Consider the following 57,173-nt stretch of genomic DNA (forward strand, 5'->3'; position numbering starts at 1 on the left):
CCGCCGCAGCACGTACTCCACGGCCAGGAACAGGCCGAACACCACCGCCGCCACGCCGAGCGCCACCACGATCCGCAACCAGCTGCCGGACATCCCTCTCACTTCCGGTCGGCACCACGTTCCGTGAGGCCATACCCCGATCGTGTCGATCTCATGACTTGAGCCTGATCACGCAGGCTTCCTGAGAGAACCCTGAGAACCCGTGGTTCATCCAACGTGCACGAGGTGGTCACGCGATGAACCTCCTGGCGGTTTCCTTCCCGCCGGTACACCTACAGACATGACGCGGTCCCAGTTGCTCGTCAGCACCGACAGCCAGGACGGCCAGCTCCCCGATGGCGCTGCCCGCTACTCCCTCCTCGTCGCCTACGACAACGACGAAGTGGTTGCCGCACAACGGCTCCGCTACCAGGTCTTCGCCGAGGAGATGGGGGCCACCCTGCACTCCGCGCCCGGCGTGGACGCCGACCGGTTCGACGAGTTCTGCGACCACCTCGTGGTGCGCGACGACAACACCGGCGAGATCGTCGGCACCTACCGGATGCTCCCGCCGGGACGCGCCGAGCGGGCCGGCGGCCTGTACTCCGAAACCGAGTTCGACCTGTCGAACCTCGCCGGCCTGCGGGGCTCCCTCGTCGAGACCGGCCGCTCGTGCGTGCACCCCGACCACCGCACCGGCGCCGTGGTGAGCCTGGTGTGGGCCGGGATCGGGCGGTACATGCTGCTGTCCGGGCACCGCTACCTGGGCGGCTGCGCGTCGGTCCCGCTCACCGACGGCGGCTCCTACGCGGCGGGCGTGTGGGACCTCCTCCTCGCCAAGCACTACGCGCCCGAGTCGCAGCGCGTGACGCCGCTGAACCCGTGGCAGGACGCGGACATCGCGCGCCCGGCCCGCGCCTTGCTGCCGCCGCTGATCAAGGGCTACACCCGCCTCGGCGCGAAGGTGTGCGGCCCGCCCGCGCACGACCCGGACTTCGCCGTCGCCGACTTCTTCACCCTGCTCGACCTGCAGCAGATGGGCGAGCGCTACCTCAAGTTCTTCCTCGGGAACCAGGCATGAGCCACCCCTGGATGCCCGCTTCGCCGTGCGGCGACGGGTGCCTGACGCCGGGCGCGCCGTCGGTCGGCGGGGTGCGGCGCGCGCTGCGGTTCACCGCCGCTGCCGGCGTGGTGCTGCTGGCATTCGGGGCCCTGCCGGTGATGTTCGTGCCGCGGTGCCGGAATTCGGTGGCACGGCTGGTGTTCCGCGGTGTGCTGCGGGCGTTCGGGGTGCGACTGGTGGTCCGGGGCGAGCCGTTGGACAGCGGCGGCCGCGGGGCGCTGGTGGTGAACAACCACATCTCGTGGCTGGACATCGTGGCGGTCAACGCGGTGCGCCCGATGCGCGCGCTGGCGAAGCGGGAGATCGCGGGCTGGCCGGTGCTGGGCACGCTGGTCGCGCGCGGCGGCAGCATCTTCCTGGACCGCGAACGGCTGTCGACACTGCCGTCCACGATCGACCAGCTGGCCGCCGCCCTGCGGGCCGGTTCGCTGGTGAACGTGACGCCCGAGGGCACCACGTGGTGCGGCCTGGCGTCCGGCCGGTTCCGCCCGGCGACCTTCCAGGCCGCGATCGACGCCGGTGTCCCGGTGCGGCCGCTCGCGCTGCGCTACCGGATGGCCGACGGCCGCGAGACGACCCAGCCCGCGTTCATCGGGCCGGAGTCGCTGATCGATTCGCTGAAGCGGGTCGCCGCGTTGCGCGGGCTGGTGCTCGAGGTGACCGTGTGCGGGGAGATCGCGCCGGGGCGTGCTTCGGATCGGCGGGAGTTGGCTGCGCTGGCTGAGGCTTCCGTGCAGGCTGCGTTGGGGAATGTGGCTTTGCCTTCGCAGCGGGGCTCCATTGGGCGGCGCTACGCGGGTGTTGAGGGCGCCGGGCTTCGCTTCGCTACGCCCGGATGAGAAGAAGCCCCTTCCGAACCCGATCTTGAATTGTTCGGTTACCGAGACACCGCGTCAAGGCGGGAAAGCGTGCCTTGACCCGGTGGCTCGGCAACCGATTTGGCTGGGGATCGGGTTGCGGGAGGGGAGTGGTTCGGGAGGTTTCGGACTTTCGTTGCTGGGCGGCGGGTTGTGGGTGGCTTCTCTCCTTGACCTCCAGTGTGGTGGAGGTTGCAGCCTGAACTCATGATCGTCGAAGCCCGGTCGCGGGGGGTGCTGTGGACGGCCGAGCACCGGACGACCACCGTGGCCAGCCTGCTCGTCGTCACCCTCATCGCGTTCGAGAGCATGGGCGTCGCCACCGCGATGCCCACCATGGTCGCCGACCTGGAGGGGCAGCGGCTCTACTCCTGGCCGTTCACCGCGTTCCTCGTCGCCAGCGTCGTGGCGACCGTGTTGTCCGGGCGGGTCTGCGACCGCCGGGGGCCCGCCATTCCCATGATCGCCGGGCCCGGGCTGTTCCTCGCCGGGCTGGTCGTCGCCGGGACCGCCACCGACATGGCGTTCCTGCTCGCCGGTCGCGTCCTCCAGGGGCTCGGCTCGGGCATCGTCCTGGTCGCCGTCTCGCTGCTGATCGCGCTCGTCTACACCGACCGGGAACGGCCCGTCATGTACGCGGCCAACGCGGCGGCCTGGGTGCTGCCCGCCGTCGTCGGGCCGACCGTCGCCGGCCTCATCACCGAGCACCTCGGCTGGCGCTGGGTGTTCCTCGGCCTCGTGCCGCTGGCCCTGGTCGGCCTGCTGATGCTGATCCCGGTCGCGCGACGGCTCACCCACACCGCGGGCGCCGGCCAACGCCGTGCCGGGGTCCTGGTGGCCCTCGCCGCCGCGGCCGGGGTCGCCGCGCTGACCTGGGCCGCCCAGCACCCCAGCCCCGCCGCGCTCGGCTACGGCGCGGCCGGCCTCCTCGCGCTCGCCATCGCCGTCCGCCGCCTCGTGCCGCCGGGGACGGTCACCGCGCGGCCCGGCCTGCCGACGGTCGTCGCCTCGCGGGCGCTGCTCGGCGGCGCCTTCGCCGGGATGGAGGCCTACCTCCCGCTGGCCATGGCCACCGTCCACGGCTACAGCCCGGCGCTGGCCGGGCTCCCGCTGACGGCCTCCGCGCTCACCTGGTCCGCGGCCTCCGCCGTGCAGGGCCGCCACCCGGACTGGTCCCGCGAGAAGCTGCTGCGCGCCGGGTTCGGGATGGTCGCCGTCGCCGTGCTGCTGTTCGGGTTCGTCGCGCAGCCGTGGTTCCCCGGCTGGCTCGCGTTCGTCGCGTGCCTGCTCGGCGGGGCGGGCATGGGCATCGCCTACCCGTCGATCTCCCTGCTGTTGCTGCGGTTCTCACCCGAGCACGAGCGCGGGTTCAACACCTCGGCCATGCAGCTGGGCGACTGGGTCACCTCGGCGCTGACCGTCGGTTTCGGCGGGGTCCTGCTCGGCCTGCTCGCCTCGGCGCACGAGCCCGCGCCCGCCCTGGGTGTGCTCGCGCTCACGCTCGCCGCGCTCGCCGCCGTGGGCGTCGTCATCACCCGGCGGTGGCCCACACGCGAGTGATACCGCACGGTCTACCCTGGTAGTGCGATGACCTATCTCGACCACGCGGCGACCACCCCCATGTCGCCGTCCGCCATTGCGGCGATGAGCGAGGCGCTGTCCACGGTGGGCAACGCCAGCTCGCTGCATTCCTCCGGCCGCCGCGCGCGGCGGGCCGTCGAGGAAGCGCGGGAGGTCATCGGCGAGGCGCTGGGCGCCCGTCCGTCCGAAGTCATCTTCACCGCGGGCGGCACGGAAAGCGACAACCTCGCGGTCAAGGGCATCTACTGGGCGCGCCAGGCCGCCGACCCGAAGCGCCGCCGCGTCCTGGCGAGCGCGGTCGAGCACCACGCCGTGCTGGACGCGGTGCAGTGGCTCGCCGACCACGCCCAGGCCGAGGTCACCTGGCTCGACGTGGACGAACACGGCCGCGTGCTGCCGGAGACCGTGCGCAAGGCCATCGAGGCGGACCCGGACGACGTGGCGCTGGTCACCGTCATGTGGGCGAACAACGAGGTCGGCACGGTCAACCCGATGGCCGAGCTCGCGGCGATCTGCGCGGAGCACGAAATCCCGCTGCACACCGACGCCGTGCAGGCCGTCGGCGCCGTCCCGGTGCACTTCGCGGACAGCGGCGTCAGCGCGCTCACCCTCACCGGGCACAAGCTCGGCGGCCCCTACGGCGTCGGCGCGCTCGTGCTGTCCCGCGACACCGAGTGTGTGCCGCTGCTGCACGGCGGCGGCCAGGAGCGCGACGTCCGCTCCGGCACGCTCGACGTGCCCGCCATCCGCGCGTTCGCGACGGCCGTCGAGGAAGCGGTGCGCGAGCAGCCCCGCTACGCCGAGCGGGTCGGCGGTCTGCGGGACGCGCTCATCGAGGCCGTCCGGCGCGAGGTGCCGGACGTGATCCTCAACGGCATGCCGACGGGCGAGGGCAGACTGCCCGGCATCGCGCACTTCACGTTCCCCGGCTGCGCGGGCGACAGCCTGCTGATGTTGCTGGACGCCAAGGGCATCGAGTGCTCGACCGGCTCGGCGTGCACCGCGGGGGTCGCGCAGCCCAGCCACGTGCTGCTGGCGATGGGCGCCGACGCCGCGTCGGCCCGCGGCTCGCTGCGGTTCTCGCTCGGGCACACGTCCACTCCGGACGACGTGGACGCGGTGGCCCGGGAGATCGCGGCGGTGGTCGCGCGGGCGCGGCAGGCCGGGCTGTCCGGGCTGCGCAAGAACAAGCAGGAGGTGTGATGCGGGTACTGGCCGCGATGAGCGGGGGAGTGGATTCGGCCGTGGCGGCGGCCCGCGCGGTGGAGGCCGGGCACGACGTGGTCGGCGTGCACCTGGCGCTGTCGGCCAAGCCGGGCACCCTGCGCACCGGCTCGCGCGGGTGCTGCACGATCGAGGACTCCCACGACGCGCGCCGCGCCGCGGACATCCTCGGCATCCCGTTCTACGTCTGGGACTTCGCCGAGCGGTTCACCGAGGAGGTCATCGAGACCTTCGTCGGCGAGTACGCCGCGGGCCGCACCCCCAACCCGTGCGTCACCTGCAACGAGAAGATCAAGTTCGAGGCGCTGCTGGAGAAGGCGATCGCGCTCGGCTTCGACGCCGTCGCCACCGGCCACTACGCCCGGCTGTCCGTTGTGGACGGTGTGCCGGAGCTGCGCAGGGCGGTCGACCCGGACAAGGACCAGTCCTACGTGCTGGCCTCGCTGACGCCGGAGCAGCTGCGCCACTCGATGTTCCCGGTGGGCGACACCCGCAAGCCGGACATCCGCGCGGAAGCCGAACGCCGCGGCCTCGCCGTCGCCCGCAAGCCGGACAGCCACGACATCTGCTTCATCCCCGACGGCGACACGAAGAAGTTCCTGGAGAAGCGCCTCGGCCAGCGGCCAGGCGACCTCGTGGACGCCGAGACCGGCGCCGTGCTGGGCCGCCACACCGGCGTGCACGGCTTCACCATCGGGCAGCGCAAGGGCCTCGGCATCGACCGCTCGGTGCTGGACGGCAAGCCGCGGTACGTGCTGGCGCTGGAGCCGGTCTCCGGCACGGTCAAGGTCGGCTCGGCCGACGCGCTGACCGTCCGCGAGATCCGCGCCGACCGCCCGGTGTGGCCCGCGGGGCCGCTCGACGGCCCCACCGAATGCGTGGTCCAGGTCCGCGCGCACGGCGGCCTCGGCGAGGCCGTCGCCGAGGTGGACGGCGACCAGGTGCGGATTCAGCTGCGTGAACCGCTCACCGGCGTCGCCCCCGGCCAGGTCGCCGTGCTCTACCGGCCGGATGCGGCAGGCGACGTCGTGCTGGGCAGCGCGAAGATCGCGGCAACCGACGGGTAACGCCCGATCCGGTGAACTGGGTGGCTGTTCGGTTTAGCCCGGCAGCGCTAGCATCGTGGTCCGGTTCCGGCCGGAGACGCGACCACGTGCCGAGGGGGCGAACCTGGTGTCCGACGAGCCGCGCACGCCGCTCACCGAGCGGCTGCTGGACCTCGCGGTCGAGTACCGGTCCGGGGCGTCCGTCGTCCGCGCGACCGGCGAGATCGATCTCTCCACCGCGCCGTGGCTCGCCGAGACACTCGCCGATCAGCCCGGCACGGTCGTGCTCGACCTGACCGGGGTCGCGTTCCTCAGCGCCGCCGGCGTGCAGGCGATGCTCGACGTGCGCGCACGCGGCCGGGAGCTGCGGCTGGTCGCGCCGTCCAGCTGCCGCGCGAACCGCGTCCTCGACCTCACCGGCGTGACCTCGGTCCTGACCCGTTACGAGTCCGTGTGCGACGCCGTGGCTCCATGATCTGCTGACCACCGCGAAAGGGTCTACCGTCGGAGGTGCGGAGTCGGGACCCTCGCGGAAGGCGTGTTCTGGTGGCCGAACGGTTAAGGGACATCGTCGTCGTCGGCGCTTCGGCCGGCGGCGTCGAGGCGCTGCGCAGTTTCGCCGGCGGTCTCCCCGGGAACCTGCCCGCCGCGGTCCTGGTCGTGCTGCACCTGCCACCCGGCGGGGCCAGCGCGCTGCCTGCGATCCTGAGCCGGTCCGGCTCGCTGCCCGCGGTGGCGGCTCGCTCGGGCGAGCCGCTGCGGCACGGGCGGATCTACGTGGCGCCGCCGGACCACCACCTGCTGGTCGAGGACGGCGCGTGCCGGCTCTCCCGCGGCCCCACCGAGAACGGGTACCGGCCGGCGATCGACGCCTTGTTCCGGTCCGCGGCCCTCGCACACGGCCCCGCGGTGATCGGCGTCGTGCTCTCCGGCTCGCTCGACGACGGCTCCGCCGGGCTGGACACCATCAAGTCCCGCGGCGGGCTCGCGATCGTGCAGGACCCCGAGGACGCGATCTACCCGGCGATGCCCGAGAACGCGATGGCCAGGGTGTCCCCGGACCACGTCGTCCCAGCCATGGAGATCGGCGGCGTGCTGGCCGACCGGGTGCGGGAGCCGGTCGAGGTGCGTGACGGCGAACCCCTTCCCCTGATCGAGGAGATCGAAGCACGCATCGCCCGGTCCGACGGTCCGGGCAACGCGGTGTCGCTGGAGGTGCTCGACGTGTCCGAGCCATCGGGCCTCGCTTGCCCGGACTGCCAGGGCGTGCTGTTCTCACTCGACAAGGAGGGCACCCGGTACCGCTGCCGGGTCGGCCACGCCTGGACGGCGAAAGCCTTGTTCCAGCAGCAGTCCCGCGACATCGAGCAGGCGCTGTGGGCGGCTCTGCGCGCACTCGAGGAGAAGCGGGACCTGGCGGGCCGGATGACGCAGGACGCCGAACGCCGCGGTTACCCCCTGGTCGCCGGGCGCTACTCCCGGCACCGCGACGAAGCCGGCCACGCGGCGACGGTGCTGCGGAAGTTCCTGTTCGAGGGACTGCCCAGCGTGACGGACCTGCCGGACGGCGCCTCGGACGAGACCGCCTGACCTTGTAAGGTCCGCACCGTGAACGAGCAGATCGAGCCCGCGACGGACGAGGGTTTCGAGGCCATCCTCGAATACCTGAAGGAAACGCGCGGTTTCGACTTCACCGGGTACAAGCGCAGCAGCCTGATGCGCCGCGTCGGACGGCGCATGGTCACCGTCGGCTGCGAGAACTACGCGGACTACCTCGACCACCTGCAGGCCAACAGCGACGAGTTCGGCGCGCTGTTCAACACGATCCTGATCAACGTCACGAACTTCTTCCGCGACCCCGACGCCTGGGACTACCTGCAGTCCGAGATCGTGCCGATGATCCTCGCCGAGCGCTCGCCCGACGACCAGATCCGGGTGTGGAGCGCGGGCTGCGCCTCCGGCGAGGAGGCCTACAGCCTGGCCATCGTGCTGGCCGAGGCGCTGGGGCTGGAGCAGTTCCGGCAGCGGGTCAAGATCTACGCGACCGACGTCGACGAAGAGGCGCTTGCCCAGGCCCGGCAGGCCGCCTACACGGCGAAGGACGTGGAAGACCTCCCGTCGGAGTACGTGCAGCGCTACTTCGAGCGCAGCGCGGGCCGGTACGTCTTCCACAAGGACCTGCGCCGGTCGGTGATCTTCGGCCGCAACGACCTGGTCCAGGACGCCCCCATCTCCCGGATCGACCTGCTCGTCTGCCGCAACACACTGATGTACTTCACGGCCGACACGCAGACGAACATCCTGCGGAAACTGCACTTCGCGCTCGTGCCGCGCGGGGTGTTGTTCATGGGCAAGGCCGAAATGCTGCTGTCGCACAGCCGCATCTTCGACCCGGTGAACCTGCGGTACCGGATCTTCCGCAAGGTGCCGACGGGGATCGGCGGCTCCTCGCCGTTCAGCCACCCACTGATCCCGGAACGCCGGAGCTCGCTGGACCAGATCGACGAACTCCGCGCGCTCACGTTCGACTCGAACCCGGTCGCGCAGATCGTGGTGACGGCCGACGACGCCGTCGCACTGGTGAACCAGCAGGCGCAGCAGGTGTTCGGCCTGACCGACCGGGACATCGGCCGTCCCCTGCGGGACCTGGAGATCTCCTACCGGCCGGTCGAGCTGCGGTCCTACATCGAGCAGGCGCGCACCGACCGGCGCGCCCTGCGGGTCAAGGACGTCGAGTGGCAGCGCGGTCCCGGTGAGCTGCTGGCGCTGGAACTGCACATCAGCCCGCTGATCTCGCTCTCCGACGACATCGTCGGCGTGTCCGTGGTGTTCCATGACGTCACCACGAACCACCGCCTGCTGGCCGAGCTGGCCAGCGCGAACCGGCAGCGCGAGAACGCCTACGAGGAGCTGCAGTCCACGACCGAGGAGTTGGAGACCACCAACGAGGAACTCCAGTCCACGGTGGAGGAGCTGGAGACGACGAACGAGGAACTCCAGTCGACCAACGAGGAACTGGAGACCACGAACGAAGAACTCCAGTCCACCAACGACGAGCTGCAGACGATCAACAACACGTTGCGGGACCGCACCAGCGAACTGGACGACGTCAACGAGTTCCTGGAGTCGGTCCTGACCTCGCTGCAGGCCGGCGTCGTGGTGGTCGACCAGCAGATGCGGGTGGTCGCCTGGAACGCGGGCGCGGAGGACCTGTGGGGACTGCGCCCGGAGGAGGCCGAGGGCGAGCACCTGCTGAACCTCGACATCGGGCTGCCGGTCGCCGAGCTGCGCCCGGTGGTGCGGCCCGCCCTCACCGACGCGTCCTTCACGGAGCAGATCGTGCTGGACGCGGTCAACCGCCGCGGTCGCTCAGTCACGGTCCGAATCGCCTGTGGCGCGTTGCGCAACCGCCGCGGCGAATCGGCGGGCGCGATCCTGGTGATGGAAACCCTCGACGGAATCTCGGACTCGCTGCCGGACGTCAAACAGGGAACGGCGCGAGGCGACGGGGACCGACGCTGAGCACGGCCCAGACGATCTTCCCGCCGTCCTGGGCGGGGGAGCAGCCCCATGCCCGGGACAGGGCGGAGATGACCTGCAGGCCGTAGCCCTGCAGGCGTCCGCTCGGCCGTTGCCGCAGGACGGCCGGGTGCGGGTCCTCGTCGCGGACGGCGACGGTCAGGTAACCCGCGTGCAGCTCGAGCCGGACCTCGAGCGCCGTGCCCGCGTGCGTGATCGCGTTCTCGACCAGTTCGGTGGTGACGCCGAGCGCGTCCTCCAGCCGGTGCTTGACGTTCCACTCGCGACAGGTCTCCTGGACGAACGCCCGGGCGCCGTGCGAGCTGCTGGGAAGCGGGAGGAAGACGGCCCTCCGCCGTCGCCGGGGCGGCGGTTCGGCCACTGCGTCGACCGCCGCGTCGAGCGAGGAGTGGACCGGGACGAAGCGGCGAATGGCGCTGCCGGCGATCATCCGGTGCCGCTGCGGATCGTGCACGACGAGCAGCACCGGCACGGCCGGCCATGCGTCGGTGCGCATCCGCACCGAAGAGAAGACGGTCAGCGCGGGCTCGCTGACCACGTCCAGTTCGTCGACCTGGACGATCAACGCCCGCGGCTGGTCCAGGGTCAGCTTGATCAGGTTGTCCCGGAGCTCACCGTAGGTCTGGGCGTTGAGCCGGCCGGCGATATCGACGACCGTGCATCCGGCGACGTCCCGTTGCCGGATGAGGACCCGTCCAGCGGTGCTCATTGTGCCGACACCGCCTCCACGCTTCTCGTCGGTTGTGTCAGCGGGGTGGTACCCCGCCGGGGGGCCGGTCATTCCTCTACATGGAACTCCTTGTGCGCCAATCCGCGCAACAGGGGCAGGAAGACTTCGTCGACGATCTCGGTAATCGTTTTCTCATCGATTTCCCCGTGGTGGAAGATGGCTTCGGCGCGGACGAGGTCGAGGGGGACGCGTGCGACGCGCGGGGTGATCTCGACGGGCGGGAGTTCGCCACGCGCCACGGCTCTCCGCACGATGGTTTCGAAGGTGGGGCGGTGTTTCGCGGCCGCTATCTGCTTGAGCAGCAAGGCGAAGACTTCGGGGTCGCGAACCGTTTCGCTCATCAGTCCGGCCAGCACATCGCGCGGTGTGTCCTGAAATCGGTGCACCAATCGATGCAGGAATGCCAGCAAATCCGAGCGGAGGTCACCGAGGTCGGGCGGGTTGTCGGCGTCCGGGATGTGACGGCGCCACGCGGCGAGGACCAACTCGGGACGTCCGGGCCAGCGCCGGTAGACCACCGGTTTGCTGGTGCCCGCGCGGGCCGCGACGCCTTCCATCGTCAGCTTGGCGTACCCGACCTCGACGAGTTCGGCCCACGCGGCATCCAGGATCGCGGCCTCCAGTTCGGCCCCGTGGCGCCTCGACTTGGGCTCCGGCACCCGCCCTCCTAAAAAACGTTGCGTTTCTTACGGGCGTAGCCTACACAGTGGATACCGACCGTTCCTAGGGGGAATCGTGCTCAACCGGATATTGCGGACATTCCTGCGTCCGTACTGGCGAGCGCTCGCCGCGGTGGTGGTGCTGCAGCTCGCGGGCACCATCGCGTCGTTGTACCTGCCGAGCCTCAACGCGGACATCATCGACCACGGTGTCGCCACCGGCGACACCGGATACATCCTCTCCGCGGGCGGGTGGATGCTGGCCGTGACGCTGCTGCAGATCGCCTGTTCCGTCGCGGCGGTCTACTTCGGAGCGCGCAGCGCGGCCGGTTTCGGGCGCGACGTGCGCGCCGCCGTTTTCCACCGCGTCGGCGGGTTTTCCGCGCGCGAGGTGGCGCAGTTCGGGGCGCCGTCGCTGATCACCCGCACCACCAACGACGTGCAGCAGGTGCAGTTGATCGTGGTGCTGGGCTGCACGATCCTGATCGTGGCGCCGATCATGTGCGTCGGCGGTATCGTGCTCGCGCTGCGGCAGGACGTCGGGCTGTCCTGGCTGCTGCTGGTCGCGGTGCCGGTACTGCTGGCCGCCATCGGGCTCGTGGTGCGGCGCATGGTGCCGCAGTTCCGGCTCATGCAGACCCGCATCGACCGCGTCAACCGCGTGCTGCGGGAACAGCTTTCCGGCATCCGCGTGGTGCGGGCGTTCGTGCGCGAGCGGGACGAGGTGCGCCGGTTCGCCGTCGCCAACGACGAGCTGACCGTCACCGCGCTGCGGGTCGGCCGCCTGCAGGCGGTCATCTTCCCGACGGTGCTGCTGGTGATGAACGCCAGCAGCGTCGCCGTGCTGTGGTTCGGCGCGCACCGCGTGGCGAGCGGCGAGATGCAGATCGGGGCGCTCACGGCGTTCCTGAACTACCTGATCCAGATCCTCATGTCGGTCACCATGGCCACTTTCATCGCGACGCTGGTCCCGCGCGCGTCCGTGTGCGCCGAGCGGATCGCCGAGGTGCTGGACACCGAGTCGTCGGTGCGGCCGCCGCTGCGCCCGGTGCGGGAGGTCACCGAGCACGGCGCGGTCGAGTTCCAGGGGGTCGAATTCCGCTACCCGGGCGCGGACGCCCCGGTGCTGCGGGACATCGGGTTCCGCGCGGAGGCCGGGAAGACCACCGCCATCATCGGCAGCACCGGCGCCGGCAAGACGACGCTGCTGTCGCTGGTGCCGCGGCTGTTCGACGCGACCGCCGGGCGCGTCCTGGTCGACGGTGTGGACGTGCGGGAACTCGACCCGGACGTGCTGTGGAGCCGGATCGGACTGGTGCCGCAGCGGCCGTACCTGTTCACCGGCACCGTGGCGAGCAACCTGCGCTACGGGAAACCGGACGCCACCGACGAAGAACTGTGGGAGGCGCTGGAGATCGCGCAGGCGCGGGAGTTCGTGTCGGAGATGCCCAGCGGACTGGACGCCCCGATCGCGCAGGGCGGCACGAACGTCTCCGGCGGGCAGCGGCAGCGGCTCGCGATCGCGCGGGCGCTGGTGCGCAAACCCGAGGTGTACCTGTTCGACGACTCGTTCTCGGCGCTCGACCTCGCCACCGACGCCCGGCTGCGCGCCGCGCTGGCCCCGCACACCGCGGAGGCGGCGGTGATCGTGGTGGCGCAACGGGTTTCCACGATCGTCGGCGCCGACCAGATCGTGGTGCTGGAGAACGGGGAGATCGTCGGGCTGGGCACGCACGCGGAGCTGCTGCGCGACTGCCCCACCTACCTCGAAATCGTGGAGTCCCAGCTCACCGCGGAGGAAGCGGCGTGACCAGACCAGGTTTTCCCGGCGCTCCCGCCGGGCCGGTGCAGAAGCCGAAGAGCTTCGGCGAGGGCGCCCGGCGCCTGATGGGCAGGCTGCGCCCGGAGCGGCTCACGCTCGCGTTCGTGGTCGCGTGCGGCGTCGCGAGCGTCGCGTTCACCGTGGTGGGGCCGAAGATCCTCGGTCACGCCACCGACATCATCTTCGGCGGTTTCGTCTCCAGCCGTCTGCCCGCCGGTACCACCGCCGAGCAGGCGATCGCGGCGGCGCGGGCGGAGGGCAACACCAACCTCGCCGACATGCTCGCCAGGATGGACGTGGTGCCGGGCGCCGGCATCGACTTCGCCGCACTCGGCCGCGTGCTGTCCTGGGTGCTGGTGCTGTACGTGGCCGCGTCGGTGTTCGGCTGGCTGCAGGGCCACCTGCTCAACGGCGCCGTGCAGCGCGTGGTGTACCGGCTGCGCGAGGACGTCGAGGCGAAGCTGCACCGGCTGCCGTTGCGCTACTTCGACGGGCAGCCGCGCGGGGAGCTGCTGTCCCGCGTCACCAACGACATCGACAACATCGCGCTGACGCTGCAGCAGACGCTGAGCCAGCTGCTCACGTCGCTGCTGTCGCTGATCGGCGTGCTGGTGATGATGTTCGTGGTGTCGCCGCTGCTCGCGGTGATCGCGTTGCTGGTGGTGCCCGCGTCGATCGTGCTGACCAGGGTGATCGGGAAGCGTTCGCAGAAGCTGTTCGTGGCGCAGTGGAAGCACACCGGCGCTCTCAACGCGCACATCGAGGAGGCGTTCAGCGGGCACGAGCTGGTCACGGTGTTCGGCCGCCGCCGCGAGGTGGAGCAGGAGTTCGGGCGCCGCAACGCCGACCTCTACCGGGCGGGCATGGGCGCGCAGTTCATCTCCGGGATCATCATGCCCGCGATGATGTTCCTGTCGAACCTCAGCTACGTCGTGCTGGCGGTCGTCGGCGGGCTGCGGGTCGCGACGGGGACGATGACGCTCGGCGACGTGCAGGCGTTCCTGCAGTACTCGCGCCAGTTCACGCAGCCGCTGACCCAGGCGGCGTCGCTGGCGAACCTGCTGCAGTCCGGCGTCGCCTCCGCCGAGCGGGTCTTCGAGCTGCTCGACGCGGCGGAGCAGGAGCCGGACACCGCGTCCCCGGCGGTGCCGGAGCGGCGACGGGGCCGGGTGGAGTTCGAGCACGTGGACTTCTCCTACGACCCGGAACGGCCGCTCATCGAGGACCTGTCGCTGGTCGCCGAGCCGGGCCAGACGGTGGCGATCGTCGGGCCGACCGGGGCCGGCAAGACCACGCTGGTGAACCTGATCATGCGGTTCTACGAGCTGGACGCCGGGCGGATCACGCTCGACGGCGTGGACATCACCGCGATGACCCGCGACGACCTGCGCGGCCAGACCGGCATGGTGCTGCAGGACACCTGGCTGTTCAACGGCACCATCCGGGACAACATCGCCTACGGCAACCTGTCGGCGACACCGGAGCAGGTGGAGGCGGCCGCGCGGGCCACGTTCGTCGACCGGTTCGTGCGCAGCCTGCCCGACGGCTACGACACGGTGATCGACGACGAGGGCACCAACCTCAGCGCGGGGGAGAAGCAGCTGGTGACGATCGCGCGGGCGTTCCTCGCCGACCCGTCGCTGCTGATCCTCGACGAGGCCACCAGTTCGGTCGACACCCGCACCGAGGCGCTGCTGCAGCAGGCGATGGCGGCGCTGCGCACCGACCGCACGTCGTTCGTGATCGCGCACCGCCTGTCCACGATCCGCGACGCCGACCTGATCCTGGTGATAGAGTCGGGGCGGATCGTGGAGCAGGGCACGCACGAGGAGCTGCTCGCCGCGGGCGGCGCCTACTACCGGCTGTACTCGGCGCAGTTCCGCAGCCCGGTGGAGGCGGCGACCTGACGGGCAGGGCGGCCTCGTCCCGCGACGAGGCCGCCCGCCACCGCGGCGGCGGTCACGACGGCGCCGAACGCGGTCGCGCCGGTGGCGAGACCGGTGGCGTCGCTGAGGAACCCGGCGGCGAGCGGCAGGACCGCCGCGGGCACGTAGCCGCCGACGTTCTGCGCCGCGGTCGCCTCGGCGAGCCGGTTCGCCGGGACGCTCGCGTTGATCAGGGTGAGGCCGCCGAACTGGCCCATGCCCTGACCGGCCCCGGCGAGCACCGCGGCGACCGCGAGCAGGGCAGGCGACGACGTCTGCAGTGAGACGACCAGCGCGACCATGCCTGCCGTGGTGGAGGCGGTGCCGGCGAGCAGGATCGCCCGCACCGGCAGGCCTCGCACCGCGAACTGGACGCTCGTCGCGCCGAGGAACATGACGAACGCGAGTGCGCCGGCGACGATCCGGTTGGTGGTGCCCAGCAGCTCGGTGAGGACGGACGGGCCCAGCGAGAGCACGAACGACGTGGCCGTGATGCCCGGCGCGAACACGGCGATGCCGCGCAGGACCGCGCTCCGCCCGCCGGGGTGGACCTGCGGGATCCGGATCCAGGTGCGGGTCGTGCTCACCGGGCGGGGCAGCGGCAGCCGGGCGACGACGACCGCGGCGGAGACGAGCAGGACGATCTCGGCGAGGAAGATCGTCACGGTCGGCCCCGGCAGCGTTTCCGACGCGACACCGGCCAGCAGTGGCCCGAGACCCGCGCCGAGGACCATCGCGGTCGACGACGCCAGCGCCGCGGTCTTGCCCTGTCCCGGGGCGACGTCGTGCACCACGGCCATGCCCGCGGAGACGGCGGCGCCCACCGCGAGCCCGGTGAGGAACCGCGCGACCGCCAGCACGAGCACCGAACCGGCCGTCGCGAAGAGGACGCACGCCACGATGCCCAGCGCGAGCGCGGGCAGCAGGACCGGTTTGCGCCCGATCCGGTCCGAGACCACACCCGCGACCAGGAGCGCGGCGAGCAGGCCCGCGATGTAGCAGGCGAAGACGACCGTCAGGACGCCTGCGGAGAAGCCGAGTTCGCGCTGCCAGAGCACGTAGAGCGGGGTCGGCGCGTTGGACAGGACGAACACGGCGAGGACCGGCCAGGCGGCGAGCCAGGCGGTGCGTTTCACGATCTCCTCCTAGTTCGAGTTTTGTCGTACTAGTTGGAAGATAGTCGAACTAGGCACTAGTACGATATTATTCGAACTGTGACGGAGGAGACGTTGCCGCAGCCGGCCCGGGAGGACCTGCGCCTGGAGGTGGTGCTGTCCGCGCTCAGCGACCCGCTGCGGCTCGGGATGGTGCGGAAGCTGCTGCTGGAGTCGCCGGGCGTGCCGCGCTCGTGCGGCTGGTTCGGGATCGACCGCCCGAAGTCGACGCTGACCCACCACTTCAAGCTGCTCCGCGAGGCCGGGGTGACGACCCAGCGGCAGTACGGGCTGGAGCGCCGCAGCGAGGTGCGCGTCGCCGACCTCGACGCGCGGTTCCCGGGCCTGCTCGACCTGGTGCGGAACTGGGAACCGCCTACAGCATCAGCTTGAACCCGAGGTGGGTGGCCTCGAAGCCGAGCCGCTCGTAGAAGCGGTGCGCGCGGGTGCGGGAGGCGTCGGAGGTGAACTGCACCAGCGCGCAGCCCCGCCGCCGGGACTCCTCGACCGCCCACTCCATCAGCCTGGCCCCGAGCCCGCCGCCGCGCTGGTCGGACCGCACCCGCACCCCCTCGACCAGCGCCCGCGTCGCGCCGCGGCGGGACAGGCCCGGGATGAACGTCAGCTGCAGCGTGCCCACCACGTCGCCGTCCCGCTCCGCGACCGCCAGCAGCTGGCCGGGGTCGGCGTCGATCGCCTCGAACGCCCGCAGGTAGGCCGGGTCGCCGGGCGCCTCCCGCCGCGCGCCGAGGTCGTCGTCGGCCAGCATCGCCACGATCTCCTCGACATCGGAGCGCCGGGCACGTCTAATGTGGATCTCACTCACGACAGTCGAGTATGGCACCGGCGCCGAAGGAGGAGTCCCCCTTGACCACGCTCCGCTCCAGCACCGTCGCGGACATCCTCCGGCGCAGCGCCGCGCGCTGGCCCGCTCGCGTCGCGCTGAAGTTCGCCGACCGCACCTGGACCTACGCCGAACTCGACGCCGCCGTCACCCGCGCCGCCGCGCACCTGCTCGGCCTCGGACTGGCCAAGGGCGACCGGGTCGCCGCGTACGGCAAGAACTCCGACGCCTACCTGATCGGCTTCCTCGCGTGCGCCCGCGCCGGGCTCGTGCACGTGCCCGTCAACTACAACCTCACCGGCGGCGAGCTGGCCTACCTGGTCGAGCAGTCCGGCAGCCGCGTCGCGCTCGCCGACCCCGCCCTGGCGGGCAACCTGCCGCCGCTGGAGCAGGTGGTGCCGCTGCGCGACGCCGAGGGCGCGCTGGTCGCGCTGTCCGGCGAGGCGCCCGCGCTGGACGTCGACGTGGCCGACGGCGACCTCGTGCAGCTGCTGTACACGTCCGGCACGACGTCCCGGCCCAAGGGCGCGATGATGACCCACCGCGCGCTGGTGCACGAGTACCTCTCGTGCATCACCGGCCTCGACCTCACCGCGGACGACGACCCGCTGCACGTCATGCCGCTCTACCACTCGGCGCAGATGCACGTGTTCCTCGTCCCGTGGCTGGCCGTCGGCGCGACGAACACGCTCCTGGAAACGCCGGATCCGACGGACATCCTGCGCCGCCTGGCCGAGGACCGGCACGGCGCGTTCTTCGCCGCGCCGACGCTGTGGGTCGCGCTGGCCAACCACCCCGACTTCGGCTCCCGAAACCTGAGCGCGCTGCGCAAGGCGTACTACGGCGCGTCGATCATGCCGGGGCCGGTGCTCGACCGCCTCCGGGAAGCCATGCCGGAGCTGGGTTTCTACAACTGCTTCGGGCAGTCCGAGATCGGCCCGCTGGCGACGATCCTGCGCCCCGAGGATCACGCCGAGCGCCCCGACTCGGCCGGCCGCCCGGTGCTGTTCGTCGAGCTGCGCGTGGTCGACGCCGAGGGCAACGACGTGGCGCCGGGCGAGTCCGGGGAATGCGTCTACCGGAGCCCGCAGCTGTGCGAGGGGTACTGGGACAAGCCCGAGGAGACGGCGGAAGCCTTCCACGGCGGCTGGTTCCACTCCGGCGACCTGGTGCGGATCGACGAGGAGGGCTACATCTACGTCGTCGACCGCATCAAGGACGTGATCAACACCGGCGGTGTGCTGGTGGCGTCCCGCGAGGTCGAGGACGCGCTCTACACGCACCCGGCGGTGGCCGAAGCCGCGGTGATCGGCGTCCCCGACGAGAAGTGGATCGAAGCGATCACCGCGGTCGTGGTGTCCAAAGAGGACTTAGCGCCGGAGGAACTGATCGCCCACGTCCGGGAACGGCTGTCCGCGTTCAAGGTGCCGAAGGCGATCCGGTTCGTCCCGGACCTCCCGCGCAACGCCTCGGGCAAGATCCTCAAGCGCGAGCTGCGGGAGCAGTTCTCCTGAGCTCGTCGCCGATCAGGCTGTCCACGCTGTCGTCGCCGCCGGGAAGGGACGCGTCGCGCATCGCCTTCGCGGCGGCGGCGTCGGTGGTCTCCGGCGGCACGACCAGCAGCGTCAGGCGGCGCATGCCCGGGCCGACGAGGGTGACGGTGCCGGGGCGCTGCGACCGGAACCCGTCCAGCCGCACCGTGCGCCCGCCGGTGGCGAGCTTGGTGCCTGCGGGGTTCCAGCCGTCCAGGTGGTAGGTCGACCGCTCGACGGCGCCGAGCCGGGCCGTCAGCGCGGCGAGCAGCGCGGGCAACTCGGCGGACAGGTCGCGGGACCTGGGCCACCACGCGCCGTCGACCTGCCCGGTGGCAGGCGCCTCCGGCTTGAGCGTCATGCGCAGACCCGGCCCGGATTGCTGGGGGGTGGTGGTGGATGTGGGTGAACCCGACGTCATGTCGGCGCTCCCGTCCCCGGCCGGAAGAGCGGCCGGTGTGGTGCCGGGAAGTCCCGGCACCACCGACACTACACGGTCCCGGCCCGCAGCGGCGCGCCCGTTTCGTGCAGGTGCCGCAACACTTCGCGGTAGGACCGCACCAGACCGGTCTCGCTGTAGGAGATCCCGTGCGCGGCGCAGAACCGCCGCACGATGGGCTGCGCGTGCCGCAGGTGCGGCCGGGGCATGCTGGGGAACAGGTGGTGCTCGATCTGGTAGTTCAGCCCGCCGAGCAGGAAGTCGGTGAACCAGCCGCCGCGGACGTTGCGCGACGTCAGCACCTGCTTGCGCAGGAAGTCCGGCGACTCGCCGGTCATCGTCGGCATGCCCTTGTGGTTCGGGGCGAACGAGCATCCCATGTAGACACCCCACAGCGCCTGGTGCACCACGACGAACAACACGGCGATGCCGGGCGACAGGACGAGGAACACAGCGGCGAGGTACCCCACGGTGTGGGCGACCAGCAGCGCGCCTTCGAGACGCCGGGCCCTGGTCTCACCCCGCCACACCGAACGAATGCCGGAGGCGTGCAGGTTCAGCCCCTCCAGCGTGAGCAGCGGGAAGAACAGCACCGCCTGGTGCTTGGCCATCCAGCGGAGGAACCCCCGTTTGCCGCTCGCCTGCCCGCGGGTGAAGGCCAGCGCCGGGATGTCCAGGTCCGGGTCGTGCTCCTCGTGGTTGGGGTTCGCGTGGTGCCGGTTGTGCCCGGAGATCCACGACTGGTAGCTCATGCCGATCAGCCCGCCGTGCAGCGTCCCCAGCGTGTCGTTGGGGCGGCGCGTCCGGAAGATCTGCTTGTGCCCGGCGTCGTGCCCGAGGAACGCCAGCTGCGCCGACACCACGGCGAGCAGCGCGGCGATCAGCAACTGCCACCAGCTGTCGCCGAGGAAGGCGAAGGCGGTCCAGGCGCCGGCGAAGACGAGGAGCGTGGCTGTGATCCGGCGGGCGTAGTAGCCGTGGCGCCGCCGCAGCAGCCCCGCGGCGCGGATCTCGCGGGACAGGGCGGCGTAGTCGCTGCCGGTTCTGGACGCCGTGGCGCCGGTCATCGGCGCCGGGTCGGCGTCGACGACGGCGCCGCGAAGCGGACGTGGCGTGCGGCCGCCACGTCCAGTTCGGCTGCCACCTGGCTGGTCTCCGCGACGAGGGGGTGGCTGAACAGGACGGGCTGCACCGTGATGTGGGTACGGCTGTGACGAGCGGTCTGGATCATGGAAGCTCCTTGGCAGGTGGCCGGCGCCATCGGCGCGGCAGCCACGGGTGGAAGGCCCACCGGCCGGCGCTTCGTCTCAACGGGGCGGCCGGGGGAGTCAGTGACAGCGGGGGGTGAGCATCAGCATCGCATCAGGTTCACCGTTCCGGTGCTCCTCGCAACCGGCGTCGACGGCGACCGAACCCGCCCGCTGCCACCCACCCTACGCGAAGTCGCGCCCGGCCGCCCCTGCGACCCGCTCAGGCCACCGAGTAGCGGCGCACGCCGTCCTCGACGAGCAGGGCCAGCTTGCCCTGGTGGACCAGCAGGTCGAGGTGCGCGGCGGTCTCCAGGACGGCCAGCATCCGGTTGAACACGTCCAGCTCGTCCAGCTTGCGCTGCCGCCGCGTCCAGCCCAGCCGCAGCGCCGACTCGTACGCGGTCGCGGCACCGTCCACAATGGTCGTCGCGATGACGTCGAGCCGCTGGGCGTGGTGGTCCAGCAGTTCGTCGACCCTGGCGTGCACGCTGTCGGACACCGGGCCGTGCGCGGGCAGCATCCGCCGGTCCGGCATGCCCCGCACCAGGCGCAGCGAGTCCAGGAAGTCGCGCAACGGCATCTCCGCCACCGCGGGCTGGAAACCGATCGACGGCGTGATGTGCGGCAGCACGTGGTCGCCGGTGAACATCAGCCCCGCCGCGCCGTCGTCGAACACGACGTGCCCGGCCGTGTGCCCCGGCGTGTGCACGACGTCGAGCTGCCTGCCGGGAAGCACGACGCGGCGGCCCGGCGTGAGCCACTCGTCGGGCTGCTCCCAGATCGACGCCTCCGTGTTGCGGCCGTGGATCTCGAACACCCGCACCAGTTCGTCGGCCACCGGATCCGCGCCGCACATGCGCAGCGACCGGATCTGCCCGATGAGCGGCACCACGTCCGGGTCCGCCGTCATGCGCAACGACGGCTCCTCCAGCGAGCCCAGCGCGATCCGCCCGCCGAACTCCCGCCGCAGCGCGACCGCCTGCGTGTAGTGGTCGCGGTGCACGTGGGTGACCAGGAACTGGCTCACGTCACCGAGTTCGGCGCCCAGCCCCTTGAGCGCGGCGGCGAGTTGCTCGCGCGCCTCGTCCAGCGCCCAGCCGGAATCGATGAGCACCAGCTCGGAACCCTCGGTGAGGGCGTAGACGTTGACGGCCCGCAGCCCGTCGTTGGGCAGCGGCAACGGGATCCGGTGCACGCCCGGTGCCACGGTGTACAGGCCGGGCTCGCTCCACTCGGCGCTGCCTTCCGGAGTTGCTTCCACGAGACCTCATCGTCCTTTCCGACCGGGAAATTTCACTTTGGAACTTCCCGGGTGGAAAGTCCACCTGCCGTGGTTGAGACCCACGTCACCCCGGGCGCAGCGCGGTCTCCAGGGTCAGCGCCGCGGCGATCACCAGGCTCGCCAGCGGATCCGTGAGCTGCGCGAACACCTCCACGACGTAGTCGCGGCCGTCCCCCTCCGCCGAGCGCGCCACTTCCCGGCCGGCGGCGTCGGTGATGCTGAACTCACGCGGCCGCCGGTGCTCCAGCACCCCGGCCGGGCGGCCGTGGGCCGACAGCGTGAACCGGTCCGGCCCGTCGGGCGCGATCCCGCCGATCGGCGTGCCGTCCGCGCGCGTCACCAGAAAGCGCGAGTCGTGTGCCCGCACTTTCAGCACGACACTTCCGCCGGAGTCGCGGACGGCGAAACAGTTCGGGCGGAAGCGGGCGGATCCGGTGAGCGCCCACAACGTTTTCCGGAACGCGCCGTGATCGGTTTCCGCGACGGTTCCCAGCGGTCGCCCGTGCTGGTCCCGCACGCCGGGCCCTGCCGCCCCGGCACGGTGGCTGACCACCAGGAAGGGCTCGGTGAACAGGGTGCCACCGCCCGCATGCCGCGAACCGCTCGTCATGCCCGTCAAGGTTAGCCAGCGGAAATCAAGAACGGGAGACGACCGGGGAATTGCGGAGAAATGTCCGGTTGACCGGATTTTCCGATATCGACACCTTTCCGCTATTCCTCCCGGCGCCATTTTCCGGGCCGCGCGCGGGGCCGGGGCGCGACCGGCGGGGCGGCCTTGGAGAATCGGGGTGTGAGTGAACACGTCTGGCCACCCGGTGCGGCCACCGCGGTGGGATCGATGCCCGGCGCCGACCCGGCGGAGGCGGCCGCCGTCGTCTTCGGCGAGCTGCCCGATTTCCCGCACCTGCCGGAGCTGCCTGCCCGCGGCGTCGGCGCGGACCTGATCGGCCGGACCGCCGCGATGCTGGTGGACCTCGCGATCGAGGTCGTGCCCAGCGGTTACCGGGTCGCGGCGCGCCCGGGGCACGACCACCGGCGCGCGGTGGACCTGCTGCGCTGGGACCTCGACGCGGTCACCGAGGCGGGTGCCGCGCCCGTGATCAAGACGCAGCTGGCCGGGCCGTGGACGCTGGCCGCCGGCATCGAGCTGCCGCGCGGGCACCGCGTGCTCACCGACCGCGGCGCGGTGCGCGAGTTCACCGAATCGGCGCTGGAGGGGCTCGCCGCGCACGTCGGCGAGCTCAAGGCGCGCACCGGCGCGGAGGTCGTGGTCCAGTTCGACGAGCCGACCCTGCCCGCCGTGCTCGCCGGTTCGCTGCCGACCCCGTCGGGCTACGGCACCGTCCCTGCGGTCCCTGAACCGGAGGCGCGGGAACTGCTGAGCCGCGTGATCGAGCGGGCCGGCGAGCTGACCGGGCAGCCGGTCGTCGTGCACTGCTGCGCCGCGCGGCCGCCGGTCGGCCTCCTGCACGCCGCGGGCGCGGGTGCGCTGGCGATCGACGCGACGCTGCTCGGCGGAGCGCCCTCGACCCTGCTCGACGAGCTGGGGGAGGCCTGGGACAGCGGGACCGTGCTGTTCCTCGGCCTGGTGCCTGCGCTGGAACCGGCCTGGCGGCCCGCGTTGCGGGAGCTGGCGCAGCCCGCGCTGGCGCTGGCCGACCGGCTCGGGTTCAACCGCTCGACGCTGGCCGAGCGCGCGGTGCCGACGCCGACGTGCGGCTTCGCCGGGGCGACCGCGGACTGGGTGCGCCGCGCCCTGAAGCTGACCACGGATCTGGGCAAAGCGTTCGTGGAGCCGCCGGAAGGCTGGTAGGACCTACCCGATGCGATGGTTTCGACGACGGCGTCCGGAGGACGAGCTGCCTGACCCGCGCACGGCGTGGCCGGAGCAGGCGGTGCCGGACGACCCGGTGGCCGCCGCGGAGCGCTTCTGGCGCCGCTGGGCGGAGATGCTGCCGGAGATCAGCGCGGCGCTGGGCGACCGCGAGCCGCAGCGCGTCGAGGGCGAGCTGGCCGCTGCCGTCGCCGAGCTGCACCCGGACCTGCACGTGTCACTCGAACGAGGGCAGCGGGCCATCTACGCGCTCGTGGTGAGCGGCCAGGAGGACCCGGCGCTGCGGCCGTTCACCGACGCGTGGAAGGCCGCCGCGCCGCCCGAGGACGCGATCTGGGAGTACCACGACTCGGTGCCGCCGGTGCCCGATCCGACGGGCGTGACGGTGAACCTCGGGACGCGGTCGGTCGCGCTGGCCGACGTCCGGGTCGCCGCGCAGGTGGACGAGGCCGAGGGGGTGGTCGACGTCGCGGTCCACCACCCGCTGCTGGGTGAACTCGACCCGGCCGCGCGGTCGGCGATGACGTTCCTGCCGCTGGACGCAACGCTCGGCGAACGCCTCGCGGCGGAACGGTTACGCAGGGTGGAGACGGCCGAGGCCGAGCCCGCCGGCGCCATCACGCTCCTCGAACTGCGTGACCTGGTCCGTGGTCTGGACGAGGAACGCCCGGAAACTGTCGGTGGTGCTGACTAAGCTGACGGACTGTGAGTGAGACTCCAGCCGCACAGGACGTCACCGAGGTCCCCGCCGAGGTCCGCGATCGCCACGGCGCGCTCGCGGAAGAGGTGCGCGGGCACCAGTTCCGGTACTACGTGCTGGACTCGCCGGTCATCAGCGACGGCGAGTTCGACGCGCTGCTCAAGGAGCTGGAGCGGCTGGAGTCGGAGTACCCGGGCCTGGCGACGCCGGATTCGCCGACCCAGAACGTCGGCGGCACGTTCTCCACCGACTTCGTCGCGGTCGACCACCTCGAACGCATGATGAGCCTGGACAACGTCTTCGACGAGGAGGAGTTGCGGGCGTGGGTCGACCGGGTGGAGCGCGAGGTCGGCGGGTCCACCCAGTACCTGTGCGAGCTCAAGATCGACGGGCTGGCCATCAACCTGCTGTACGAGAAGGGGCGGCTGGTCCGCGGGCTCACCCGCGGCGACGGTCGGACGGGTGAGGACGTCACGCTCAACGTCCGCACGCTCGAGCAGGTGCCGGAGACGCTGACCGGCACCGACGAGTACCCGGTGCCCGACCTGGTCGAGGTGCGCGGCGAGGTGTTCTTCCGGGTCGAGGACTTCGCGGAGCTCAACGCCCGGCTGGTCGAGGCTGGCAAGCCGCCGTTCGCGAACCCGCGCAACACCGCGGCCGGGTCGTTGCGGCAGAAGGACCCGAAGGTCACCCGCAGCCGCAAGCTGCGGCTGATCTGCCACGGGCTCGGCAAGCGCGAGGGTTTCGAGCCTGCCCGGCAGTCGGAGGCCTACGAGGCGCTGGCGGCGTGGGGGCTGCCGGTGTCCAGCCACACGAAGGTCGTCGAGAAGGCGTCCGAGCTGCTGGACCACATCCGGTACTGGGGCGAGCACCGGCACGACGCCGAGCACGAGATCGACGGCATCGTGGTGAAGGTCGACCAGGTGTCGCTGCAGCGGCGGCTGGGCAGCACGTCCCGCGCGCCGCGCTGGGCCATCGCCTACAAGTACCCGCCGGAGGAGGCGACCACCCGGCTGCTGGACATCCAGGTCAACGTGGGCCGCACCGGGCGGGTCACGCCGTTCGCGGTGATGGAGCCGGTGAAGGTGGCCGGGTCGACGGTGGCGATGGCGACGCTGCACAACGCGCAGGAGGTCAAGCGCAAGGGCGTGCTGATCGGCGACCGTGTGGTGATCCGCAAGGCGGGCGACGTGATCCCCGAGGTGCTCGGCCCGGTGGTCGACGTGCGCACCGGCGACGAGCGCGAGTTCATCATGCCCACGTTCTGCCCGGAGTGCGGCACGAAGCTGGCGCACCAGAAGGAGGGCGACGTCGACATCCGCTGCCCCAACGCGCGGTCGTGTCCCGCGCAGCTGCGGGAGCGGTTGTTCCACCTGGCCGGGCGTGGCGCGTTCGACATCGAGATGCTCGGCTACGAGGCCGCGACGGCGCTGCTGGAGTCCGGGGTGGTCGTCGACGAGGGCGACATCTTCGACCTGGACGAGGAGAAGCTGGGGCGGGTCGAGCTGTTCCGCACCAAGGCGGGGGAGCTGTCCGCGAACGGGCGCAAGCTGCTGGCCAACCTGGACAGCGCGAAGGACCGTCCACTGTGGCGGGTGCTGGTGGCGTTGTCGATCCGGCACGTCGGCCCGACCGCGGCGCAGGCGCTGGCCCGGGAGTTCGGCTCGCTGGAGGCGATCGAGAACGCCGACGAGGCCGCGATGGCCGATGTGGACGGTGTCGGCCCGACGATCGCCGGGGCGTTGCGGGAGTGGTTCGCCGTCGACTGGCACCGCGAGGTGGTGGAGAAGTGGCGCCGCGCGGGGGTCCGGATGGCGGAGGAGCGCGACGAGTCGGTGCCGCGCACGTTGGAGGGCCTGTCGATCGTGGTGACCGGTTCGCTGAACACGTTCTCGCGCGACGAGGCCAAGGAGGCGATCATGTCGCGCGGCGGCAAGGCCGCGGGCTCGGTGTCGAAGAAGACGGCGTTCGTCGTGGTCGGCGACGCGCCGGGCTCCAAGTACGACAAGGCGGTGCAGCTGAAGGTCCCGATCCTCGACGAGGGCGGTTTCCAGGTGCTGCTGGACCGCGGCCCCGAGGCCGCCGCCGAGGTGGCGCTGCCGACGGAGGAGCCGGCTGGTGAGTGAGCTAGCTGCTCTTGCGCCGCGGCCGGAGGGGTGGGCCTGCTGCGGTGGCGGGGGCGAGGTCGACCGGGGAGTCGGCTGGTGAGTGAGGTGTGCGTTCGCACGTCGCGGTCGGAGAGAGCCGCTGCAGTGCCAGGGCGCGCTCCTGGGATGGCGCGGGTGAGCGCGCCCGTGGTGTGGCCGGTGGAACCCGTTGCGGGGCCGGCCGTTGTGCCCGCAGTGATCCCGGCCGGAGGTGGCCGATGAGCGAGGTGTCCATCCGACCGGCCCGCCCCGAGGAGTACGCGGCCATCGGCGAGTTGACCGCCTCCGCCTACCTCGCGGACGGCCTGATCACCGCCGACGACGACTACGTCCGCGAACTGGCCGACGCCGCCCACCGCGCCGAACACGCCGAACTCCTGGTCGCCACGGACGACGACGGCCTGCTCGGCTCGGTCACGATCGTCCACCCGGGAACGCACTACGCCGAAATCGCCCGCGACGGTGAGCTGGAGTTCCGCATGCTGGCCACCGCACCCGCCGCCCGGGGCCGCGGCGTCGGCGAGGCCCTCACGCGAGCAGTGCTCGACCGGGCGCGTGCCCTCGGCGCCCGCGCCGTGGTGATGTCCAGCCTGGACACCATGAAGACCGCGCACCGCCTCTACACCCGGCTCGGTTTCATCCGCCTGCCGGAACGGGATTGGGAGCCGTTGCCGGGCCTGTGGTTGCGGGCTTTCCGGCTGCTCCTGTAGGGGGCAGTGACGCCGGGGGCGTTCGCACCAGGGTTGTGGTGCCGACGAGGGTGAGGCGCTGCCTGGCTCTGCGGCGGGTGGGTTTCAGTCGCGGTCGGGGTTGGGAACCGCTGCCAGGCCTCTGGCTGCGGGCCTTCCGGCTGCAGCTGTGACGCGCCGGTTCGCGTTCACCGGCGGGTGAACTCAGCCAAGCCCCATGGCCTCTACCCGCGGCTCAGCCGGCGCGCTCGGGAGCCGTCGCCGGGGCCGGGGCCTCACCAGCAGCAATCGCGGCCGTCCGGTCCTCGATCGCGTGCACCACTGCCGCCATGTCCTCCGCGCCGTGGCCCAGCCGCAGCGTCTCCCCGTACAGCTCGTGGCACACGTCCAGCAGCGGCGACGCCAGCCCCGCCCCGCGAGCCGCCTCCGCGACCAGCTGGTTGTTCTTCAGCACGTCCGCGATCGCCGCCTGCACCCCGAAATCCCGAGCCACCAGCTTCGCCACCTTCACCCGGGACACGTCGCTCGCCATCGGGCCCGCGTTCAGCACCTCCACGAACCTCGCCAAGTCCAGGCCCTGCCGCTGCGCGAAGTGCGTCGCCTCGGCCAGGCCCGTCACCATCGTGATCAGGTACAGGTTCACCGCGAGCTTCATCAGCAACGCGCCCGGCACCGGCCCGCACTCCACCACCTGACGGCACACCGGCGCCAGCAACGGCCCCACCTCGGCCACCGCCCCCGGCTCGCCCGCCAGCATCGCCACCAGCTGCCCCGCCTCGGCCGGCTTCCGCGACCCCGACACCGGCGCCTCGACGTACCGGCCACCCGCCGCAGCGACATCGGCCGCCAGCCCGCGCGAGTACTCCGGCGACGTCGTCCCCATGTGCACGACGATCCGCCCGCCGACGTTCGCCGCGAACCCGCTCCCGCCGCGGCCCAGCACGGCATCCACCGCCGCGCCGTCGGCGAGCATCAGGAACACCACGTCCGCCCGCCGGCACACCTCCGCCGCGCTCCCGGCGACCGCCGCCCCCGCCGCGCGCAGCACCTCGGCCTTCGCGGCGGTCCGGTTCCACACCACGAGCGGCGCGCCCGCGCGGACGAGGTTCAGCGCCATCGGCGTGCCCATCGTGCCCAGCCCCAGGAAACCCAGCTCCATCCCAGCACACTAGCGCGCGACTATGACACTTGTCATGAGCCGGTCAGGTGCCCGATCAGTTCGATCAGCTGCCGCCGGAAGGCCGCGTCGTCGCCGAGGGCGCCGATCACCGACGAGTCCTCCCGCGCGATCTGCTCCGAAGTGGCCAGCACCTCTTCGCCCGCGGGGGTGAGCCGCGCCAGGGAGCGGCGGCCGTCGAGCGGATCGGGCACCCGCGTGACGTAGCCGGATCTGGACAGCCGGTCCAGGGTGCGGCTCATCGTCTGGTCCGTCACCTGGCACCGGCGGGCCAGCGCGCGCTGCGACAACGGCCCGCCGCGCAGCGTGTGCAACGCGATCAGCCCGGCGTGCGACAGCCCGAGCGTCTCCAGCCGCGCCGTCCACCGCTGCTCGACCAGTCGCGCCGCCGCGGACAGCAACCGCCCGGTGGGCCAGGAGGCCATCCCTTCCGCACCCTCGAGCGATGTCCGATTTGCCGGGCCTTCCTCTGCGGGCAACCGCACCTCCCGGTAATGTTCAGCATGCTGAACAACTCTCCGATCCCTAGGACTGTATTAGCCCATGAGGACCGCACGCTGGCTCGTCCCCGCCCTGCTCGTCGTCGCCTGGCTGGCGCTCGGGGGCTTCGGCGGCCCCTACGCGGGCAAGCTGAGCGACGTCGCCACCAACGACAACTCCGCCTTCCTCCCGGCGTCCGCCGAATCCACCCGCGCGCTGAACGAGCAGCGCACCTTCAGCACCGACCAGACCCTCCCGGCGATCGTCGTCGCCGAGCGCACCAGCGGCGTCACGCCCCAGGACAACGCCTTCCTCGCCGAGGCGGCGGCCCGCATCCAGGCCGTCCCCGGCGTCACGCAGGTCGCGAGCCCGCAGCCGTCCCAGGACGGCCAGGCCCTCGAACTCACCGTCTCCGTCCTGGTCGGCGGCGAACCCGGCGAGGTCGTCGAGCAGATCCGCGCCGAACTCCGCCAGGCGCCGCCGGGGCTGACCGTCCTCGTCGCCGGACCGGCCGCGCAGATCGCCGACCTCGTCACCGCGTTCGGCGGCATCGACGGCCTGCTCCTGCTGGTCGCCGGGATCGTCGTGGCGCTCATCCTCGTCGTGGTCTACCGCAGCCCGCTGCTGCCCGTCGTCGTGCTGGTCTCCGCCGTCTTCGCGCTCGGGCTGGCCAGCCTGGTCGTCTACCTGCTCGCCGACCACGACGTCCTCACCCTCAACGGGCAGAGCCAGGGCATCCTGTTCATCCTGGTCTTCGGCGCGGCCACCGACTACGCGCTCCTCCTGGTCTCCCGGTTCCGCGAACAACTCCGCGACACCGAGAGCCGCTACGAAGCCGTCAAACTGGCCTGGCGCGCCACCTTGCCGCCGATCGCCGCCTCGGCCGGGACCGTCGTGCTCGGCGTGCTCTGCCTGCTGTTCTCCGACCTGCAGTCCAACCGCGGTCTCGGCCCGGTCGCCGCGATCGGCATCGCCGCCGCGTTCGCAGCCTCCGTCACGTTCCTGCCCGCCGCGCTCGCCCTGCTCGGCCGGGCCGCGTTCTGGCCGGTCCGGCCCAAGCTCGGCTCGCCGCACCCGGAGTCGCGCGGCATCTGGGGCCGGATCGCCAAGGCCGTCGCGGCCAAACCGCGGGCGATCTGGATCGGCACCACCGTCCTGCTGCTGGCGGGCGCCGCGTTCGTCCCACAGCTCAAGGCGGGCGGCGTCGCGCAGTCCGACCTGTTCCTCACCCCGGTCGACTCGGTCGCCGGCCAGGAGGTGCTGGTCAAGCACTTCCCCGGCGGGTCCGGCTCGCCGACCACGATCATCGCCAACGCGGGCCGGGGCGAGGCCGTCGCACAGGCCGCGCGGGTGGACGGGGTGGCGCAGGTCGCCGCGGTTCCCAACGTGGTCGACGGCCGCGTCCAGGTCGTCGCGATCCTCACCGACGCCGCCGACTCGGAAGCCGCGCTCGACACCGTCGGACGCATCCGGGAGGCCGTGCACGCGGTGCCCGGCGCGGACGCCGTCGTCGGCGGCACCACCGCCACCCAGCTGGACACGCAGGAGACCTCCGAGCGGGACCGGGCGGTGATCATCCCGATCGTCCTCGTGGTGATCTTCGCGGTGCTCGCGCTGCTGCTGCGGGCCCTGCTCGCGCCGCTGCTGCTGATCGCGACCGTGGTGCTGTCCTTCGCGGCGACGATGGGCGTGTCCGCGCTGGTGTTCAACCACCTGCTGGACTTCCCCGGCGCGGACCCGGCGGTGCCGCTGTTCGGGTTCGTCTTCCTGGTGGCGCTCGGGATCGACTACAACATCTTCCTGATGACCCGGGTGCGCGAGGAGGCCCTCCGCACGAACACGCACGAGGGCACGTTGCGCGGGCTCATGCTCACCGGCGGCGTGATCACCTCGGCCGGGGTGGTGCTCGCCGCCACCTTCGCGGCGCTGGCGGTCATCCCGATCCTGTTCCTGGCGCAGATCGCGTTCATCGTCGCGTTCGGCGTCCTGCTCGACACCCTGATCGTGCGGTCGCTGCTGGTGCCGGCCCTGACGCTGGACGTCGGGCGGCGGATCTGGTGGCCGTCGAAGGTGCCGTGATCAGCCGTCGAGCACGACGGCGACGATCCCGGCCAGGTGCGCCAGGCGCGCGACCTCGGCGGCCCGGAACATCGGGCCGCCCGGGCGGCCGACGAGCAGCGCCTTGTCCGGCTTGCCCAGCGGCGTCGCGGCCAGCTCGGTGCCCAGCTCCTGCCAGGTTTCCGGCACCCAGGAGTCCTCGGAGTCCAGGATCGTGGCGCGCTCCAGCGGCAGCCACGGCAGATCGGTGATCGGCGCCTCGGGCGCCGCGCTGGAGGAGGCCAGCCGGTCCACGCCCGGCTCGCTGACCGACACCACGATCGCCCAGCCCGCCCGGATGATCCGCGGCACGCCCTCGACCAGCACGGCCAGCCCGGAGGCCGGCTGCGCGGCGATCTCCTCGACCAGTTCCAGCTCGCGGTGGGTGTCCAGCACGCCGGCGTACGGCCGCACCGCGTCGACCTCGACGCCCTCCACGCTCTCCGCCGCGGTGATCACGGCGTCCGGCAGCCTGCCGGAGGGCAGTTCCACGACCATGTCGTCGATCGCGACGCCGCCGCCGCGCTCGACCACGTCCACCGAGAGGATGTCCGCCCCGATCATGCCGAGAGCCGTCGCGACCGCTCCGAGGGTTCCTGGCGTGTCCGGGAGCTGCACCCGGATCAGGAAGGACAACGTGAACCCCTCTCGGGTCCGGCGCTCCCGCCTCGCCGGGGAGCGCAACCGGCCGCTGATTGTGACAGACGAAGGCCGTCACGGGGAGCCATCGTCTGCCTACCGAGACCGGATCGCGAGCCCGCCGTGCACAACCCGGTCGAGGTCGCAAGGCCCGCCGCCATAGACTTGTGACTCACCGAAACACCGATCCGCACACCCCGGGAGTCACCCGCGTGCCCAACATTTCCCGCGACGAGGTCGCGCACCTGGCCAAGCTCGCCAGGCTCGCGGTCACCGACGACGAGCTGAACGTTTTCGCAGGTCAGCTCGACCAGATCCTGGACGCGGTCGCCAAGGTCAGCGAGGTCGCCGCCGACGACGTGCCGCCGACCTCGCACGCCGTGCCGCTCACGAACGTCTTCCGCGAGGACGTGGTCCGGCCCGGGCTCACCCAGCAGCAGGCGCTGGCCGGTGCGCCGGCCGCCGAAGAGGGCCGCTTCCGGGTGCCGCGGATCCTGGGGGAGGAACAGTGACCGACCTAACACGGCTGTCGGCCGCCGAGCTGGCCGAGAAGATCCACGCGCGCGAGGTGTCGGCCGCGGAGGTCACGCAGGCGCACCTGGACCGCATCGGCGAGGTCGACGACCACGTCCACGCGTTCCTCAACGTCGACGCCGAGGGCGCCCTCGCGGCGGCCCGTGAGGTCGACGCCGCGCTGGCCGGCGGCCAGGCCCCGGCCTCGCCGATCGCCGGTGTCCCGCTCGCCCTCAAGGACGTGCTGACCACCCAGGGCCTGCCCACCACGTGCGGCTCGAAGACCCTGGAGAACTGGATCCCGCCGTACGACTCGACGGTCACACGCAAGCTGCGCGAGGCGGGCGTGCCGATCCTGGGCAAGACCAACATGGACGAGTTCGCGATGGGCTCCTCCACCGAGAACTCCGCGTTCGGCCCGACGCACAACCCGTGGGACCACGCCCGCATCCCGGGCGGCTCCGGCGGTGGCTCCGCCGCGTCGCTGGCCGCCTTCGAGGCGCCGCTGGCGATCGGCACCGACACCGGCGGCTCGATCCGCCAGCCGGGCGCGGTCACCGGCACGGTCGGCGTGAAGCCGACCTACGGCGGGGTGTCCCGCTACGGGCTGGTGGCGTTCTCGTCCTCGCTCGACCAGGCCGGGCCGTGCGCCCGCACCGTGCTGGACGCCGCGCTGCTGCACGAGGTCATCGGCGGGTGGGACCCGCTCGACTCGACCTCGATCAACGCGCCGGTGCCGCCGGTCGTCGCCGCCGCCCGCGAGGGCCTGCGCGGTGACCTCAAGGGCGTCAAGGTCGGCGTGGTCAAGGAGTTCAGCGGCGAGGGCTACCAGGCCGGCGTGCAGCGCTCGTTCGAGGGCGCGGTCGAGCAGCTCACGGCGCTCGGCGCCGAGGTCGTCGAGGTGTCCTGCCCGAACTTCGTCTACGCGCTGCCGGCGTACTACCTGATCGCGCCGAGCGAGGCGTCGTCGAACCTGGCCCGGTTCGACGCCATGCGCTACGGCCTGCGGGTCGCCGACGACGGTTCGCACAGCGCCGAAGAGGTCATGTCGGCCACCCGCGAGGCCGGTTTCGGCGCCGAGGTCAAGCGCCGCATCATGCTCGGCACGTACGCGCTGTCCTCCGGCTACTACGACGCCTACTACGGCTCGGCGCAGAAGGTGCGGACGCTGATCTCCCGCGACTTCGCGGCCGCGTTCGAGAAGGTGGACGTGCTGGTCTCGCCGACCACCCCGACCACCGCGTTCAAGATCGGCGAGCGGGTCGACGACCCGATGGCCATGTACCTCGCCGACCTGTGCACGATCCCGGCCAACCTGGCCGGCAACGCCGCCATGAGCGTGCCCAGTGGACTGTCCGATGAGGACGGGCTGCCGGTCGGCCTGCAGATCATGGCCCCGGCGCTCGCCGACGACCGGCTCTACCGGGTCGGCGCCGCCTACGAGGTCGCGCGCGGGTCGATCATCGACCGGGTTCCGGAGCTGAAGGGAGTCTCGGCGTGACCGCCGTTGCCGAAGTGATGGACTACGCCGAGGTCGTCGAGCGGTTCGACCCGGTGCTCGGGCTCGAGGTCCACGTCGAGCTGAACACCAAGACGAAGATGTTCTGCGGCTGCGCCAACGAGTTCGGCGGCGAGCCCAACACCAACGTGTGCCCGACCTGCCTCGGCCTGCCCGGCGCGCTGCCGGTGCTCAACGGCAAGGGCGTCGAGGGCGCGATCCGCATCGGCCTCGCGCTGAACTGCGAGATCGCCGAGTGGTGCCGGTTCGCCCGGAAGAACTACTTCTACCCGGACATGCCGAAGAACTTCCAGACCTCGCAGTACGACGAGCCGATCGCGTTCAACGGCTACCTGGACGTGACGCTGGACGACGGCGAGGTCGTGCGCGTGGAGATCGAGCGCGCGCACATGGAGGAGGACACCGGCAAGTCGCTGCACGTCGGTGGCGCCACCGGCCGCATTCACGGCGCGGAGCACTCGCTGCTGGACTACAACCGCGCCGGCGTGCCGCTCATCGAGATCGTCACCAAGCCGATCGTCGGCATGGGCGAGCGGGCCCCCGAGGTCGCCCGCGCGTACGTGACCGCGCTGCGGGACCTGCTGCTGGCGCTGGACGTCTCCGACGTGCGGATGGACCAGGGCTCGCTGCGCTGCGACGCGAACGTGTCGCTGATGCCGAAGGGCGCCACCGAGTTCGGCACCCGCACCGAGACCAAGAACGTCAACTCCTTCCGCAGCGTCGAGCGCGCCGTGCGGTACGAGATGACGCGACAGGCCGCGGTGCTGGTCGCGGGCGGCACGGTCACCCAGGAGACCCGGCACTTCCAGGAGTCCGACGGCACCACCTCGCCGGGCCGCACCAAGGAGACCGCCGAGGACTACCGGTACTTCCCGGAGCCCGACCTGGTCCCGATCGCGCCGTCGCGCGAGTGGGTCGAACAGCTGCGCGGGACGCTGCCGGAGATGCCGGCCGCGCGCCGCAAGCGGATCCAGAGCGAGTGGAACCTGTCCGCCGAGGAGCTGCGCGACCTGTTCAACTCGGGCGCGGTCGAGCTGGTCGAGGCGACCGTCGCCGAGGGCGCGAAGCCGAACGACGCCCGCAGCTGGTGGGTGAACTTCCTGGCGCAGGAGGCCAACGCGCGCGAGACCGAGATCGCCGCGCTGCCGATCACCCCGGCGCAGGTCGCTCGTGTGGCGGCGCTGGTCGACGCCGGCGAGCTGACCAACAAGCTCGCGCGCGAGGTCGTCAAGGGCGTGCTGGCCGGTGAGGGCGAGCCGGACGAGGTCGTGGAGAAGCGGGGCCTGAAGGTCGTCTCGGACGACTCGGCGCTGCTCGCCGCGGTGGACGAGGCGCTGGCCGCGCAGCCGGACATCGCGGACAAGATCCGTGGCGGCAAGGTGCAGGCGGCGGGCGCGATCGTCGGCGCGGTCATGAAGGCGACCAAGGGCCAGGCCGACGCCAAGCGCGTCCGCGAGCTGATCATCGAGCGGGTGGGCGCCTGAGGATGCCGTCGAAGGTGTCCGCAGAGCCCGAGCGGTTCTCGCTGGCCCGCGTCAGCTGGCGCGAGTGGACGGCGTTCGGGGCGGGCGTGGTGGCCACGCTCGCCCTGTTCCTGCCGTGGACGAACCTGTCCGCGACGAACCAGGTCGTCGACGAGGCCCTGCGGGAACTGCCGTCCTCCGACGTCGCGCGGGACGCCTGGACCACCGGGTTCCTCGCCTGGTGCGGGCCGTTGCTGCTGCTCCTCGCCGGTGTCGCGGTGGTCGCGTTCGGACAGTTCCGCAAGGTGCGCGTCGCCGGGCTGCCGCACCTGTGGCTGATCTTCGCCGGGGTCGCGTTGTTGTTGATGGTCCTCGGCTGGTTCGCGATGGGCTGGCAGTTCGACGAGGACACGCGCGAGCTGCTCGACGAGGGCGGCATCGGGCTGTACGCCGGGATCGGCCGGTACCTGGGGATGCTCGGTGCGCTGGCCTCGCTGGTGGCGGCTGTGCTGGACGTTCGGGCGCTGCGCCGCCGGGCCTGAGGTTTTCGCTATGCGGGTTTCTACTGCGCCGGCTTCGCTTCGCTACGCCCGGATTTGGTGCCCTCCCGAACCCGATCTTTCAGTGTTCGGTTGCCGAGACACCGCGTCAAGGCGGGAAAGCGTGCCTTGACCCGGCGGCTCGGCAACCGATTTGGGCTGGGGATCGGGTTGCGGGAGGGGAGTGGTTCGGGGCGTTTCGGGCTTGCGTTGCCGGCCTGCGGTTCCGGGTGTGGGGCTGGTCGGCTTTCGTTGCCGGGGCGCCGACCTGGCTCCTAGTCCTTGCCGCTGCCGCCGCTCGGGGTGGCCTGCAGCGAGATCAGCACGACCCGGTCGTCGCTGGAAATCGGCTGGCCGCCGTCCTTGTTGACGGTGCCCACGAGCGCGAACTGGCTGTCGATCTGGTCCAGCCCGCCGTAGCGGCCGTACGCGGTGCCGTTCTTGCCGTCCATCAGCGTCTTCGGCTTGCCGCCCACGGAACCGTCCAGCGTGATGGGCAGTTCCTGCAGGTTGGCGCCAACCGAGGTGGCGATGACGACCGCCGAGCCGCTGTCCGCGCAGCCCGCCAGCGCCGGCTTCTCCGGCCACGTCCACGTCGGCACCGCGAGCGACGCGCCCGGCGTGATCGCGTACAACGCGTCCGCCGACGAGCCCCGGTCCGTGATCCACATCCGGGAACCGTCCGTCGCCTTGCAGAGGCCGCCGGGGGAGTGCACGCCGCTCGCGTACACCCGCGAGCCGGGCGTCGGGTTCCCCTGCGCCGCGTTGCCCGCCGTGTCGATGCGCAGGACCTTCCCGGCCAGCGAGTTCGGGTCCGCCGCCGCCGACGGGTTGCCCGCGTCGCCCGTCGCGACCAGCAGCGCGCCCTTGCCGTCGGTCATGATCGCGCCCCGGTTGCCCGTCGCGCCCTTCGGGATGCCCGTCAGCAGCGCCTTCGGCTGCTGGCCACGCGTGAAGCGGACCACCCGGTTGTCGGTGGCCGTCGTGACGTAGGCGAACACCAGCTGGTCCTCGGCGAACGTCGGGGACAGCGCCAGCCCGGTCAGGCCGCCGTCACCGGTCGCCTGCACGTCCAGGCGGATGACCTCGGCCGGCGTGTGGCCGCTCGACACCTGCAGCACGCGGCCCGTCTTGCGCTCCGCGGCCAGCGCGCTCGGCGCGGCGCCGGTGTCCGGCAACGCGGCGAGCGCGGACACGGTGTCCAGGCACGTCGCGATCACCGACTGGTCGTAGTCGGTGCATCCCTGCGGCGGCGGGATCGACGTCTGCGGCGAGCTGGGCCGCGACTCGTCGTCACCGCCGTCCACCTCGGGCAGTTCCGGCTGCGGCCCGGCCGGGGCGGTCAGCTCCGGGGCAGGCTCGAACGTCTGGTTCGCGGCCCGGTCGTCGAACTGCGCGCAGCCGGTCAGCAGCAGCCCGCAGGCCGCCACCAGCCACCACGGCGCCTTCCCGTTCCCGACACGCACGCTCCCAGCCTAGGTGCCGGTGGGTGAACGACGGGTAAGTACCGTGGCGATCATGCCCGTCACGGTTCTGGTCCCCGACGAAGACGGCCTGCACGTGCTCGGCGAGCTGCCCGGGGTGCGGCCCGTCCGCTACAGCTGGCGCGAGCCGCTGCCGCCCGAGGCCGCCGACGCCGAGGTCCTCGTCCCCGGCGCGCACCGGCCCGAGGAACGCGACGCGGTGCTCGGGGCGCTGCCGAACCTGAAGCTCATCCAGCTGCTGTCGGCGGGCGCGGAGAACTGGATCGGGACCGTGCCGGACGGTGTGCTGCTGTCCACCTGCCGCGGCGCGCATGGCGGCAGCACGGCCGAATGGGTCGTCGCCGTGCTGCTGTCGATCTACCGCGAGCTGCCCGGGTTCGCCGCCGACCAGGCCGCGCACCGCTGGAACCTGCACGCCACCGACACGCTGCAGGACAAGCGGGTGCTCGTCGTCGGGGCCGGTGACCTGGGGCGGCAGCTCAAGCGCCGCCTGGTGGCGTTCGACGCGCGGGTCACGATGGTCGGCGTCAGCGCGCGTGAGGGCGTGCACCCGGTGGACGAGCTGCCCGCGCTGCTGGGCGCGCACGACGTCGTCGCGCTGATGGTGCCGCTGACCTCGCGCACCCGGGGGATGGTGGACGCGAAGTTCCTCGCCGCGATGCCCGACGGCGCGATCCTTGTCAACGCCGCGCGCGGACCGGTGGTCGACACGGACGCGCTGGTGGCCGAGCTAACCGCGGGCCGCCTGCGGGCCGCGCTGGACGTCACCGACCCCGAGCCGCTGCCCGCGGACCATCCACTGTGGACCGCGCCGAACGTGCTGCTGACGCCGCACGTGGCCGGCTCGGTGACGGGCAGCAAGCGGCGCTCGTACGCCGTGGTCGCCGCGGAGATCGCCCGCTACGCCGGCGGGGAGCTGCCGCAGAACCTCGTGCACGGAGAGTACTAGGGATGATCCTCCGCCACGTGACGATCGACTGCGCCGAGCCCTACGAGCTGGCCCGGTTCTGGAGCGAGGTGACCGGGTGGCCGGTCTCCGGCGAGGATTCGCCCGGCGACCCCGAGGTGCTGGTCGAGGCGCCCGCGCCGCTGCCGGGCCTGCTGTTCATCCGGGTTCCCGAGGACAAGACGGTGAAGAACCGCGTCCACTTCGACTGGATGCCGGACGAACGGTCCCGCGACGCGGAGGTCGAGCGCCTTCTCGGGCTCGGCGCGCGCGTGCACGAGGACCACCGGACACCCGACGGGCTCGGCTGGGTCACGCTGCTCGATCCCGAAGGCAACGAGTTCTGCATCGAGCGCAGCGCGGGCGAGCGCGAAACCACCTGACAAACCCCGGGGTGTGTCAGGCACCGTGTCAGCGCGGAGGCGGTGCGGTGTCAGGCCGGCGGGCGAATGTAGTCGCATCGACCACGTTGCACCGATACCGAAGTAACACACAATGCAGAACGTCGACGCCCCCGCCGTCCAGGTCGCCGAGCCGGACCGGCCCGAGCGGCGGCAGGCTGTCCAGGCCCTCGTCGACGCCGGGTTCGCCGCCGCCGAGATGTGCGTCCGCGACGACCGCGGCCGCTGGACCGGTCGTGCGGATGCTGTTGCAGCACACCAGCGGCCTCTACAACTACACCGGCGAGCTCGACGCCGACGGCACGTTCGTCATGGGGCTCCCGTCGCAGGGCAAGGCTCTGACCGGCGCCCGGCTCGAACCGCGGCGGCTGCGACAGCGCGAACGCCGTCACCGGCAACACCTACGCCGAGGAGGCCCGGCGGCGCATCCTCGGGCCGCTCGGGCTCGCGGACACCGTGGTGTCGGCGACCTCGCCGGACCTGCCCGGACCGCACGCGCACGGCTACTACCGCTGCGAGGACGGCACCCTCGTCGACGTCAGCCGCCAGAACCCCACCCTGCTGGCCGGCGCCGGTGACCTGATCTCGACCGCCGAGGACCTGAACACCTTCATCTCCGCGTTGCTCGGCGGCCGGCTCCTGCCCGCCCCGCTGCTGGCCGAGATGCTCACCCCGCACGGCGAGCTCAACCTCGGACTCGGCCTGTGGGTGCAGGACCTCGGCCCGGCGGGCACGATCGTGCACCACAACGGCGGCGCCCCGGGCGGCTACGGCGCCCTGATGATCAGCACGCCGGACGGCAGCCGCACCCTGACGGCGACGCTGACCACCGGCGAAGCGGACCCGGCAGAGGTGTTCCCCGCGGCGCTGGGCGCGCTCATCATGTCGGTGTTCGGCAGCTGAGCACCGGAACCTGTCGCGCATCCGACACGGATGGCCTAACCTGCGCGGGTGACCAGCCCTCAGGACGAGTCGAAGACCCAGAACCTGTTCACGGAATCCGGGTACTACCAGCCCACCGAGAGCAGCAGCACCAGCATGCTCTCCGACGTCGAGGACCGGCCGTCGCCGCCGGTGAACCGCTACCACGGCGGGATCGACTTCGGTCTGCTCGCGCTGCGGCTGGCGCTCGGGGCGATCCTCGGCGCGCACGGGTTGCAGAAGGTGTTCGGGCTGTTCGGCGGCCCAGGCATCGACGGCACGGCGCGGATGCTGGAGTCGATGGGCTACACGGCCCAGCCGACGCTGCTCGCGTGGATCACCGGGTTGAGCGAACTGATCGGCGCGGTGCTCGTGGTGCTGGGCCTGTTCACCCAGATCGGCGCCGCGGCGATCCTCGGCGTCACCGTGAACATGGTCTACGTCCAGTGGCGCGGCGGGTTCTTCGAGCCGAACGGGTTCGAGTTCGAGCTGCTGCTGGCGACCGTGGCGTTCGCGCTGCTGTTCACCGGCTCCGGGCGGATCGCGCTGGACGTCAACACCCCGTGGCGGCGCCGGCCGGTGCCGTTCGGGTTGTTCTTCCTGCTGATCGCCGCCGCGGCCGCCGTCGTGGTCATCGTGCTGGCCCGCTGAACCCGGACGACGAAAAGGGCCCCGGCTGCGAGCAGCCGGGGCCCTTTTCTCGTCAGGCCTACTTGTTCGGGTCGCGCACGGCGCCCGTGTCGGCGGAAGTGGCCATCCGCGCGTAGGCGCGCAGGGCCGCGGTCACCGGCCGCTGGCGGTCCACCGGCTGCCACGGCCGCTCCGAGGCCTCCATCTTCGCCCGGCGCTCGGCCAGCACGTCGGCGTCCACCAGCAGCTCCAGCTTCCGCTCGTGCACGTCGATCAGGATCTGGTCGCCGTCCTGGACCAGGCCGATCGTGCCGCCCGACGCGGCCTCCGGCGAGATGTGCCCGACCGAGATCCCGGACGAGCCGCCGGAGAACCGGCCGTCGGTGATCAACGCGCACTTCTTGCCCAGCCCGGCGCCCTTGAGGAACGCCGTCGGGTGCAGCATCTCCTGCATGCCAGGGCCGCCGGCGGGACCCTCGTAGCGGACCACGAGCACCTCACCCGGCTGGATCTTCTTGCTCAGGATGACCGAGACGGCCTCCTCCTGGCTCTCGACCACGCGCGCCGGGCCCTGGAACCGCCACAGCTCCTCGTCGATACCCGCGGACTTGATCACCGCGCCGTTCTCGGCCAGGTTGCCGCGCAGCACTGCCAGCCCGCCGTCCTTGGTGTAGGCGTGCTCGATGTCGCGGATGCAGCCGTTCGCCGCGTCCGTGTCCAGCTCGGTCCACCGGTTGGAGGTGGAGAACGCCTCCGTGGTGCGGACCCCGCCGGGCGCGGCGTGGAACAGCTCGATCGCTTCCTCGGAAGCCGACCCGCCGCGGATGTCCCACTTGGACAGCCACTCCTCGAGCGAAGAGGAGTGCACGGCAGTGACATCCCGGTTGAGCAGCCCGGCCCGGTTCAGCTCACCGAGGATGGCGGGGATGCCGCCGGCCCGGTGCACGTCCTCCATGTGGTAGTCGGAGTTCGGCGCGACCTTCGACAGGCACGGCACGCGGCGGCCGATCTCGTCGATGTCGGAGATCGTGAAGTCGACCTCGCCCTCCTGCGCCGCGGCCAGGATGTGCAGCACCGTGTTGGTCGAGCCGCCCATCGCCATGTCCAGCGCCATCGCGTTCTCGAACGCCTTGCGGTTGGCGATCGACCGCGGCAGCACGCTGTCGTCGTCCTCGCCGTACCAGCGCTTGCACAGCTCCATCACCGTGCGGCCGGCGTCCTCGAACAGCTTGCGGCGCGCGGCGTGCGTGGCCAGCGTCGAGCCGTTGCCCGGCAGCGACAGGCCCAGCGCCTCGGTCAGGCAGTTCATCGAGTTCGCGGTGAACATGCCCGAGCACGACCCGCACGTCGGGCACGCGGACCGCTCCACAATGGACAGCCCGTCCTCGTCGACGGCGGGGTTGGCCGAGGCGGAGATACTGGTGATCAGGTCGGTCGGCGCGTGCGCGACGCCGTCCACGACGACCGCCTTGCCGGCCTCCATCGGGCCGCCGGAGACGAACACCACCGGGATGTTCAGGCGCATCGCGGCGTTGAGCATGCCCGGGGTGATCTTGTCGCAGTTGGAGATGCAGACCAGCGCGTCGGCCTGGTGCGCGTTGACCATGTACTCGACCGAGTCGGCGATGATCTCGCGCGAGGGCAGCGAGTAGAGCATGCCGCTGTGCCCCATGGCGATGCCGTCGTCCACCGCGATCGTGTGGAACTCGCGCGCCACGCCACCGGCCTCGCGGATCGCCCCGGCCACGATGTCGCCGAGGTCCTTGAGGTGCACGTGCCCGGGCACGAACTGGGTGTAGGAGTTGGCGATCGCGACGATCGGCTTGCCGAAGTCGCCGTCGGTCAGCCCGGTGGCCCGCCAGAGGGACCGGGCGCCCGCGGCGTTGCGGCCATGGGTGGTTGTTCGGGAGCGCAGAGCAGGCATGGCAGCCAGGTTACGCCCGGCGTGATCAGGACTGGCCGGTGTCCTTCCCAACGTCCTCGGCGTCCTCGGTGTCCAGGTCGTCGGTCAGGCCGCTCGGGTCCTTCATGCGGCCCTCGCTGACCAGGGAGATCACCGGCAGGTGGCGGGTGCGGACGGACGGCAGCGGGACCTCGCTGCCGTCCGTCAGCACCGCGCGGACCTTGGCCTTGTCGTTGATCGCCAGCCCCTTGAGCGAGGACCACGGCAGTTCGCGGTGGCCGAACACCGTCCGCACGTCCAGGCCGCGCGCGGAGGCGACCGTGCGGGTGCGCACCACGAAGACGAACAACCCGATCGGGATGACGTACATCAGCCACAGCCCCGGCACGTCGGCGAAGGCGGCGGGGATCATGCAGACCGCCAGGAACACGACGGCGAGCAGGGTGATCAGCGGAACGCGGAAGATCGCCTTCCGGCCCTCTTGCTGGGTTTCGGCCACGCCACCATGGTGCCTCCCGCCCACCGGGACGCCACGGCCGGGTGCGCCCAGTATCCGGGATCACCGTCCCGCAGAGTTGACACTGTTCGACGCGACCCGATAACGTCACCGCCGTGAACCCGCAGATTGGCCTCGTACTTCCCCCGCGCGTCGACGCGTAGGGACCATCGAACCCACTGCGTCGACGCGCGACCCTCGTGCGACCTGGAAAGGTCGGCGGGGGTTTTTTGTTGCCCACCGCCAGCCCCGAACCCCACCACCCGACGAGAAGCCCGACGAGACCCACGAGGCAGAACTGATGACAAGCGCCACGTCGCGATCGGAAACGAAACCCGGAGCGAATCCGGCCGCCGCGTCGCCGGCCCAGCTCGGCAGCCGCCCGAAGCCAGCCCCGCCCGCAGGCACGCCGGTCCGGGTGACCGGCGCGCAGTCGCTGGTGCGCTCGCTCGAGGCGATGGGCGTCGAGGTGGTCTTCGGCATTCCGGGTGGCACCATCCTGCCTGCCTACGACCCGCTCCTGGACTCGACGAAGGTGCGGCACGTCCTCGTCCGCCACGAGCAGGGCGCCGGGCACGCGGCCACTGGGTACGCGCAGGCTACCGGCAAGGTCGGCGTGTGCATGGCGACCTCGGGTCCCGGCGCGACCAACCTGGTCACCCCGCTGGCCGACGCGAACATGGACTCCGTCCCGGTCGTCGCGATCACCGGCCAGCAGACCCGGCCGCTGATCGGCACCGACGCGTTCCAGGAAGCCGACATCTGCGGCATCACGATGCCGATCACCAAGCACAACTTCCTGGTCACCGACCCCATCGACATCCCGCGCGTGATCGCCGAGGCGTTCCACCTCGCCTCCACCGGCCGCCCCGGCCCGGTCCTGGTCGACATCCCCAAGGACGTGCTGCAGGAGACCACCTCGTTCTCCTGGCCGCCGGAGCTGCACCTGCCCGGCTACCGGCCGACGCTGCGCCCGCACGGCAAGCAGGTCCGCGAGGCCGCGCGGCTCATCGCGCAGGCCCGCCGCCCGGTCCTCTACGTCGGCGGCGGCGTGATCAAGGCGCAGGCCCACGCGCAGCTGAAGGAGCTGGCCGAGCTGACCGGCATCCCCGTGGTCACCACGCTGATGGCCCGCGGCGCGTTCCCCGACTCGCACCAGCAGCACCTGGGCATGCCCGGCATGCACGGCTCGGTCGCCGCGGTCGCCGCGATGCAGCGCGCCGACCTGCTGGTCGCGCTCGGCGCCCGGTTCGACGACCGGGTGACCGGCCAGCTGTCGTCGTTTGCGCCGGAGGCCAAGGTCGTCCACGCCGACATCGACCCGGCCGAGATCTCCAAGAACCGCAAGGCCGACGTGCCGATCGTCGGGGACTGCGCGGAGATCATCACCGAGCTGATCGACGCGGTGAAGGCCGAGACCGACCGCATCGGCGAGCCGGACCTGGCCCCGTGGTGGACGCAGATCGACGCGTGGCGCCAGACCTTCCCGGCGGGCTACGAGTGGCCGTCCGACGGCACCCTGTCGCCGCAGTACGTCATCGAGCGCATCGGCCAGATCGTCGGGCCGGACGCCGTCTACACCGCGGGTGTCGGCCAGCACCAGATGTGGGCCGCGCAGTTCATCAAGTACGAGAACCCGCGCACCTGGCTCAACTCCGGCGGCCTCGGCACCATGGGCTACGCGGTGCCCGCCGCGATGGGCGCCAAGTTCGGCGTGCCGGACAAGCAGGTGTGGGCCATCGACGGCGACGGCTGCTTCCAGATGACCAACCAGGAGCTGGCCACCTGCGCCATCGAGGGCGCGCCGATCAAGGTCGCCGTCATCAACAACGGCAACCTGGGCATGGTCCGCCAGTGGCAGAACCTGTTCTACGCCGAGCGGTACTCCAACACCGACCTCGGCACCCACAAGCACCGGATCCCGGACTTCACGCTGCTGGCCGAGGCGCTGGGCTGCGCGGGCCTGCGGTGCGAGACCAAGGACGAGGTCGACGACGTCATCCGCCGCGCGATGGAGATCAACGACCGCCCCGTCGTGATCGACTTCGTGGTCGGCAAGGACGCCCAGGTCTGGCCCATGGTGGCGGCCGGGACCGGCAACGACGAGATCATGGCCGCGCGCGGCATCCGCCCGCTGTTCGAGGACGACGAGGTTTCGCAGTGACCAGGCATACGCTGTCCGTGTTGGTGGAGAATGTCCCCGGGGTGCTCGCCAGAGTCGCCGGGTTGTTCTCCCGCCGCGGTTTCAACATCGAGTCCCTCGCCGTCGGGCCCACGGAAAACCCCGAGGTGTCCCGGATGACGATCGTGGTCGCCGTTGAGGAGCTACCGCTCGAACAGGTGACCAAGCAGCTCAACAAGCTGGTCAACGTCATCAAGATCGTGGAGCTCGAGCCCGCCTCGTCGGTGCAGCGCGAACTGCTGCTCGTCAAGGTGCGGGCCGATGCCACCGTGCGCAGCCAGGTCCTCGAGACCGTCCAGCTGTTCCGTGCGAAGGTGGTCGACGTGTCGCCCGAGGCGCTCACCATCGAGGCCACCGGCACCGGTGACAAGCTCGGTGCCCTTCTGCGCATGCTGGAGCCGTACGGCGTGCGTGAGATCGTGCAGTCCGGCATGGTCGCGGTCGGCCGGGGTCCCCGGTCGATCACCGCCTCCGCGCCCCGCTAGCAGTTTTTTAAAACCGAAAGGAATCAGTTCCCCTCATGTCAGTCGAAATCTTCTACGACGACGACGCCGATCTCAGCATCATCCAGGGTCGCAAGGTCGCCGTGATCGGTTACGGCAGCCAGGGCCACGCGCACGCGCTGAGCCTGCGCGACTCCGGGGTCGATGTGCGCATCGGTCTTCCGGAGGGGTCGAAGTCGCGCGCGAAGGCCGAGGAGGAGGGCCTGCGGGTGCTCACCCCGGCGGAGGCGTCCGCCGAGGCCGACCTGATCATGATCCTCGCGCCGGACACCAAGCAGCGCTTCATCTACAGCGAGGACATCGAGCCGAACCTGAAGGACGGCGACGCCCTGTTCTTCGGCCACGGCTTCAACATCCGCTACGAGCTGATCAAGCCGCCGGCCAATGTGGACGTGGCGATGGTGGCGCCGAAGGGCCCCGGTCACCTGGTCCGCCGCCAGTTCGTCGACGGCAAGGGCGTGCCCGCCCTGATCGCGGTCGAGCAGGACGCGTCCGGCAACGCCCAGGCGCTCGCGCTGTCCTACGCCGCCGCCATCGGTGGCGCCCGCGCCGGTGTCATCAAGACCACCTTCAAGGAGGAGACCGAGACCGACCTGTTCGGTGAGCAGGCCGTCCTCTGCGGTGGCGCCTCCGCGCTGGTGCAGACCGGGTTCGAGGTGCTGACCGAGGCCGGTTACGCGCCCGAGATCGCCTACTTCGAGGTGCTGCACGAGCTGAAGCTCATCGTCGACCTCATGTACGAGGGTGGCATCGCCCGGATGCGCTACTCGATCTCCGACACCGCCGAGTACGGCGACCTCACCCGCGGCCCGCGTGTCATCACGCCCGCGGTGAAGGAGGAGATGAAGAAGATCCTGGGCGAGATCCAGGACGGCACCTTCGCCCGCGAGTGGGTCGGCGAGGACGAGGCAGGCCGCGCCAACTTCCGCAAGCTGCAGGAAGCCGGCGAGCAGCACCCGATCGAGGAGACCGGGAAGAAGCTGCGTGGCCTGATGTCGTGGGTCGACCGGCCGATCACCGAGACCGCCTGAGTTTTCCGGTGAGGAAGGGACCGCTCCGGGGTGCGCCCCCCGGGCGGTCCCTTTTCGTTTCCGGAGTTACCGTGATCACGTGGACGACAAGGTGCGGGTTCGCGAGGAACTGGATCTCACCGGGGCGCGGTGGCAGGCCACGGACGGTGAACTGGAGTTCGCGCAGGTCGAGCACGTCGACGGTCTCGTCTACACGGCGCTGCGCAAGGCGACCGACCCGGACGGGCCGGTCCTGGTCTTCACACCGTCCGAATGGGACGCGTTCGTCGCCGGTGCCCGGGACGGCGAGTTCCACGACCTGGCGGGGCTGACTGCGGACTGATCGGCCGCCGTCAGAGCAGCAGGCCGGCCAGCCGCCGCCAGCCGGCCAGGGGCAGGCCGGGCTCGTCGGTGATCACCTGCAGGCACACGTGGTCCGCGCCGGCGTCGAGGTGGGCCTTGACCCGGCCGGCGATCTCCTCCTCGCCGATCGCGATGACGGCCTCGACCAGCCGGGTGCTGCCCGCGAGGTCGTCGTCGGTGAAGCCGAGGCGCTTGAGGTTGACGCGGTGGTGCTCGGCCCGCTCGAGGTAGAAGCCCACCTCCGCGCGGGCGATGTCCAGGCCCCGCTCGCGGTCGAGCACCACGCCCTGCTCGACCGCCAGGTAGGCGTCCGGCCCGAGGGTCTCCCGCGCCAGCGCGGTGTGCTCCGGCGGCACGAAGTACGGGTGGGCGCCGTCGGTGCGTTCGGCGGCCAGCCGCAGCATGCGCGGGCCGAGCGCGGCGAGCACCCGCCGTGCCGGCGGCACGGGTTCGGGGCTGGTGAACTCCGCCGCGTCCATCTCGTCCAGGTAGGCGCGGATGCTCTCGACCGGGCGCGCGCCGCGCGCGTGCCCGCCGAGGCCCAGCACGAACCGGCCGGGGTAGGCCTCGGCCAGTGCGCGCGCCCCGCCCGCGACGCCGGCCGGACTGCGCCGGTCGAAGCGGGCGACGCCGGTGGCGACGGTGATGCGCGAGGTCGCGCCCAGCAGCAGGGCGGCCTGGGTGAGCGCCTCGCGCCCCGGGTACTCGCCGAACCACAGGCTGTCGAACCCGAGCTCCTCGATCTCGGCCGCCGCCTCGCGGACCTGGCCGATCGGCGCGGCGTCGAAGGCGAAGGTCCAGATGCCGACGCTCACGCGGCCACCCCCGGCAGCGCCGGGGCGAGACGCGCAAGCTGGTCCACCGCGCCGGGCAGATCCGCCGCGGTGGGGGAGATCAGCACCTGGTCGGCGCCCGCGTCCAGCTGCCGGCCGGCGTCGTGGCCGAATGTCCGCCCTGGCACCCCGTCGGTGCCGCCCCCCGGGATCTGCCCCACTGACGATCGCGCCGTGGCGGGCTGCGCATCGAGCTCCCGGCGCGGGCTCAGCAGCTCGTCCTGGCCGTGCAACGCGGTGCGCAGGCGGTAGTCCCGCATCCCGCGCAGCGGATTCGCGAACGACTGCCCGAGGCTCGCGGCCGGGAACGAGTGCCCGATCCCCAGCCCGAGCATGAACCGCCCGGGGTGGGCCTCGGCGACGGTGCGCGCCGCCGCCTGCGCGGTCACCGCCGGCCGCGACCACACGTTCGCGATCCCGGAGCCCACGGTGATCCGCCCGGTCGCGCCGAGGAAGACCGCGGAGCGCGCGAACGCGTCCCGCCCGCCGACGGTCTCGCCCATCCACGCCGACGCGTAACCGAGCTCGTCGATTCGCGCCTGCTGCTCCCGTTCCACGCCGGCGGTCACCGGGTTCCCGCCGGAGAGCCACACACCCACTGAACTCATCGAAATCCTTTCGGAGGGGTCCTCCGGTTCACTGTACGGAGGCGGCCTCCGGTTTGTCACGCCTAAAGTGGATCGTGATGAGCAGCACCCGTCCCCTCCGCGCCGACGCCCGCCGCAACTACGAGCGCCTCCTGGCGGAGGCCCACACGGCCTTCGCGGAGTTCGGTGTGGACGCCTCGCTGGAAGAGATCGCGCGCCGCGCCGGGGTCGGGATCGGGACGCTCTACCGGCACTTCCCGACCAGGGAGGCGCTGCTGGTGGCCTTGCTCGGCGAGCGGTTCGAGGCGCAGGCCCGCGCCGCCGAAGAACTCCTCGAAGACCGGGACCCGCTGGACGCCCTGCGCACCTTCGCGCGGAGCCTGCTCGACGCCGCCACCACGTTCCGCGGCCTGGCCGACGCCACCGCGGAGGCGCTCAACGACGAGACCTCGGACCTCCACGCCGCCTGCGCCGGGATGCGCGCGGCGGTCGCGCGACTCGTCGCCCGCGCGCAGGAATCCGGTCAGCTGCGCGCGGACCTCAAGCCCGACGAGGTGTTGCTGATGGTGCACGCGGCGGGGTGGGCCGGTGAGCACGCGGGCACCCCGGACCGGCTCCTCGATCTCGTCTTCGCCGGGTTGCGCTCCCGTTAACAGGCCCGGTGAGCAGCGCGACTAGACTCGCGGGCGTCGTTTGAGCCCAGCCGCGTCAACGGGAGCCCCATCGTGACCAACCCCAGCAAGCCGGTCGTCCTCATCGCCGAAAAGCTCGCCCCGTCCACGCTGGCCGTGTTCGGCGACGAGGTCGAGGTCCGGCACGTGGACGGCACCGACCGCCCCGCTCTGCTGGAGGCCGTGAAGTCCGCCGACGCGCTGCTGGTCCGCTCCGCCACCAAGGTGGACGCCGAGGTGCTGGCCGCCACCACGCGCCTGAAGGTCGTCGCCCGCGCCGGTGTCGGCCTGGACAACGTCGAGGTGCCCGCCGCCACCGCGCGCGGTGTGCTCGTGGTGAACGCCCCGACCTCGAACATCGTCTCTGCCGCCGAGCACGCCGTCGCGCTGCTGCTGGCTGTGGCCCGCCGCGTGCCCGCCGCCGACCAGAGCCTGCAGGGCGGCGCCTGGAAGCGCAGCCAGTTCACCGGTGTCGAGCTGAACGGCAAGACCGTCGGTGTCGTCGGTTTCGGCAAGATCGGGCAGTTGTTCGCGCAGCGCCTCGCCGCGTTCGACACCAAGATCGTCGCGTACGACCCGTACGTGCCCGCCGCCCGCGCCGCCCAGCTCGGCGTCGAGATGCTCAGCCTCGACGAGCTGCTCGCGCGCGCCGACATGATCTCGATCCACCTGCCGAAGACCCCGGAGACCAAGGGCCTGATCGACGCCGAGGCGCTGAAGAAGACCAAGCCGGGCGTGATCATCGTCAACGCCGCGCGCGGTGGCCTGGTCGACGAGGACGCGCTGGCCGAAGCCATCCGCAACGGCCACGTCGGCGGCGCCGGCATCGACGTGTTCGTCACCGAGCCGACCACCGAAAGCCCGCTGTTCGGCCTGCCCAACGTCGTCGTCACCCCGCACCTGGGCGCCTCGACCGCCGAGGCGCAGGACCGCGCGGGCACCGACGTCGCCCGGTCGGTGCTGCTCGCCCTGCGCGGCGACTTCGTGCCGGACGCGGTGAACGTCGCCAGCGGTGGCGTGGTGGGCGAGGAGGTCCGCCCGTACCTGCCGCTGACCCAGAAGCTGGGCACCGTGCTGGCCGCGCTGAGCCAGAAGGCGCCGTCGGCGGTCACCGTCGAGGTGCGCGGCGAGCTGTCGTCGGAGGACGTCAGCGTGCTGTCGCTGGCCGCCCTGCGGGGCGTGTTCGCCGGCGTGGTCGAGGACCAGGTCACGTTCGTCAACGCGCCGCGCCTCGCCGAGGAGTTTGGTGTGCGCACCGAGATCGTCACCGAGCCGGAGAGCCCGAACTGGCGCAGCCTGGTCACCGTGCGCGCGGTGCACGACGACGGCACCACGCTGTCGGTGTCGGGTTCGGTCACCGGCAACAACCAGGTGGAGAAGCTGGTGGAGGTCAACGGCCGCCACTTCGACCTGCGCGCCGAGGGCCACATGCTGCTCCTGGAGTACCCGGACCGCCCGGGCATCATGGGCCGCGTCGGCACCCTGCTGGGTGAGGCCTCGGTCAACATCGAGGCGGCGCAGATCAGCCAGACCACCGACCGGTCGGACGCGGTGATGATCCTGCGCGTCGACCGCGAGGTGGACTCCCACCTGCTGGAGCCGATCGCCGCGACCGTGGGCGCGCGCACCATCCGCGCCGTCACGTTCGCATAACGCGCACTACCTCCCAAAGTCGGATTACTCCGATGCGCTCTAGGCGCATCGCGGGAGCACCGGCTAAGTTCGCACCCTCGCCTTGATCGGAGTGAGGGTGCGAACAAGCATGAGAAACACGACCCGGCGGTCGCTCGCCGCCGTCTTCGCCGCCGCGCTCGCCGCGACCGGTTTCGCGTCGGGCAGCGCGGCGGCCCAGGACGAGCCGCTGGCGGCGGGCAAGCCCGTGGCCAAGGTGTCCGCGGACGGCCTGCAGGGCAAGCTGTCCCCACGGCTGGCCTCGGCCAAGGGCCGGACGACCGCCTTCATCGAGCTGACCCAGCAGCCCGCGGTGGACGCGTTCAACGCCGAGCGCGGCGCGGGCAAGGACCGCGCCAGGCAGGCGGCGAACAACGCGCGCGCCGGCGTCGCCGGGGTGGTGAACTCCGTGCTGGGCCAGCTGCGTTCGCTCGACGCGGGCACCGAGGTGCTCTACTCGACCGCGAACGCCGTGTCCGGTGTCGTGGTGACCGCCGACGCCGCGAAGATCCGCGAGCTGGCCGCCCGCCCGGACGTCGCGTCGATCCGCACCGTCGTGCCGAAGACGCGCAGCAACTCGAGCGCCGCTCAGCTGACCAACACGCTCAACGCGTGGCAGCAGACCGGCCGCCTCGGCGACGGCATCAAGGTCGGCGTCATCGACGACGGCATCGACTACACCCACGCCGACTTCGGCGGCCCCGGCACGAAGGCGGCCTACGACTCGGTCGACCGGGACGCGCCGACGCCGCTGTTCCCCAACGCCAAGGTGGTCGGCGGCACCGACCTGGTCGGCGACGAGTACGACGCCGGCACCGACGGCGCCGACACCCCCAAGCCGGACCCCAACCCGATCGCCTGCGGCGAGCACGGCACGCACGTCGCAGGCACGGTCGGCGGCTACGGCGTCAACGCCGACGGCAGCACCTTCACCGGCGACTACTCGAAGCTGACCACCGAGTCGCTGAACGCCATGAAGATCGGCCCTGGCATGGCGCCCAAGGCCTCCCTGTACGCGATCAAGGTGTTCGGCTGCGAGGGCTCCACAGACGTCACGTCGCAGGCGCTGGACTGGGCGTTGGACCCCAACGGCGACGGTGACTTCGACGACCGCCTCGACATCGTCAACCTGTCGCTGGGCAGCGACTTCGGCGCGCCCGACGACCCGGACTCGCTGTTCGTGCGCAAGCTGGCCGCGAACAACGTCCTGTCCGTCATCGCCGAGGGCAACGGCGGCGACCTCTACGACGTCGGCGGCTCGCCGGGCAACACGCCCGAGGCGCTGACCGTGGCGTCCAGCCGGGACGTCTCCGTCCTGCGTGACGCGGCGGACGTGACCGCCCCGGCCGGTGTCGCCGGCCCGAAGGGCGGCCAGTACAGCCAGAACTACACCGGCTACGACACCCTCGACCGCACCGCGGCGGTGGCGAAGCTGTCCTCGGCGAACGCCGACGGCTGCGCGCCCTACTCCGACGCCGACAAGGCCGCGGTCGCGGGCAAGTACGCATGGCTGGAGTGGGACGACAACGACGCCACCCGCGCCTGCGGTTCGGCCGCGCGGGCCAACAACGCGCAGGCCGCCGGCGCCGCCGGTGTGCTGCTGTCGTCGAGCCTGGAGCACTTCGCCGCTGGCATCGCGGGCAACTCGGCCATCCCGATGTTCCAGTTCACGGCGTCGGCGACCAGCCAGATCCGCCCGGCGCTGGACGCGGGCACGCTGACCGTCCGCCTGTACGGGGCAGGCCGGGCGAGCCTGCAGACCTACGACCCGGCGATCGTGGACACCCCGAGCTCGTTCACCTCGCGCGGCGTGCGCGGCCCGGCCGTCAAGCCGGACGTGTCCGCGCCCGGTGACACGATCTCGTCGGCCCTGCGCGGCAGCGGCAACAACCGCACCGTCCTGTCCGGCACGTCGATGGCGACGCCGCTGACCGCCGGTGTCACCGCGCTGCTGCGCCAGGCGCACCCCGACTGGTCCGTCGAGGAGATCAAGGCCCTGGTGATGAACACCGCCGGGCACGACATCGTCGCCGGTGGCAAGACCTACGCGCCGCAGCGCGTCGGCGCCGGGCGGCTGGACACCCAGGCCGCGCTGAACGACCAGGTGCTGGCCTACTCGCGGGACGACCGGGGCGCGGTCAGCGTCACCTTCGGCACCGTCGAGGTGGACCGGCCGACCACGCTCACCAAGACCATCCAGGTGGTCAACAAGGGCGACAGCTGGGCGCGCTACGCCGTGGCCTACGAGGGCATCACCAACCTGCCCGGCGTGCAGTACCAGCTGTCGGACCGCTCGGTGACGGTGCCGCCGCGCGGCACCGCGTCGGTCCGCGTCACGCTGCGGATCACCGATCCCACGGCGCTGCGCAAGGTCATCGACCCGACGGTCGCGACCGAGCAGGCCGGGATGGCCCGCCAGTTCGTCGCCGACGCCTCCGGCCGGGTCGTGCTCACCCCGCCGCCCGGCGGCAACAGCCCGGCGCTGCGCGTGCCGGTCTACGCGGCGCCGAAGCCGGTGTCGTCGATCGACACCCCGAAGTCGCTGAACTTCGCGGCCGACACCGCGCGCTTCACGCTCACCGGCCGCGGCGTCGACCAGGGCACCGGCAGCCAGCGCTACGAGTCGCTGATCAGCGTGCTGGAGCTGCAGGGCGAGTCCCCGCGGCTGCCCGAGTGCCGCGGCAGGCTGACCGACGGCTGCACCATCAACGAGACGGCCAAGGCCGGTGACCTGCAGTACGTCGGCGCGGCGTCCACCATCGCGCAGGCGCGGCAGGCCGGCCACGCCGACCAGGCGCTGCTCGCCTTCGGGATCTCGACCTGGGGCAACTGGGCGAACCTGGGCAGCAACACGATCCCGTTCGTCGACATCGACACCACCGGCGACGGCGTGCCCGACTTCGAGTCCTACGTCACGAAGGCGAGCGGCACCGACGTCTGGCTGGTCAACACCGTGGACCTGAACGCCGAGGGCTTCCCCACCGTGGACGTCCAGGCGGTCAACGGCCAGCTCGGTGACGTGGACACCAACGTGTTCGACACCAACGTCGTGTTGCTGCCGGTCAGCATCACGGCGCTGGGCATCGACCCGGCCGCGGCCTCGCACAAGATCAGCTACACCGTCGGCACCACCGGGTACTACGTGGCGCCCAGCAGCGAGAACGGGCTCATCGACGCCATCGGCACGCCGATGACGTTCGACGCGCTCGCGCCGGCCTACTCGGTCGCCGGGGCCAACGGCTCCGCGCTGATGTACTCGGCCAAGCCCGGCACGGCGCTCGACGTCACGCGCAACCCGGCGTCGGCTGACACGGTCCTCGGGCTGCTCGCGCTGAAGCACCACAACGGCAACGGCAACCGGGTGAGCGTGATCCGGGTGAACGGGGGTAGCAGGCCCTGACGACCGGGACCGCTCCACCATCCGGGTGTCTCACTTCTCGGGAGATTCCGTCATAAGGGTGGTGCCGCTTCGGCTCGTTGGCGACAGCCGGTAACCTGCCGTCGCTGGAGTATGTGGGCAAACGGGTGCGAACGAGCCCCGTGGCCCTGATCGACGGAGGTGTCTGATGCGGCTGGCGGTGATCCCAGGTGATGGGATCGGACCCGAAGTGATCACCGAGGCCCTGAAGGTACTCGGCGAGGTCGCTCCCACAGTGGAGTACACGAACTACGACCTCGGCGCGGCCCGCTGGCACGCCACTGGCGAGCTGCTCCCCGAGTCGGTCCTCGGCGAGCTCCGGCAGCACGACGCCATCCTGCTGGGCGCGGTCGGCGACCCGACCGTGCCCAGCGGGATCCTGGAGCGGGGCCTGCTGCTCCGCCTGCGGTTCGAGCTGGACCACCACGTGAACCTGCGCCCGGCCAAGCTGTACCCGGGCGTGCGCGGCCCGCTGGCCGACAGCAACGCCGAGATCGACATGGTGGTCGTGCGCGAGGGCACCGAGGGCCCGTACGCGGGCAACGGCGGCCTGCTGCGCAAGGACACCGAGCACGAGATCGCCACGGAGGTCAGCGTCAACACCGCGTTCGGCATCCGCCGCGTGGTGTCCGACGCGTTCAAGCGGGCCGAGGAGCGGCCGCGCAAGCACCTCACGCTGGTGCACAAGACCAACGTGCTGCTGCACGCCGGTTCGCTGTGGTCGCGGATCGTCGAGGAGGTGTCGCTCGAGCACCCGGAGGTCACGGTCTCCTACTCGCACGTCGACGCCGCGACGATCCACATGGTCACCGACCCCGGCCGCTTCGACGTGATCGTCACCGACAACCTGTTCGGCGACATCATCACCGACCTGGCGGCCGCCGTGACCGGTGGCATCGGCCTCGCGGCCAGCGGCAACCTGGACATCACGCGCCGCAACCCGAGCATGTTCGAGCCGGTGCACGGCAGCGCGCCGGACATCGCCGGGCAGGGCATCGCCGACCCGACCGCCGCGGTGCTGTCGGTGTCGCTGCTGCTGGACCACCTCGGCCAGCGCGAGGCGGCGCGCCGCATCGAGGCGTCCGTCGCCTTCGACCTGGCGACCCGCGACCAGGCGAACCCGGGCACCACCCAGGCGATCGGCGACCGCCTGGCGGCCCTGGTCTCGTCGAACACGCGACCGGTCGCCTGATCGTTTCCCGCGCCGTGGAGGCCATCCCCGCACCGGGGGTGGCCTCCGCCGCATTTTTGCCCTTTCGCGCACCGGTGTGGCATGATGCGGGCATGGCTTCCTCTTTTGCCGTGATCATTATCGGCAGGCGCGCCGGGTAGTGTCCGCATCGGACACCTGGCGCGCAGACCTCTCGCATCCGCGGGAGGTTTTTTGTTGCCCGAGAAGCCTTCCACCACGCAAGGAGACGACCGTGACCCGCACGGAGCCAGCCGGACTGCCGCTCGGTGACGACTTCCACCTGTACGACACGACTTTGCGGGACGGCGCCCAGCGCGAGGGCATCTCCTACTCGGTGGCGGACAAGCTCGCCGTCGCGCGCCTGCTGGACGAGCTGGGTGTGGGCTTCATCGAGGGCGGCTGGCCGGGCGCGCTGCCGAAGGACACCGAGTTCTTCGCCCGCGCCGCGGACGGGGAGCTGATCCTCAAGCACGCGGCGCTCGTCGCGTTCGGGTCGACGCGCAAGGCGGGCGCGAAGGCGGCGGAGGACGCCCAGGTGCGGGCGCTGCTCGACTCGCGGGCGCCGGTGGTGACGCTGGTCGCGAAGTCCGACCGCCGCCACATCGAGCGCGCGCTGCGCGTCGACGTCGACGAGGCCTGCGCGATGGTCGCCGACACCGTGTCGTTCCTGGTCGGCGAGGGCCGCCGGGTGTTCCTCGACGCCGAGCACTTCTTCGACGGCTACGCTTTCGACCCGGACACTGCGCTGCGCGTGCTGGAAGCCGGGTTCACCGCGGGCGCCGACGTCGTCGTGCTGTGCGACACCAACGGCGGCCAGCTGCCGCTCGGGATCGCCGAAACCGTGCGGGAAGTCGCCGCGCGCACCGGTTTCCGGCTCGGCATCCACTGCCAGGACGACACTTCCTGCGCCGTCGCCAACAGCATCGCGGCGGTGCAGGCCGGCGCGACGCACGTGCAGTGCACCGCGAACGGGTACGGGGAGCGGGCCGGCAACGCCGACCTGTTCGCCGTGACGGGAAACCTCGTGGCCAAGCTCGGCATGGACGTGCTCCCCACCGGGGGCGCCGCCGAGCTGACCCGCGTCTCCCATGCCCTTGCCGAAATCGCGAACATCGCACCCGACACCCACCAGGCCTACGTCGGGTCGTCGGCCTTCGCCCACAAGGCGGGGCTGCACGCGAGCGCGATCAAGGTGGATCCGTTGCTGTACAACCACATCGGTCCATCGTCCGTCGGCAACGACATGCGGGTCCTGGTCACCGAGATGGCCGGCAGGGCCAGCCTGGAGCTCAAGGGACGTGAGCTCGGGGTGGACCTTGCCGGCCGGCCTGAGGCGGTCACCAGCGTGGTGGCGAAGGTGAAGGAGCTGGAGGCCGAGGGCTGGTCGTTCGAGGCCGCCGACGCGTCGCTGGAACTGCTGCTGCGCAAGGAGGTCGACGGCCCGGCCGAGCCGCCGTTCACGCTGGAGTCCTACCGCGTGGTGCTGGATCACCGCGGTGACGGGGAGGTGATCTCCGAGGCGACGGTGAAGGTGCACGTCGCGGGGGAGCGGGTGATCGCGACCGCGGAGGGCAACGGCCCGGTGCACGCGCTGGACGCGGCGCTGCGGAAGGCGCTGTCCCCGGCGCTGTCCTGGTTGGACAGTGTCGAGCTGTCGGACTACAAGGTGCGGATCCTGCCGAGCCACCCGGGCACCGACGCGGTGACGCGGGTGCTGCTGAAGTCCAGCGACGGCGACCAGGAGTGGACCACGGTCGGCGTGCACGGCAGCATCGTCGAGGCGAGCTGGCTCGCCCTGTGCGATGCCCTGGTGCACAAGAGCATGCGCGGCTAGGACTCTGTTTCGGGATGCTTGCGGGCCGGTGCGGGTGGCGGCCCGTCCGGCCAGCCCGCCACCGCCCTCAACGGTCAGGCTTCGCGTGACGGTCTCGTTCAAGGCGGCCCCTGGCTGTGGGATCGCCTCCTCATGACCTCCCACCCGCCAGCCCACCCGGTGCGCCGAGTGCCAGGCGGGCACCGCGGTCTGCGACAACAGCACCGCTGTGTGCGGGCGACCGGGCCCAGCCGGGACCGGCGCCGCGGTCGAGGAATCCGCGGCGCAGCAGGCAGTCCGCGATCGTGACCACGCCACCCCACACGGTCGCGCTCCGCGCGGCAGCGCCCCACACCACGTCGACGCTGTCCTCGCCAGGAACCTCCCACCCGCCAGCCCACCGCCACCCTCAACGGACACGCTGCGCGCGGCTCTGCGCGTTCGAACCCGCGGCGGTGCCGGTTGACGGCCCACCGCAAGCGGCTCCACCGCTTCCCAGGGCCCCGGCGGCGGGACTCGCCTCCCTGCAACTGCCCTCCCTGAGCGGCCAGGGTGGGTGCGGTGGAGCCATGGCGGGCAATCCTCGACGGCCTCCCGGACAACGCCCGGGTCGTGCTGCGCTGTCCCACCGGCGACGCCTTCGCCGAGCTGCTGCTGGCCTGCGCCGACCGCAGGCTGGTGGCGGTTCCGCTGCGCGCCCGCGTGCCGGACACCGAGGTGGCCAGGGTCGCCGCGGCGGTCGGGGCCTCCGCGCTCGTGGACGGGCCGCCCCGCGCGTCGCGGGTGAGCCTGCTCGACGGCGAACCCGATCATCCGGACGCGGCCGGCTTGGCGTTCCTCGTGCACACCCCGGGCGCCGGCTGGTGCGTCATGCTCGGCCGCGACGAGGTGGCCGGCAACGCGGCGCGGACCGCGGCCCTGCACGGCTTCTCGCCGGTTCGCCCGCACGCCACCGCGCTGCCGCTGCACCACGTGACCGCGCTGGTCATGTCGCTGGTCGGCACCCGGCTCACCGACGCGCCCCTCGTGCTGACCGAGAAGTTCGACCCCGTCACGTTCTTCGCGGCGGTCGAGGCGAAGGGCGCGCAGACCGCGTCGCTCGTGCCGGCGCAGCTGCGCGAGGTGGTCCGCGCCGGTGTCCACTGGCCGGACTGCCTGGAGTACGTGATCACCTCCGGCGCGCCGCTGTCGCGGGAACTGGCCGCGGACTTCGCCGCCCGGTACGGGCCGCGGTTGCGGCAGGCCTACGGGCTCACCGAGGCGGTCAACCTCAGCACCACCATGCCGCTGCTCGACGCCGCCGGGTTCCGCGAACAGTACGTGCGGCACCAGGGTCCGGTCGGGATGCCGTTGCCGGGCACGGAG

53 protein-coding genes (2 of these 53 only partly in view) are annotated in these 57,173 nt (G+C 71.7%); 35 read left to right on the forward strand and 18 right to left on the reverse strand.

All coding sequences use genetic code 11. The features are described 5' to 3' along the window. Positions 1 to 93 carry the beginning of a mechanosensitive ion channel family protein gene (locus ABZ215_RS07990; RefSeq protein WP_354948649.1) on the reverse strand. The gene continues 1,056 nt to the left of window position 1, outside the view, so 93 of the gene's 1,149 nt are visible here — the first part of the coding sequence; it begins with the start codon at positions 91 to 93; the stop codon falls past the left edge of the window. 187 nt (positions 94 to 280) lie between these two features. On the opposite strand from ABZ215_RS07990, the gene ABZ215_RS07995 reads away from it, so the two are divergent. The 8 genes from ABZ215_RS07995 (at position 281) to ABZ215_RS08030 (ending at position 9,332) form a co-directional block, all read left to right on the forward strand. Next, on the forward strand, positions 281 to 1,060 hold the full coding sequence (locus tag ABZ215_RS07995; protein WP_354948651.1) for a GNAT family N-acyltransferase: 780 nt from the start codon (positions 281 to 283) through the stop codon (positions 1,058 to 1,060). Continuing rightward, entirely contained in the window at positions 1,057 to 1,941 is an 885-nt protein-coding gene (locus ABZ215_RS08000) for a lysophospholipid acyltransferase family protein (protein WP_354948653.1), read from the forward strand. Before ABZ215_RS07995 ends, ABZ215_RS08000 begins: the two co-directional genes overlap by 4 nt. Before the next feature lie 225 nt (positions 1,942 to 2,166). Then, positions 2,167 to 3,519, forward strand: a complete 1,353-nt coding sequence (locus ABZ215_RS08005) for an MFS transporter (RefSeq protein WP_354948655.1) — start codon at positions 2,167 to 2,169, stop codon at positions 3,517 to 3,519. Between the two features lie 27 nt (positions 3,520 to 3,546). Then, positions 3,547 to 4,743, forward strand: coding sequence for a cysteine desulfurase family protein (locus tag ABZ215_RS08010; RefSeq protein ID WP_020422737.1), 1,197 nt, complete (start codon positions 3,547 to 3,549; stop codon positions 4,741 to 4,743). Next, positions 4,743 to 5,831: a tRNA 2-thiouridine(34) synthase MnmA gene (gene mnmA / locus ABZ215_RS08015; RefSeq protein WP_027931947.1), complete on the forward strand. Its 1,089-nt coding sequence runs from the start codon at positions 4,743 to 4,745 to the stop codon at positions 5,829 to 5,831. Before ABZ215_RS08010 ends, mnmA begins: the two co-directional genes overlap by 1 nt. A gap of 55 nt (positions 5,832 to 5,886) precedes the next feature. Next, positions 5,887 to 6,285 (forward strand): STAS domain-containing protein, encoded by a 399-nt coding sequence (locus tag ABZ215_RS08020; protein ID WP_354948657.1) that lies wholly within the window; start codon positions 5,887 to 5,889, stop codon positions 6,283 to 6,285. A gap of 71 nt (positions 6,286 to 6,356) precedes the next feature. After that, positions 6,357 to 7,400, forward strand: coding sequence for a chemotaxis protein CheB (locus ABZ215_RS08025; protein ID WP_354948659.1), 1,044 nt, complete (start codon positions 6,357 to 6,359; stop codon positions 7,398 to 7,400). An 18-nt stretch (positions 7,401 to 7,418) separates the two neighbouring features. After that, positions 7,419 to 9,332: a CheR family methyltransferase gene (locus ABZ215_RS08030; protein ID WP_354948661.1), complete on the forward strand. Its 1,914-nt coding sequence runs from the start codon at positions 7,419 to 7,421 to the stop codon at positions 9,330 to 9,332. On the opposite strand, the gene ABZ215_RS08035 is transcribed toward ABZ215_RS08030, so the two are convergent. Together ABZ215_RS08035 and ABZ215_RS08040 are read right to left on the reverse strand one after the other, a co-directional pair. Continuing rightward, on the reverse strand, positions 9,292 to 10,059 hold the full coding sequence (locus ABZ215_RS08035) for an ATP-binding protein (protein ID WP_354948663.1): 768 nt from the start codon (positions 10,057 to 10,059) through the stop codon (positions 9,292 to 9,294). The two genes, ABZ215_RS08030 and ABZ215_RS08035, sit on opposite strands and share 41 nt — an antisense overlap. 68 nt (positions 10,060 to 10,127) lie before the next feature. After that, positions 10,128 to 10,739: a TetR/AcrR family transcriptional regulator gene (locus ABZ215_RS08040; RefSeq protein ID WP_354948665.1), complete on the reverse strand. Its 612-nt coding sequence runs from the start codon at positions 10,737 to 10,739 to the stop codon at positions 10,128 to 10,130. Positions 10,740 to 10,815: 76 nt separating this feature from the next. Here ABZ215_RS08040 and ABZ215_RS08045 point away from each other — a divergent pair, with 76 nt between their 5' ends. Further along, a complete protein-coding gene (locus tag ABZ215_RS08045) occupies positions 10,816 to 12,549 on the forward strand; it encodes an ABC transporter ATP-binding protein (RefSeq protein WP_354948667.1) in 1,734 nt (577 codons plus the stop codon). A 77-nt stretch (positions 12,550 to 12,626) separates the two neighbouring features. Further along, positions 12,627 to 14,468: an ABC transporter ATP-binding protein gene (locus ABZ215_RS08050; RefSeq protein WP_354948716.1), complete on the forward strand. Its 1,842-nt coding sequence runs from the start codon at positions 12,627 to 12,629 to the stop codon at positions 14,466 to 14,468. Here the strand turns inward: ABZ215_RS08050 and ABZ215_RS08055 are convergent. Next, positions 14,417 to 15,622, reverse strand: coding sequence for an MFS transporter (locus ABZ215_RS08055; RefSeq protein WP_354948669.1), 1,206 nt, complete (start codon positions 15,620 to 15,622; stop codon positions 14,417 to 14,419). The two genes, ABZ215_RS08050 and ABZ215_RS08055, sit on opposite strands and share 52 nt — an antisense overlap. A 78-nt stretch (positions 15,623 to 15,700) precedes the next feature. Here ABZ215_RS08055 and ABZ215_RS08060 point away from each other — a divergent pair, with 78 nt between their 5' ends. Next, positions 15,701 to 16,033, forward strand: a complete 333-nt coding sequence (locus ABZ215_RS08060; RefSeq protein ID WP_354712466.1) for a helix-turn-helix domain-containing protein — start codon at positions 15,701 to 15,703, stop codon at positions 16,031 to 16,033. Here ABZ215_RS08060 and ABZ215_RS08065 read toward each other — a convergent pair. Next, positions 16,017 to 16,457 carry a GNAT family N-acetyltransferase gene (locus ABZ215_RS08065; RefSeq protein WP_304413092.1) on the reverse strand — a complete coding sequence of 147 codons (441 nt, stop codon included), beginning with the start codon at positions 16,455 to 16,457 and terminating at the stop codon, positions 16,017 to 16,019. The two genes, ABZ215_RS08060 and ABZ215_RS08065, sit on opposite strands and share 17 nt — an antisense overlap. A 50-nt stretch (positions 16,458 to 16,507) precedes the next feature. Between ABZ215_RS08065 and ABZ215_RS08070 the strand changes: the two genes are divergently transcribed. After that, positions 16,508 to 17,998, forward strand: a complete 1,491-nt coding sequence (locus tag ABZ215_RS08070; RefSeq protein WP_354948671.1) for an acyl-CoA synthetase — start codon at positions 16,508 to 16,510, stop codon at positions 17,996 to 17,998. On the opposite strand, the gene ABZ215_RS08075 is transcribed toward ABZ215_RS08070, so the two are convergent. From ABZ215_RS08075 to ABZ215_RS08095, 5 genes are all read right to left on the reverse strand, one after another. Next, the gene (locus ABZ215_RS08075) at positions 17,967 to 18,377 is read right to left on the reverse strand and encodes a DUF5994 family protein (protein ID WP_354948673.1); all 411 of its coding nucleotides are present in this window, start codon (positions 18,375 to 18,377) and stop codon (positions 17,967 to 17,969) included. The two genes, ABZ215_RS08070 and ABZ215_RS08075, sit on opposite strands and share 32 nt — an antisense overlap. A gap of 128 nt (positions 18,378 to 18,505) precedes the next feature. After that, positions 18,506 to 19,522, reverse strand: a complete 1,017-nt coding sequence (locus tag ABZ215_RS08080; protein ID WP_354948675.1) for an acyl-CoA desaturase — start codon at positions 19,520 to 19,522, stop codon at positions 18,506 to 18,508. Then, positions 19,519 to 19,686, reverse strand: coding sequence for a hypothetical protein (locus tag ABZ215_RS08085; RefSeq protein ID WP_354948677.1), 168 nt, complete (start codon positions 19,684 to 19,686; stop codon positions 19,519 to 19,521). The genes ABZ215_RS08080 and ABZ215_RS08085 overlap by 4 nt, the downstream gene beginning before the upstream one ends. Before the next feature lie 239 nt (positions 19,687 to 19,925). Then, positions 19,926 to 20,966, reverse strand: coding sequence for an MBL fold metallo-hydrolase (locus ABZ215_RS08090; RefSeq protein ID WP_020422754.1), 1,041 nt, complete (start codon positions 20,964 to 20,966; stop codon positions 19,926 to 19,928). Between the two features lie 85 nt (positions 20,967 to 21,051). Further along, a complete protein-coding gene (locus tag ABZ215_RS08095; RefSeq protein WP_354948679.1) occupies positions 21,052 to 21,597 on the reverse strand; it encodes a hypothetical protein in 546 nt (181 codons plus the stop codon). Between the two features lie 180 nt (positions 21,598 to 21,777). Here ABZ215_RS08095 and ABZ215_RS08100 point away from each other — a divergent pair, with 180 nt between their 5' ends. From ABZ215_RS08100 to ABZ215_RS08115, 4 genes are all read left to right on the forward strand, one after another. After that, positions 21,778 to 22,800: a methionine synthase gene (locus ABZ215_RS08100; protein ID WP_354948681.1), complete on the forward strand. Its 1,023-nt coding sequence runs from the start codon at positions 21,778 to 21,780 to the stop codon at positions 22,798 to 22,800. Between the two features lie 10 nt (positions 22,801 to 22,810). After that, the gene (locus ABZ215_RS08105) at positions 22,811 to 23,515 is read left to right on the forward strand and encodes a hypothetical protein (RefSeq protein WP_354948683.1); all 705 of its coding nucleotides are present in this window, start codon (positions 22,811 to 22,813) and stop codon (positions 23,513 to 23,515) included. An 11-nt stretch (positions 23,516 to 23,526) separates the two neighbouring features. Continuing rightward, positions 23,527 to 25,647 (forward strand): NAD-dependent DNA ligase LigA, encoded by a 2,121-nt coding sequence (gene ligA, locus ABZ215_RS08110; RefSeq protein WP_354712462.1) that lies wholly within the window; start codon positions 23,527 to 23,529, stop codon positions 25,645 to 25,647. Positions 25,648 to 25,886: 239 nt separating this feature from the next. Further along, a complete protein-coding gene (locus tag ABZ215_RS08115) occupies positions 25,887 to 26,378 on the forward strand; it encodes a GNAT family N-acetyltransferase (RefSeq protein WP_354948685.1) in 492 nt (163 codons plus the stop codon). 214 nt (positions 26,379 to 26,592) lie between these two features. On the opposite strand, the gene ABZ215_RS08120 is transcribed toward ABZ215_RS08115, so the two are convergent. Both ABZ215_RS08120 and ABZ215_RS08125 read right to left on the reverse strand, forming a co-directional pair. Next, the gene (locus ABZ215_RS08120; protein ID WP_354948687.1) at positions 26,593 to 27,516 is read right to left on the reverse strand and encodes an NAD(P)-dependent oxidoreductase; all 924 of its coding nucleotides are present in this window, start codon (positions 27,514 to 27,516) and stop codon (positions 26,593 to 26,595) included. Positions 27,517 to 27,548: 32 nt separating this feature from the next. Then, the gene (locus ABZ215_RS08125; RefSeq protein WP_020421938.1) at positions 27,549 to 27,959 is read right to left on the reverse strand and encodes a MarR family transcriptional regulator; all 411 of its coding nucleotides are present in this window, start codon (positions 27,957 to 27,959) and stop codon (positions 27,549 to 27,551) included. A 118-nt stretch (positions 27,960 to 28,077) separates the two neighbouring features. Here ABZ215_RS08125 and ABZ215_RS08130 point away from each other — a divergent pair, with 118 nt between their 5' ends. Then, positions 28,078 to 30,093, forward strand: a complete 2,016-nt coding sequence (locus ABZ215_RS08130) for an MMPL family transporter (RefSeq protein WP_354948689.1) — start codon at positions 28,078 to 28,080, stop codon at positions 30,091 to 30,093. On the opposite strand, the gene ABZ215_RS08135 is transcribed toward ABZ215_RS08130, so the two are convergent. After that, complete coding sequence (locus ABZ215_RS08135) at positions 30,094 to 30,747, reverse strand: amino acid-binding protein (RefSeq protein ID WP_027936445.1); 654 nt, start codon at positions 30,745 to 30,747, stop codon at positions 30,094 to 30,096. Between the two features lie 215 nt (positions 30,748 to 30,962). Between ABZ215_RS08135 and gatC the strand changes: the two genes are divergently transcribed. The 4 genes from gatC to ABZ215_RS08155 are packed head-to-tail and all read left to right on the forward strand — an operon-like array spanning position 30,963 to position 34,787. Then, on the forward strand, positions 30,963 to 31,262 hold the full coding sequence (gene gatC / locus ABZ215_RS08140) for an Asp-tRNA(Asn)/Glu-tRNA(Gln) amidotransferase subunit GatC (protein ID WP_017987443.1): 300 nt from the start codon (positions 30,963 to 30,965) through the stop codon (positions 31,260 to 31,262). Beyond that, complete coding sequence (gene gatA, locus ABZ215_RS08145) at positions 31,259 to 32,764, forward strand: Asp-tRNA(Asn)/Glu-tRNA(Gln) amidotransferase subunit GatA (protein ID WP_354948692.1); 1,506 nt, start codon at positions 31,259 to 31,261, stop codon at positions 32,762 to 32,764. The genes gatC and gatA overlap by 4 nt, the downstream gene beginning before the upstream one ends. Then, positions 32,761 to 34,266: an Asp-tRNA(Asn)/Glu-tRNA(Gln) amidotransferase subunit GatB gene (gene gatB / locus ABZ215_RS08150; protein ID WP_354948694.1), complete on the forward strand. Its 1,506-nt coding sequence runs from the start codon at positions 32,761 to 32,763 to the stop codon at positions 34,264 to 34,266. Before gatA ends, gatB begins: the two co-directional genes overlap by 4 nt. Positions 34,267 to 34,280: 14 nt before the next feature. Continuing rightward, positions 34,281 to 34,787, forward strand: coding sequence for a hypothetical protein (locus ABZ215_RS08155; protein ID WP_308191192.1), 507 nt, complete (start codon positions 34,281 to 34,283; stop codon positions 34,785 to 34,787). A 272-nt stretch (positions 34,788 to 35,059) separates the two neighbouring features. Here ABZ215_RS08155 and ABZ215_RS08160 read toward each other — a convergent pair whose 3' ends face one another. Further along, positions 35,060 to 36,250, reverse strand: coding sequence for a PQQ-dependent sugar dehydrogenase (locus tag ABZ215_RS08160; protein ID WP_354948696.1), 1,191 nt, complete (start codon positions 36,248 to 36,250; stop codon positions 35,060 to 35,062). A 52-nt stretch (positions 36,251 to 36,302) separates the two neighbouring features. Here ABZ215_RS08160 and ABZ215_RS08165 point away from each other — a divergent pair, with 52 nt between their 5' ends. The 4 genes from ABZ215_RS08165 (at position 36,303) to ABZ215_RS08180 (ending at position 39,187) form a co-directional block, all read left to right on the forward strand. Then, positions 36,303 to 37,217: a 2-hydroxyacid dehydrogenase gene (locus ABZ215_RS08165; RefSeq protein ID WP_027936446.1), complete on the forward strand. Its 915-nt coding sequence runs from the start codon at positions 36,303 to 36,305 to the stop codon at positions 37,215 to 37,217. Positions 37,218 to 37,219: 2 nt separating this feature from the next. Then, the gene (locus tag ABZ215_RS08170; protein WP_020421946.1) at positions 37,220 to 37,597 is read left to right on the forward strand and encodes a VOC family protein; all 378 of its coding nucleotides are present in this window, start codon (positions 37,220 to 37,222) and stop codon (positions 37,595 to 37,597) included. Positions 37,598 to 38,041: 444 nt separating this feature from the next. Continuing rightward, a complete protein-coding gene (locus ABZ215_RS08175; protein WP_237338452.1) occupies positions 38,042 to 38,518 on the forward strand; it encodes a serine hydrolase domain-containing protein in 477 nt (158 codons plus the stop codon). Between the two features lie 48 nt (positions 38,519 to 38,566). Beyond that, entirely contained in the window at positions 38,567 to 39,187 is a 621-nt protein-coding gene (locus tag ABZ215_RS08180) for a DoxX family protein (RefSeq protein ID WP_020421948.1), read from the forward strand. 58 nt (positions 39,188 to 39,245) lie between these two features. Here ABZ215_RS08180 and ilvD read toward each other — a convergent pair whose 3' ends face one another. Next, complete coding sequence (gene ilvD / locus ABZ215_RS08185) at positions 39,246 to 41,090, reverse strand: dihydroxy-acid dehydratase (protein ID WP_020421949.1); 1,845 nt, start codon at positions 41,088 to 41,090, stop codon at positions 39,246 to 39,248. A 25-nt stretch (positions 41,091 to 41,115) separates the two neighbouring features. Next, positions 41,116 to 41,568 carry a PH domain-containing protein gene (locus ABZ215_RS08190; RefSeq protein ID WP_354948699.1) on the reverse strand — a complete coding sequence of 151 codons (453 nt, stop codon included), beginning with the start codon at positions 41,566 to 41,568 and terminating at the stop codon, positions 41,116 to 41,118. 298 nt (positions 41,569 to 41,866) lie between these two features. Between ABZ215_RS08190 and ABZ215_RS08195 the strand changes: the two genes are divergently transcribed. The 4 genes from ABZ215_RS08195 (at position 41,867) to ABZ215_RS08210 (ending at position 45,603) form a co-directional block, all read left to right on the forward strand. After that, entirely contained in the window at positions 41,867 to 43,729 is a 1,863-nt protein-coding gene (locus ABZ215_RS08195) for an acetolactate synthase large subunit (protein ID WP_039791902.1), read from the forward strand. After that, the gene (gene ilvN / locus ABZ215_RS08200) at positions 43,726 to 44,232 is read left to right on the forward strand and encodes an acetolactate synthase small subunit (protein WP_027936447.1); all 507 of its coding nucleotides are present in this window, start codon (positions 43,726 to 43,728) and stop codon (positions 44,230 to 44,232) included. The genes ABZ215_RS08195 and ilvN overlap by 4 nt, the downstream gene beginning before the upstream one ends. Before the next feature lie 35 nt (positions 44,233 to 44,267). After that, complete coding sequence (gene ilvC / locus ABZ215_RS08205; RefSeq protein WP_017987460.1) at positions 44,268 to 45,281, forward strand: ketol-acid reductoisomerase; 1,014 nt, start codon at positions 44,268 to 44,270, stop codon at positions 45,279 to 45,281. 79 nt (positions 45,282 to 45,360) lie between these two features. Further along, the gene (locus ABZ215_RS08210; protein WP_020421958.1) at positions 45,361 to 45,603 is read left to right on the forward strand and encodes a DUF397 domain-containing protein; all 243 of its coding nucleotides are present in this window, start codon (positions 45,361 to 45,363) and stop codon (positions 45,601 to 45,603) included. A 10-nt stretch (positions 45,604 to 45,613) separates the two neighbouring features. Here the strand turns inward: ABZ215_RS08210 and ABZ215_RS08215 are convergent, their stop codons facing one another. Both ABZ215_RS08215 and ABZ215_RS08220 read right to left on the reverse strand, forming a co-directional pair. Further along, a complete protein-coding gene (locus ABZ215_RS08215) occupies positions 45,614 to 46,438 on the reverse strand; it encodes a TIGR03620 family F420-dependent LLM class oxidoreductase (protein ID WP_354948701.1) in 825 nt (274 codons plus the stop codon). Further along, on the reverse strand, positions 46,435 to 47,064 hold the full coding sequence (locus ABZ215_RS08220; protein ID WP_354948703.1) for an LLM class flavin-dependent oxidoreductase: 630 nt from the start codon (positions 47,062 to 47,064) through the stop codon (positions 46,435 to 46,437). Before ABZ215_RS08220 ends, ABZ215_RS08215 begins: the two co-directional genes overlap by 4 nt. A gap of 77 nt (positions 47,065 to 47,141) precedes the next feature. On the opposite strand from ABZ215_RS08220, the gene ABZ215_RS08225 reads away from it, so the two are divergent. The 6 genes from ABZ215_RS08225 to ABZ215_RS08250 form a co-directional block, all read left to right on the forward strand. Beyond that, entirely contained in the window at positions 47,142 to 47,696 is a 555-nt protein-coding gene (locus ABZ215_RS08225; protein WP_020421961.1) for a helix-turn-helix domain-containing protein, read from the forward strand. A 72-nt stretch (positions 47,697 to 47,768) separates the two neighbouring features. Next, entirely contained in the window at positions 47,769 to 49,367 is a 1,599-nt protein-coding gene (gene serA, locus ABZ215_RS08230) for a phosphoglycerate dehydrogenase (RefSeq protein ID WP_020421962.1), read from the forward strand. A gap of 109 nt (positions 49,368 to 49,476) precedes the next feature. After that, positions 49,477 to 52,785, forward strand: a complete 3,309-nt coding sequence (locus ABZ215_RS08235) for a S8 family serine peptidase (protein ID WP_354948706.1) — start codon at positions 49,477 to 49,479, stop codon at positions 52,783 to 52,785. A 166-nt stretch (positions 52,786 to 52,951) separates the two neighbouring features. Continuing rightward, the gene (locus ABZ215_RS08240) at positions 52,952 to 53,995 is read left to right on the forward strand and encodes a 3-isopropylmalate dehydrogenase (RefSeq protein WP_020421964.1); all 1,044 of its coding nucleotides are present in this window, start codon (positions 52,952 to 52,954) and stop codon (positions 53,993 to 53,995) included. A 232-nt stretch (positions 53,996 to 54,227) separates the two neighbouring features. Further along, positions 54,228 to 55,829, forward strand: a complete 1,602-nt coding sequence (gene cimA, locus ABZ215_RS08245; RefSeq protein ID WP_354948708.1) for a citramalate synthase — start codon at positions 54,228 to 54,230, stop codon at positions 55,827 to 55,829. A 540-nt stretch (positions 55,830 to 56,369) separates the two neighbouring features. Beyond that, positions 56,370 to 57,173 carry the 5' portion of an AMP-binding protein gene (locus ABZ215_RS08250; RefSeq protein ID WP_354948710.1) on the forward strand. Its footprint extends 1,137 nt past the window's final position, so the window shows 804 of its 1,941 coding nt (coding positions 1-804); it begins with the start codon at positions 56,370 to 56,372; its stop codon lies off the right edge, out of view.

The organism is Amycolatopsis sp. NPDC006131, assembly GCF_040614175.1.
GTDB lineage: Bacteria > Actinomycetota > Actinomycetes > Mycobacteriales > Pseudonocardiaceae > Amycolatopsis_E > Amycolatopsis_E tucumanensis.

Excerpts from the sequence above, each read along its gene's own strand:
- ABZ215_RS07995 (WP_354948651.1), top strand. The coding sequence starts at position 281 with ATGACGCGGTCCCAGTTGCTCGTCAGCACCGACAGCCAGGACGGCCAG.
- ABZ215_RS08000 (WP_354948653.1), top strand. The coding sequence starts at position 1,057 with ATGAGCCACCCCTGGATGCCCGCTTCGCCGTGCGGCGACGGGTGCCTG.
- ABZ215_RS08005 (WP_354948655.1), top strand. The coding sequence starts at position 2,167 with ATGATCGTCGAAGCCCGGTCGCGGGGGGTGCTGTGGACGGCCGAGCAC.
- ABZ215_RS08010 (WP_020422737.1), top strand. The coding sequence starts at position 3,547 with ATGACCTATCTCGACCACGCGGCGACCACCCCCATGTCGCCGTCCGCC.
- mnmA (WP_027931947.1), top strand. The coding sequence starts at position 4,743 with ATGCGGGTACTGGCCGCGATGAGCGGGGGAGTGGATTCGGCCGTGGCG.
- ABZ215_RS08035 (WP_354948663.1), bottom strand. The coding sequence starts at position 10,059 with ATGAGCACCGCTGGACGGGTCCTCATCCGGCAACGGGACGTCGCCGGA.
- ABZ215_RS08050 (WP_354948716.1), top strand. The coding sequence starts at position 12,627 with ATGGGCAGGCTGCGCCCGGAGCGGCTCACGCTCGCGTTCGTGGTCGCG.
- ABZ215_RS08075 (WP_354948673.1), bottom strand. The coding sequence starts at position 18,377 with ATGACGCTCAAGCCGGAGGCGCCTGCCACCGGGCAGGTCGACGGCGCG.
- ABZ215_RS08080 (WP_354948675.1), bottom strand. The coding sequence starts at position 19,522 with ATGACCGGCGCCACGGCGTCCAGAACCGGCAGCGACTACGCCGCCCTG.
- ABZ215_RS08085 (WP_354948677.1), bottom strand. The coding sequence starts at position 19,686 with ATGATCCAGACCGCTCGTCACAGCCGTACCCACATCACGGTGCAGCCC.
- ABZ215_RS08095 (WP_354948679.1), bottom strand. The coding sequence starts at position 21,597 with ATGACGAGCGGTTCGCGGCATGCGGGCGGTGGCACCCTGTTCACCGAG.
- ABZ215_RS08105 (WP_354948683.1), top strand. The coding sequence starts at position 22,811 with ATGCGATGGTTTCGACGACGGCGTCCGGAGGACGAGCTGCCTGACCCG.
- ABZ215_RS08115 (WP_354948685.1), top strand. The coding sequence starts at position 25,887 with ATGAGCGAGGTGTCCATCCGACCGGCCCGCCCCGAGGAGTACGCGGCC.
- ABZ215_RS08120 (WP_354948687.1), bottom strand. The coding sequence starts at position 27,516 with ATGGAGCTGGGTTTCCTGGGGCTGGGCACGATGGGCACGCCGATGGCG.
- ABZ215_RS08125 (WP_020421938.1), bottom strand. The coding sequence starts at position 27,959 with ATGGCCTCCTGGCCCACCGGGCGGTTGCTGTCCGCGGCGGCGCGACTG.
- ABZ215_RS08130 (WP_354948689.1), top strand. The coding sequence starts at position 28,078 with ATGAGGACCGCACGCTGGCTCGTCCCCGCCCTGCTCGTCGTCGCCTGG.
- ABZ215_RS08165 (WP_027936446.1), top strand. The coding sequence starts at position 36,303 with ATGCCCGTCACGGTTCTGGTCCCCGACGAAGACGGCCTGCACGTGCTC.
- ABZ215_RS08170 (WP_020421946.1), top strand. The coding sequence starts at position 37,220 with ATGATCCTCCGCCACGTGACGATCGACTGCGCCGAGCCCTACGAGCTG.
- ilvD (WP_020421949.1), bottom strand. The coding sequence starts at position 41,090 with ATGCCTGCTCTGCGCTCCCGAACAACCACCCATGGCCGCAACGCCGCG.
- ABZ215_RS08195 (WP_039791902.1), top strand. The coding sequence starts at position 41,867 with ATGACAAGCGCCACGTCGCGATCGGAAACGAAACCCGGAGCGAATCCG.
- ilvC (WP_017987460.1), top strand. The coding sequence starts at position 44,268 with ATGTCAGTCGAAATCTTCTACGACGACGACGCCGATCTCAGCATCATC.
- ABZ215_RS08220 (WP_354948703.1), bottom strand. The coding sequence starts at position 47,064 with ATGAGTTCAGTGGGTGTGTGGCTCTCCGGCGGGAACCCGGTGACCGCC.
- ABZ215_RS08225 (WP_020421961.1), top strand. The coding sequence starts at position 47,142 with ATGAGCAGCACCCGTCCCCTCCGCGCCGACGCCCGCCGCAACTACGAG.
- ABZ215_RS08235 (WP_354948706.1), top strand. The coding sequence starts at position 49,477 with ATGAGAAACACGACCCGGCGGTCGCTCGCCGCCGTCTTCGCCGCCGCG.
- ABZ215_RS08240 (WP_020421964.1), top strand. The coding sequence starts at position 52,952 with ATGCGGCTGGCGGTGATCCCAGGTGATGGGATCGGACCCGAAGTGATC.